The organism is Pontibacter beigongshangensis (assembly GCF_014332515.1).
Lineage (GTDB): Bacteria > Bacteroidota > Bacteroidia > Cytophagales > Hymenobacteraceae > Pontibacter > Pontibacter beigongshangensis.
This window is the reverse complement of the sequence record NZ_VFSD01000033.1, coordinates 1-40,517: the sequence shown is the minus strand read 5'-3', so window position 1 is coordinate 40,517 and position 40,517 is coordinate 1. Positions and strand designations below refer to the sequence as shown.

At 51.3% G+C, this 40,517-nt stretch carries 30 protein-coding genes; 15 read left to right on the top strand and 15 right to left on the bottom strand.

The features are described from left to right. The first annotated feature begins 163 nt into the window (after positions 1 to 163). The 3 genes from FJM74_RS20965 (at position 164) to FJM74_RS20955 (ending at position 2,606) form a co-directional block, all read left to right on the top strand. Complete coding sequence (locus FJM74_RS20965) at positions 164 to 1,024, top strand: universal stress protein (protein WP_187264606.1); 861 nt, start codon at positions 164 to 166, stop codon at positions 1,022 to 1,024. 341 nt (positions 1,025 to 1,365) lie between these two features. Further along, positions 1,366 to 2,262: a diacylglycerol/lipid kinase family protein gene (locus FJM74_RS20960; RefSeq protein WP_187264605.1), complete on the top strand. Its 897-nt coding sequence runs from the start codon at positions 1,366 to 1,368 to the stop codon at positions 2,260 to 2,262. After that, positions 2,259 to 2,606, top strand: a complete 348-nt coding sequence (locus FJM74_RS20955) for a translation initiation factor (protein ID WP_187264604.1) — start codon at positions 2,259 to 2,261, stop codon at positions 2,604 to 2,606. Before FJM74_RS20960 ends, FJM74_RS20955 begins: the two co-directional genes overlap by 4 nt. A 413-nt stretch (positions 2,607 to 3,019) precedes the next feature. Here the strand turns inward: FJM74_RS20955 and FJM74_RS20950 are convergent, their stop codons facing one another. Together FJM74_RS20950 and kdsB are read right to left on the bottom strand one after the other, a co-directional pair. After that, on the bottom strand, positions 3,020 to 3,439 hold the full coding sequence (locus FJM74_RS20950) for a hypothetical protein (protein ID WP_187264603.1): 420 nt from the start codon (positions 3,437 to 3,439) through the stop codon (positions 3,020 to 3,022). Positions 3,440 to 3,453: 14 nt separating this feature from the next. Next, entirely contained in the window at positions 3,454 to 4,197 is a 744-nt protein-coding gene (gene kdsB / locus FJM74_RS20945; RefSeq protein WP_187264602.1) for a 3-deoxy-manno-octulosonate cytidylyltransferase, read from the bottom strand. Positions 4,198 to 4,688: 491 nt separating this feature from the next. Here kdsB and FJM74_RS20940 point away from each other — a divergent pair, with 491 nt between their 5' ends. Both FJM74_RS20940 and FJM74_RS20935 read left to right on the top strand, forming a co-directional pair. After that, a complete protein-coding gene (locus tag FJM74_RS20940) occupies positions 4,689 to 6,995 on the top strand; it encodes a pectate lyase family protein (RefSeq protein WP_187264601.1) in 2,307 nt (768 codons plus the stop codon). Positions 6,996 to 7,499: 504 nt separating this feature from the next. Next, positions 7,500 to 7,985, top strand: a complete 486-nt coding sequence (locus FJM74_RS20935) for a hypothetical protein (protein ID WP_187264600.1) — start codon at positions 7,500 to 7,502, stop codon at positions 7,983 to 7,985. Positions 7,986 to 8,231: 246 nt separating this feature from the next. Here the strand turns inward: FJM74_RS20935 and FJM74_RS20930 are convergent, their stop codons facing one another. From FJM74_RS20930 to FJM74_RS20920, 3 genes are all read right to left on the bottom strand, one after another. Beyond that, the gene (locus FJM74_RS20930; protein ID WP_187264599.1) at positions 8,232 to 8,603 is read right to left on the bottom strand and encodes a hypothetical protein; all 372 of its coding nucleotides are present in this window, start codon (positions 8,601 to 8,603) and stop codon (positions 8,232 to 8,234) included. A 30-nt stretch (positions 8,604 to 8,633) separates the two neighbouring features. Further along, positions 8,634 to 9,488: an alpha/beta fold hydrolase gene (locus FJM74_RS20925; protein ID WP_187264598.1), complete on the bottom strand. Its 855-nt coding sequence runs from the start codon at positions 9,486 to 9,488 to the stop codon at positions 8,634 to 8,636. Positions 9,489 to 9,797: 309 nt separating this feature from the next. Continuing rightward, the gene (locus FJM74_RS20920) at positions 9,798 to 10,451 is read right to left on the bottom strand and encodes a hypothetical protein (RefSeq protein ID WP_187264597.1); all 654 of its coding nucleotides are present in this window, start codon (positions 10,449 to 10,451) and stop codon (positions 9,798 to 9,800) included. A 432-nt stretch (positions 10,452 to 10,883) separates the two neighbouring features. Between FJM74_RS20920 and FJM74_RS20915 the strand changes: the two genes are divergently transcribed. Both FJM74_RS20915 and FJM74_RS20910 read left to right on the top strand, forming a co-directional pair. Next, positions 10,884 to 11,306, top strand: coding sequence for a DoxX family protein (locus tag FJM74_RS20915; RefSeq protein WP_187264596.1), 423 nt, complete (start codon positions 10,884 to 10,886; stop codon positions 11,304 to 11,306). Between the two features lie 17 nt (positions 11,307 to 11,323). Beyond that, positions 11,324 to 12,592, top strand: coding sequence for an APC family permease (locus tag FJM74_RS20910; protein ID WP_187264595.1), 1,269 nt, complete (start codon positions 11,324 to 11,326; stop codon positions 12,590 to 12,592). A gap of 71 nt (positions 12,593 to 12,663) precedes the next feature. On the opposite strand, the gene FJM74_RS20905 is transcribed toward FJM74_RS20910, so the two are convergent. Next, positions 12,664 to 16,593 carry a chemotaxis protein CheB gene (locus tag FJM74_RS20905; protein WP_187264594.1) on the bottom strand — a complete coding sequence of 1,310 codons (3,930 nt, stop codon included), beginning with the start codon at positions 16,591 to 16,593 and terminating at the stop codon, positions 12,664 to 12,666. Between the two features lie 258 nt (positions 16,594 to 16,851). On the opposite strand from FJM74_RS20905, the gene FJM74_RS20900 reads away from it, so the two are divergent. Then, the gene (locus FJM74_RS20900) at positions 16,852 to 17,775 is read left to right on the top strand and encodes a chemotaxis protein CheB (RefSeq protein ID WP_187264593.1); all 924 of its coding nucleotides are present in this window, start codon (positions 16,852 to 16,854) and stop codon (positions 17,773 to 17,775) included. 541 nt (positions 17,776 to 18,316) lie between these two features. Here FJM74_RS20900 and FJM74_RS20895 read toward each other — a convergent pair. The 6 genes from FJM74_RS20895 to FJM74_RS20870 all read right to left on the bottom strand — a co-directional run bounded on the left by FJM74_RS20895 (position 18,317) and on the right by FJM74_RS20870 (position 24,815). Continuing rightward, entirely contained in the window at positions 18,317 to 19,648 is a 1,332-nt protein-coding gene (locus tag FJM74_RS20895; protein WP_187264592.1) for a DUF58 domain-containing protein, read from the bottom strand. A 448-nt stretch (positions 19,649 to 20,096) separates the two neighbouring features. Then, positions 20,097 to 21,089 carry an AAA family ATPase gene (locus FJM74_RS20890; RefSeq protein WP_187264591.1) on the bottom strand — a complete coding sequence of 331 codons (993 nt, stop codon included), beginning with the start codon at positions 21,087 to 21,089 and terminating at the stop codon, positions 20,097 to 20,099. After that, complete coding sequence (locus tag FJM74_RS20885) at positions 21,071 to 22,279, bottom strand: DUF4350 domain-containing protein (protein ID WP_187264590.1); 1,209 nt, start codon at positions 22,277 to 22,279, stop codon at positions 21,071 to 21,073. Before FJM74_RS20885 ends, FJM74_RS20890 begins: the two co-directional genes overlap by 19 nt. Next, entirely contained in the window at positions 22,276 to 23,004 is a 729-nt protein-coding gene (locus FJM74_RS20880) for a DUF4129 domain-containing protein (protein ID WP_187264589.1), read from the bottom strand. Before FJM74_RS20880 ends, FJM74_RS20885 begins: the two co-directional genes overlap by 4 nt. Then, on the bottom strand, positions 22,988 to 23,878 hold the full coding sequence (locus tag FJM74_RS20875) for a hypothetical protein (RefSeq protein WP_187264588.1): 891 nt from the start codon (positions 23,876 to 23,878) through the stop codon (positions 22,988 to 22,990). Before FJM74_RS20875 ends, FJM74_RS20880 begins: the two co-directional genes overlap by 17 nt. Further along, positions 23,853 to 24,815 carry a stage II sporulation protein M gene (locus FJM74_RS20870; RefSeq protein WP_187264587.1) on the bottom strand — a complete coding sequence of 321 codons (963 nt, stop codon included), beginning with the start codon at positions 24,813 to 24,815 and terminating at the stop codon, positions 23,853 to 23,855. The genes FJM74_RS20875 and FJM74_RS20870 overlap by 26 nt, the downstream gene beginning before the upstream one ends. A gap of 68 nt (positions 24,816 to 24,883) precedes the next feature. On the opposite strand from FJM74_RS20870, the gene FJM74_RS20865 reads away from it, so the two are divergent. Next, positions 24,884 to 25,603 (top strand): RDD family protein, encoded by a 720-nt coding sequence (locus tag FJM74_RS20865; protein ID WP_187264586.1) that lies wholly within the window; start codon positions 24,884 to 24,886, stop codon positions 25,601 to 25,603. A 218-nt stretch (positions 25,604 to 25,821) separates the two neighbouring features. Here FJM74_RS20865 and FJM74_RS20860 read toward each other — a convergent pair whose 3' ends face one another. Then, positions 25,822 to 26,148, bottom strand: coding sequence for a hypothetical protein (locus FJM74_RS20860; protein WP_187264585.1), 327 nt, complete (start codon positions 26,146 to 26,148; stop codon positions 25,822 to 25,824). 559 nt (positions 26,149 to 26,707) lie between these two features. On the opposite strand from FJM74_RS20860, the gene FJM74_RS20855 reads away from it, so the two are divergent. From FJM74_RS20855 to FJM74_RS20830, 6 genes are all read left to right on the top strand, one after another. After that, complete coding sequence (locus FJM74_RS20855; protein WP_187264584.1) at positions 26,708 to 28,123, top strand: alginate export family protein; 1,416 nt, start codon at positions 26,708 to 26,710, stop codon at positions 28,121 to 28,123. A gap of 408 nt (positions 28,124 to 28,531) precedes the next feature. Beyond that, the gene (locus tag FJM74_RS20850; RefSeq protein ID WP_187264583.1) at positions 28,532 to 30,811 is read left to right on the top strand and encodes a molybdopterin oxidoreductase family protein; all 2,280 of its coding nucleotides are present in this window, start codon (positions 28,532 to 28,534) and stop codon (positions 30,809 to 30,811) included. 25 nt (positions 30,812 to 30,836) lie between these two features. After that, the gene (locus FJM74_RS20845) at positions 30,837 to 31,634 is read left to right on the top strand and encodes a NapC/NirT family cytochrome c (RefSeq protein WP_187264582.1); all 798 of its coding nucleotides are present in this window, start codon (positions 30,837 to 30,839) and stop codon (positions 31,632 to 31,634) included. A 27-nt stretch (positions 31,635 to 31,661) separates the two neighbouring features. Then, a complete protein-coding gene (locus tag FJM74_RS20840) occupies positions 31,662 to 31,880 on the top strand; it encodes a hypothetical protein (protein WP_187264581.1) in 219 nt (72 codons plus the stop codon). Positions 31,881 to 32,315: 435 nt separating this feature from the next. Continuing rightward, positions 32,316 to 37,010 carry a kelch repeat-containing protein gene (locus tag FJM74_RS20835; protein ID WP_187264580.1) on the top strand — a complete coding sequence of 1,565 codons (4,695 nt, stop codon included), beginning with the start codon at positions 32,316 to 32,318 and terminating at the stop codon, positions 37,008 to 37,010. Positions 37,011 to 37,466: 456 nt separating this feature from the next. Beyond that, a complete protein-coding gene (locus FJM74_RS20830; protein WP_187264579.1) occupies positions 37,467 to 38,015 on the top strand; it encodes a serine acetyltransferase in 549 nt (182 codons plus the stop codon). A 286-nt stretch (positions 38,016 to 38,301) separates the two neighbouring features. Here FJM74_RS20830 and FJM74_RS20825 read toward each other — a convergent pair whose 3' ends face one another. Further along, positions 38,302 to 39,105 carry a YsnF/AvaK domain-containing protein gene (locus FJM74_RS20825; protein ID WP_187264578.1) on the bottom strand — a complete coding sequence of 268 codons (804 nt, stop codon included), beginning with the start codon at positions 39,103 to 39,105 and terminating at the stop codon, positions 38,302 to 38,304. Positions 39,106 to 39,630: 525 nt separating this feature from the next. Next, positions 39,631 to 40,356, bottom strand: coding sequence for a protein-L-isoaspartate(D-aspartate) O-methyltransferase (locus FJM74_RS20820; protein ID WP_206684077.1), 726 nt, complete (start codon positions 40,354 to 40,356; stop codon positions 39,631 to 39,633). Positions 40,357 to 40,517 lie beyond the last annotated feature (161 nt).

The following is a 40,517-nucleotide window of genomic DNA, read 5'->3' as shown; positions in this document are numbered from 1 at the left end:
CTGCCATTTTATACGTATAGCCTTAAAGCTCACCGAAAGGTGGGCTTTAATACTTTACAGGCTGTCAAAGCTCGAAAGGCAGCTTTAAGCCATATATTGAGCCATTTCTGAAGCCTGTGCGGGCTTCTGCTTTTTGCCACTATTACTAAACCAACTAATTAACATGAGAAGGATTCTTGTACCCACTGATTTTTCTGCTCAGGCGCAAAATGCCTTTGAGGTAGCCATCTCCATTGCCCAGCAAACAGGTGCCGCCATCAAACTATTACATGTGCTTGAGATGCCATACGGCACGTCATCGTTCAGTGCCACCGGCGACACCATGAGCACCAGAAATGATATGGACTACATATTTACCCTGAAGTTGCTGGAAAGAACCAAAGCGCAGATGCGTGCCCTGGTTCAGTCGGTGCAGGGCAGTGGCGTAGAGATAGTGGAAGAAGTAGATACAGACCATGTGATCAACAGGATTAAACGGGTGATCCTGAAAGACAAAATAGACCTGGTGGTAATGGGCTCTAAAGGAGCGAGCGGCATGAGCGAGTTTCTGGTTGGCTCCAATACCGAGAAGGTAGTGCGCGCAGCCTCATGCCCTGTTCTGACGGTAAAGCGGCAGCATGAAAAATTTGAAGTAAGGGACGTGGTGCTGGCTTCTGACTTTAAAAGAGAAATCGGTATGGCCATAGAGCGGTTTAAGGAGTTTCAGAGGATCTTCCGCGCCAAACTGCACCTGGTCTACATCAACACCCCCGGCAATTTTGAGTCGAATGAGAACCTGAAGACGCAGATGCAATCAGTGGCTGACCGCTTCGGCCTGCAGAATTATACCCTCAGCGTTTTTAACGACTCCAACGAAGAAGACGGCATCCTGCGTTTTGCCAATGAGATAAACGCCGACCTGATCATGATGGCTACCCATGGCAGAACTGGCTTTGCGCACCTGCTGCGTGGTAGCATAGCCGAAGATCTCGTGAACCATACCAGCCTGCCTGTGCTAACTTTCCAGCTGGAAAACAAGAAATAAGCTTCGCTTCTATAAAAGTCGGGATGTGGTTGCTTTTGAACTGATTCCTGAACTCTGTTCTTCTGCTTAAGAAAGAAACGTATAAGAAGTCCGGTTTGTGCAAACAGGCCGGGCTTTTTTGATATGCCCCGGAAACACTTATTTTTGTGCCTGTAAAGCAGCAGGTAAAGAAGGTTTTCAATACCTGAAATAGAATGAAAGCTTCCTTAGAGATACTTGAACAGGATTGGCTTCTGGCAACGTGCTGCTTTCAGGTTGTTGAAATAAAAGAAGCCTGAAGTCTTGTAGCCGGGTATTTGCCTTGTAAAATGCCTGTGTCGTCCAAATAAAGTAACACCAGTATGCCCCAGAAACAGCCTCATATCCGGTTTATTGTTAATCCTACCTCGGGGCCGCGCAGCAACGAGAATGTAGTGAACCGGATACAGGAGTTCCTGAACCACGAAAAGTACAGCCACGACATTGTGTTTACGGAGTATGCCGGACATGCCCCTGACCTGGCGCGGCAGGCGGTGCAGGAGGGCTGTGCCATCGTGGTGGCAGTAGGGGGCGATGGCACCATGAATGAGGTGGCCCAGGGACTGCTATACTCCAATACTGCCCTTGCCCTGCTTCCGAAGGGCTCCGGTAATGGCCTGGCCCGGCACCTGCTGGTGCCCATGGGGCTGAAAGGGGCGCTGGAGGTGATTAACGGAGGCCACATAACCAGCATCGACAGCGGCAGTATTAACGGGCACCCGTTTTTTACGGTTGGCGGCATCGGCTTCGACGCATACATCAGCTCCGTATTTGCCGGCAACAAGAAGCGCGGCCTCCAAACATATGTGGAGCTGGTGCTGAAAGAAGTGTTGCACTACAACCATCTGCCGGTGAGCATCTGTATAAACGGAAAAAACATCGACACCGACTGCTACGTGCTGGCTATCGCCAATGCGGCTCAGTACGGCAACAATGCTTATATTGCCCCCTTTGCCGATATCCAAGACGGGTTGTTTGATGTGTGCCTGGTGCGGAGGCTGGACGTAATTAAGGCCTTGAACCTGAGCTATAGCATGCTCACTAAACAGAAGGCGAGCCCCGACACGGCCGAGTATTTTAAAACCGACAGGCTGGAGGTAAGCACAGCGCACAAAATCATGTTCCATGCCGACGGGGAATATTTGGGAGAAGCATCGGACTTTACTATTGAAATGCTTCCGCAATCGTTAAAAGTAGTAACACCAGCAAAAACATCATGAGCGATAAGAACAAAAAAGGAAGACAAGGCGTGGTTTACTCCACCAGTTCCGACTTCAACTACGAGTATGAGCAGGAGCACGTGGGCGAGACCCTGCCTCCGCAACAACAGAACCTGAAAGTGCAGCTCGACAAAAAATCCAGAGGCGGCAAACAGGTAACCCTGGTAACCGGTTTTGTGGGCAAAGACGAAGACCTGAAAGAGCTGGGGAAACTGCTTAAAAACAAATGCGGTGTAGGAGGGAGCGCCAAGGAAGGCGAGATCCTGATCCAGGGCGATTTCCGGGACAAGGTCCTGCAGGTGCTGCAGGCGGCCGGCTATAAAGTTAAAAGAGTGGGCGGCTGAGCCAGGGAGCAGCCTGTTTAAGGCGGAGGGACTGCAAGTGAAACCTTTTCAAGGGGCAATTATTCTAATGGAAAAAGCCCTCCAGACCTTTTTTTGCTGCTTGCTAACATATCTGTCTCTGATCGTAATACTCTGGTCAAGCTTATTAAGCGTCTTTACAGCCCCGGTTCTGTCCGCTGAAAGAACCATCGCTTCAGATAAGAAGCCATTCCTGTTTTAACAGTGCACGGTGATGTAGGACGACATAACGCAAAGGCTTTCTCAGATATCTCTATCCGAAAGTTTGCTGGTGGTGATCTCCAGTCTCCCTTGAGCCAACAGCAATGATTTACAACTAGTTACTGGTACCAGCAGGAATAACAGCTGCAGTACACGAAAATAGCATAACATTTCTGATTGCGGGATCGCTTGTGCTACAGCTTCTTCAGCAGCCGGGCCGGGCCTTCTACTATATAAAAGCTGGGCGACTTGCTCACGAACAGCTTGCCGGCCATGGCGGCTGCCTTGGGTGGGGTGGGTTTGTAGACTTCTATTGTCGATTTTTTGGGCTGGCTTACTTTTTCGTAGCCTATGGCAGCCAGGCGTTTCTGGAGCTCGGCATAAGATGTTTTGGTGGTGGCCAGCATCAGTCTGGTTCTCCTGTACCAGCCGAGCATCAGCAGCGTGAAGAGCAGGCTAAAGATGGCGGCGTTAAATAGTATCTCCTTCACGGCAGTTGCCGCATCTGTTTCAAACCGGTTGGTAACCGCGTACCACAGCCCCGTTAGCAGGCTGTAGATGCTGAAAAAGTAGAGGTTTAGCTTCACGAACCGAAGAAGAGAGTAGTTTTTCATGCGTATGGTGGCTGCTAGTCTTCGGCGAGTGCGGCCTGCACTTTCAGCAGATCCTCCGGCGTGTCTATCCCGAAGGTTTCCAGGGTGGTAACGGCCGTTGTAATCCGGAAGCCGTGCTCCAGCCACCGCAGCTGCTCCAGCGACTCGGCCAGTTCGAGGGCAGATGGCGGCAGCTGTGTTATCTGCTCCAGTATGTCGGTGCGGTAGCCGTAGATGCCGATATGCTTGTAGTAAGTGTGCTGCTCGTGCCAGTCCTCGATAGGCACATTGCGGCAATACGGAATGGGCTGTCGGCTAAAGTAAAGGGCTTCTTTAGAGGTGTTTACCACCACCTTCGGCGAGTTTACATTGAACAGCTCCTCATGGCTCTTGATTTCCTTGATCAGGGTGGCCAGTTGCGTGGCGGGCTTGCGGAAACAGGCGGCCACCAGGTCTATCTGCTCTGGTTTAATAAACGGCTCGTCGCCCTGTATGTTGATCACGTAGCTAAAGGGGGTGTCCTGCAGCTGGTAAGCCTCGAAGCAGCGGTCGGTGCCGCTCTGGTGGTGCGCGCCCGTCATCACGGCATTTCCGCCAAAAGCCAGCACATGCTCCAGAATACGGGTATCGTCTGTGGCCACCAGCACCCTGGCCAGGCTCGACTTGCTGGCCTGCTCATAGACCCGCTGGATCATGGATTTGCCTTTGATCTCGGTAAGAGGTTTGCCCGGGAAGCGGGTGGAGGCAAAGCGTGCCGGAATAATGCCAAGTATGTCCATTGGTACAGTTTTATGTTCTGGGCCGGGTGAGTCGCGGTCCGGGGTAAAAATACACAAGCCGATGGAGTATTTCAGCTGATCTGCTGATTTTTTAACAACAAGACGGTGCGGTTGAACATCATAAGCCTTAAGTTCTCAAACATAAGAGGGTTGAAGCATGAATTATTCTAATCAAAATGCCCCTCCAGAGGCTTTATTGCTGTTGCTGCAAGTATGGGAGGTTATACTGCCTGAGCCCTGGCGCTGAACCGGCCCTCACCCGATGCTGATTTCTGACAACGCTTCCTCACCCCAAAAAGCCGCTCTAAACCTGCTGACTGGCTGTTTTTGATCTGCAGATCTTCTCAGACCTAAGTTTTTACAAAAAATGACAAAAATCATTAACTAACAAACAATTGTTTTCCTATATTTACGAGCGCAATCGATTGCACACCTCCTTTCAAGGGGAAGCTGAGTCAATTATTTTCTTACATATTAATCCCCTTTTACACATGAAGCATTTTTTTACTCTTTTCCTGTTGCTGTCTCCTTTATTTGTATGGGCACAGTCTGTTACCATTACTGAGACAGCTGGCTGGCTGGAATCGGCGTATGTAAAGTGGCAACCCGCCGGGAATGCAGACAAGTACAACGTCTACTACAGTGGCGAAGGCGTTACCGACCGGAAAATAGACGACCAGCTGATCAGAAGTTACGGCTCTTATTTCCGTGCCGACGTGTTAGGCCTGAAGGCCGGAACGTATACCCTCAAAATTGTGCCTGTGATAGCAGGTACAGAAGCGGCCGCCACCCAGACAGCGCCCATTTCGGTGCAGGCCCATGACCGTACCGGCTTTGCTTTCAGCAATAACCGCGTTCCGGGTGCCTATAAAGCCGATGGTACTGTAAAAGCCGACGCCGTTATTCTCTACATCACCGAAAACACCAAAAACACTGTTACGCTTGATGTGGCCGGAGCCAATGCAAACCCTTGCGTGGGCCTGCAAACTATTCTGGATGGTTTTAAGAAAGGAAAAGATGCCCGTCCGCTGATCATCCGTTTAGTGGGGCAAATCACCGACCTGGAGTATATGGACAAAGGCGACATTGTGATCGAGAATAAAAATAATGCCGCGAGCTATATTACCCTGGAAGGCGTGGGCGACGATGCCGTGGCAGATGGCTGGGGTATCCGGATAAAAAATGCTTCTAATGTGGAGGTCCGTAACATAGGCACGATGAACTGCAACAGCAACGAAGGCGACAACATTGGCCTGCAGCAGGACAACGACTACATCTGGGTGCACCATGTCGATTTCTTTTATGGCGATGCCGGAAGTGATGCCGACCAGGCCAAAGGCGACGGGGCCCTGGATGCCAAGCGCTCCACGTACGTGACCTTCTCCTACAACCACTTCTGGGATGCCGGCAAGTCGAACCTGGTGGGCCTGAGCGAAGGCACCACCGAAGGGCTGTTTATTACCTACCATCATAACTGGTACGACCATTCCGACTCCCGCCATCCGCGTGTCCGGTTTTACTCGGCGCACGTGTACAACAACTACTATGATGGCATAGCGAAGTATGGCGTAGGCTCCACGCTGGGCTCTTCGGTGTTTGTGGAAGGCAACTATTTCCGCAACTGCAAATACCCGATGCTGACCTCCATGCAGGGGTCCGATGTGTTTAATGAGGCCAAACAGGCAAACGATTATTCTAATTCGCCCACCTTCTCTAAAGAAGACGGCGGCACTATTAAAGCCTTCAACAACCACATGACAGGGCAACGCCGCTTTGTGCCCTACGCCGCGGCAGGGTTCCCCAACTCCACCCGCGATTTTGATGCGTACGTGGCCACCGACCGGAACGAGACCATTCCCAGCACCATTGTGTCGGCCTATGGCTCCAACACCTACAACAACTTCGACACAAACGCCTCCGTTATGTATGCCTACAACCCCGATAGCCCGGAAGAAGCCAGGAATAAGGTAATGCAGTTTGCAGGTCGTGTAAAGGGCGGCGATTTTAAATGGACATTTAACAACGAGGTTGATGATACATCTTACGACGTAAACGCGGCCTTAAAAGCGGCCTTGATGAACTACAAAACCAAGCTGGTGGCTGTTCAGGGCGACGGAGAAGCGGCTTCTGGTGGTGGAGACGGCGATGGAGACGGAGACGGCAACGGAGATGGAGATGGTGATGGTGATGGTGCCGGAGTCTCTGAGGCTATGGTGCACAATTTCACCTTGTCAGGCAAAAGCAGCTCGTTCTACAACATTGCCGGCAACCTGTCAGATTCTAAAGGAACCGTAACTTTTAATGGCCTGACCTTAACGCAGTGTCTGAAAGTAGAGTCATCGACGAATATCTCCTTCACTACTACCGGCGAGGCTACGTTAACCCTGGTGTTTAACAACGATTTTAACGGTACCATCAAAATAAACGGCACCGACCATGCCGCCACGGCAGGAAAACTAATCCTGACGATTCCGGCCGGTTCTTACCAGATCACCAAAGGAGCCACGTCGAACCTCTTTTTTATGAGCACTTCCTATACCGAGCAGGGGGAACCCTTGAGCCTGTCAGAGCCTGAAAAACTGGTTATCATGGCTTATCCAAACCCTGCCGGCAATCAGGTGGTGGTGACCTGGAAGAACGAGACAGCCTTCTTGCTTTACAGCGCCACCGGAAGGCTACTTAAAACCGGCATCACCAACCAGATGTTCGATCTGACAGATATTAGTTCAGGCTTATACTTTATCGTGATTCAGGGAGAAGAAGGTAAAAGATGGACAAGCCGCTTGATTAAAAAATAACACAGGCAAGTAACTTATACCAAAGGCGCGAATATTGCATTCGCGCCTTTTCTTTTTCCGGCGGTCTGCTCCATGATCCGGGGCTATAAACCTGCCTGCCATATCCTCTGCGGGTTAGGGCTCCGGGCTGATGCCAGGTAAAATCTAGCAGGGTTATCCGCTTGCGCTGGCAGTGGTGTTTTGCAGCTGCCGGCCTTGGTAATTGATAACTTGATGGCGTGTTGGTTTTCACCACGAAATCAAATTATTCTAATCAAATCAGCCCTCCCGCCACCTTTTCTGCTCCTGGTGCTCCTGATGTGTGCTGCGGCACAACAACATTTAGCACAGGCAATTAAGGAGGAAACTATTGGGTAATGGCTCTATTCTAAATAAAACCGGCTGTCGGCCAAACATTTGGAATGAACTGCGGTATAACAAGGTGTAAAATATGTAACTTAGTAGAATAGTGCCATCTATTTATGTTGCCTCATGGAATATAGCAGGGTTTACCACTGGCAATACATGCCAGGACTAGAGGAAGAGGAAGTTCTGGAGGCTGCCTTGTCATTGTCTCAGCAACCAAGACATAATGCGCTGTTAAATGAAATTGCGTCTTTCCTATACCTCCATACCGGCGCCAAATATGTCGTGATCGGGCGGCTGTCAGACTCTAAGACACATATGCATACGCTGGTCTTCATGATGGATGGCCAGTTGCTGGAGAATATGACCTACCCACTAAGCGGCACACCTTGCCAGGAAGCAGTTACCCAAAAATTCTGCTATTATCCTTTCGATGTCGCAAAACGTTTTCCGGAAGACCAGGAGTTACAAATCCTGGGCATCGAGAGTTACCTGGGCACCATACTCTTGTCAGAAGAACAGGAACAGATCGGCGTAACCGCATTGATGCACGAAAAGCAGATCAAGAACCCAGCGTTCGCCGAGCACCTGATCATGGTGCTGAGCACGGCCATTGAAGAGGAGATTGTTACGCTTAGGCTTTAGTCCGATCTAATCCTGCCATTGCTGATCAGAAACGATCCTGCCGTGCTATCCAATGGATGTTATGCAGCAGCAGCAGGGGGAAATGCCTCCGGAGGGCCTTTTTTATTGAAATAATCTGTTCCGGCAAAACTGGTTGGCGGTGCGGGTGTTTCTGCCTGAGGGAGCTGCAACTGGTGCCGGCATGGTAGATGGGAGGGAAGCGAATGTGCCTAATACCAGTGTCTGTATTGCCGCAACCATGGGGGCTTATTCCTCAAACCCCTCCCGCAAACCTTTTATATGGGCATAGCAAACCGGGCTGCTGTTTTCTTTCCTGGCTGCTTTTTCTTTAACCAGTTCTTCATAATTATCAGGCGTGCCGATAAGCCTGCACTTGGGGTAAAGTACTACGCCACGCCTGATGATCTTGCTGCTAGCTTCTATCTCGTGGGCCTGTACGCCTTCAGCCGCATATACATGAATGGTGAAGAAATGATAATTCGTTTTCTTGGCGTAGCCTTCTGCCGTAATCCTGCCGGTTATGGTTCTTTCTCCAATAAAGTCAGACACCTCACCCTCCTTGTAAGGGGTATACACCGACTCCGTCCAGACTACTTTACAGCCTACAGTTAAATTCATGCTTTTGATACTTAAAACGTGTGGCCCGGGTTAGGATGCCAGAAATGTACGAATTTTTTCATTTACCACCTCCGGCTGCTCATGCTGCAGCCAGTGGGTGGCTTCTTCCAGAAACACCAATTGCCCGGCAGTACACCTGGCAATGCTCGGTTCTGCCATTTCAGCGCCTAGCGCAAAATCTTTTTTCCCCCAGATCAGCAGGGTGGGCACCTCCACGGTCTTCCGCAGGTCTAATTGTGTGTGTTTAAAGGCTCTGTACCACTTGAACATGCTGCTCAGGGCACCAGGTTGCTGCCAGGCTTCTTTGTAGGCTGCTCTATCTGCCTCAGAAAAAGTGCCGGGCTTGGCGGATCCTATCATAGATCGGACCAGCAGGGAATAATCCAGGGCGCTGGCTGCTAATTCGGGTAGCACCGGCACCTGAAAGGCGGCAGTATACCAGCTCCGGAGCATCTGCCGTGGGTTCCGAGAGAGGTTTTTAAGCAAAACAGCCGGGTGCGGCATGTTCAGGATTACCAGTTTGCGCAGCAGGTGCGGAAATTGCATGGCCACCGTCCAGGCCACCACACCGCCCCAGTCGTGCCCCACCAGCACCACCTTATCCGATCCCAGCTTCCTGATGAGCTCCACCATGTCGCCGGCGAGTTTTTCAAGGGTATAATCTTTTATTGCCTCCGGTTTGCTGCTGCGGTTGTAGCCGCGCTGGTCGGGCGCCATGGCGTGATACCCCCGGGCAGCAAAGTAGTGGAGCTGTTTGTGCCAGCCGTACCAATACTCGGGGAAGCCATACAGAAACAAGATGGTTTCTCCGGCCTTGTCTCCTGAGCTTGCCACGTGTAAAGTAACATCAGACAAACGGTAACTGGTAAATTGTGGCGTGCTCATGGGCTATCGGTGCTGGCTATGGGACTCATTGCTTCCTGTATTTTTATCCTTGATGTATGCCTAAATAATGAATGCCTTGCCGGCTTTACATTTTGCCGTTGCCGTGTGCTTTCACCGGCAAATCTAGCTGCTTTGAAGCCAAAACCGAGATGGTAACTGTTATAGAGCACATATGCCTTGGTGGCACAGCCCTTTGCAGGAGCAAGCGCATTAAGCGGCTGCTGTAAAAAGCGAAGAATCATAAACCCAGACAGCCGCTGGCATAATGCAGCGGCTGTCTGGGTTTGTCTGCAAGCTTCCGGAAGGCAACTAGTAATCCCTTCCGCGTCTTTCTGCATCGAGCCAGCTGTCGTCGTGGCGGTTGCTACGGCCACTGCCGTATCGGTTGCCTTCGTTTGTTCCGTAGCGGCCCGAGTAGCTGGTGCCTCCATCGTAGGTTTCGTCGTTGTAGCGGGAGTGCCGGTCACTATCTCTCGTATAAAAGTCCTGCCTGCCCCCATCTCCACGGCTTTGGTTTCTGTTTGATGCATCGTAGCGGTCTCCGCTGGCATACCTGCGTGGTGTGCTGCCATAGTCACGGCTTCTGTCACGGTCTTGGCGGTACCAGTCGGTTTCCCTGTTTAACCGGCCCTGCTCTGGGTACCTGTCTCGGCCATGGTTACCGGAGTAGTTCCTGCTTCTGTCCGGGTCTGTATGGCTGCCGCCGTATTGGCCCTGGTAGCCACGGTTTTCTCTCTTGTAGTCCCCATAATCATTGTCCATGCTGCCTTCGTGGTAGGAGCGGTTCCTGTGCAGGCGGTTATCGTCGGTATAGCCTCTTTCACGCTGATAATCCCGCTCAAATGTGTCGGTCAGGTTTCGTGCGCTGTGATAATGGTCGTCAGTCCTGTCATAGCCTTCGTACCGATCATAATCAGGTCCGTAGTCGTGGCGGTCGTAGTGTTCTCTGTCTCGTCTGTCCATCGTTTATCAGGTTATGGTTTCAAATTCATTTCCTTTATAAACGATTGTTAGATGTCTCGGTTTAAGTAATTGCCACCAGGCGTAGCCGGCAGCCAACAAAGGATTGCGAACTGTGTTGTTCTGAACCAATGAAAGCCTGCATTTGCACTAGAAAAAGGAGGGCCTGACAATGGCAGCACATGGCAAAATTTACCCATCCCTTCTGTTCTGAAATCTTTTGCTAAGCCCCTGCCAAGGGTTATTTCCGGAGCAGTAAGCCAGGTAAAGTGTCTGCGGCCGGAGGGATTACCGGCAGAAAGCACGCCTCTGAATCTAAGTTGAATAATCCTGTAATTGTATTGCGACTTACCTATTCTTCTATACTTTTACAGCCAGGTGGCGACTACTTTAGCCTAAGACCTCCCAAAAGATCATCACTTATAAGACCAGCCGATGCTCCTGAAAACACTACGAACCGATAATGCCAGCACTACCATCCTGATCCGGCTCATGGTTGGGGCGGTTTTCTTGTCGGAAGGAATTCAGAAATTTCTTTTTCCTGCTGCCAGGGGGGCTGGGCGTTTTGAGGAAATAGGGCTTCCAAACCCCGATTTTCTGGGAAGCTTTGTAGGCAGCTTCGAAATTGCCTGCGGCACCCTGATCCTGCTGGGGCTGCTGACCAGGCTGGCAAGTGTGCCCCTGATAATAATTATGCTGGTGGCAGTGGCCACAACCAAAACAGAAGTGCTCCAGCACGATGGTTTCTGGGCCATGCTGCACGGCACCAGAACGGATTGGTCTATGCTGCTGGGCAGCATTTTTCTGCTAATAAAAGGCGGCGGCAGGTGGTCGGCCGACAGGATTTTAGCTAGCTGAAGGCTTAAGCTGTTTGTATGAAAAAACAAGAAGAAAAGGAACCTGCGCTGTTGCGCGCGCTTACCCTGAAAGACGCAGTAGGCGTGGGGCTGGGTGCCATTATTGGCGCAGGTATTTTTGTAGTGACAGGCGTGGCGGCAGGCGTGGCCGGCCCTGCCTTTATCATTGGGCTGCTGGTGGCCGGCTGCATTGCGGCGTTTAACGGACTTTGTTCTGCCCAGTTGGCTGCCGTGTATCCGCAATCCGGGGGAACTTATGAGTACGGGTACCGTCTGCTAAACCCGGCCCTTGGTTTTTCGGCCGGATGGATGTTCCTGATCAGCAAACTCTCTGCCGCAGGGGTAGTGGCGATGGGCTTCGGGAATTACTTTTATCAGGTAGTGCCGGTGGGGTCTCCGGGCCTTCTTTCAGTAAGTGCAGTTATGCTGTTAACTGCTGCCAATTACGTTGGCATCAAAAAAGCAGGCATGCTGAACCTGGCCATTGTGTTTTTTACCCTGGTCTCGCTGCTGTACCTGATCGTTAGCGGCCTGCCTGCCATAGACGCCGCTAATTTTAAGCCTTTCGCTCCGTTTGGAGTTGCCGGCATAGCGGAGTCTGCCGCACTGCTTTTTTTCGCTTTCACGGGGTATGCCCGCATCGCCACGTTGGCCGAAGAAGTGAAGGAACCTGCAAAAACGATTCCGAGAGCTGTGGTCATTACCATTGCCACGGCCATCCTGCTCTACACGGCGGTGGCTGTGGTGGCGGTAGGAGTGGTGGGCGCAGACCGGATGGCTGCCAGCAATTCGCCTTTGCAGGAGGTGGCGGAGGCGCTGGTTTCGCCTGCTCTCGGTACTGTTGTTACGCATGGCGCTTCCGCCGCCATGCTGGGTGTGTTGCTGAGCCAGATACTGGGTATTAGCAGAATGCTGCTGGCCATGGGGCGAAGGCATGACCTGCCGCCGGTTTTTCAGAAAATCCACAAGAACCACAGAGTTCCGCATGTCGGTATTTTGCTCACGGGCCTCATCATTTTGGCGCTGACGGTGCTAGGCTCTCTGGAGTTTATTTTGCGGGCGGCCACTTTTACGATTCTGCTTTACTACAGCATCACGAATATAGCTGCTCTAAAACAACCGGCAAGCGAGCAGATTTATAGCCGGCTTATTCCGGTGCTGGGTCTGGCTGGTTGTATGGCCATGGCGCTCGCCCTGCCTGCCGCTACCATTTTTGGCGGCCTGGTGCTGCTTGCTGCAGGCTTCCTGGCCAGGTTTGCTGTGCGCGCCGTCTATGGTAGTAAGTGAGCTGGTTCTATGCCTTGAGCAGCAGCCCAAAATGCCCCTCCAGAGTTATTTTGCTCTGCTGTTGCTGGTTTCTACATGTAGCAGGTAATCCTAAAGACTGCGCCTTTTCCCACTTCAGCATCAATTTCGAGTTCCCCGCCCAGTAGCTCAAGGCGGTGCTGTATGCTCCGCAGGCCTATGCCTTTCATGCTTTTCAGCTCTTCTTTGTTGAGACCAATGCCGTTGTCCTGCACGGTAAGCTTAATCTGTTTATGCTTGCGGATCAGTTCTACAGAAGCTTTGGTGGCCTGAGAGTGTTTTATGATGTTATTCAGCAACTCCTGGGTTATTCTGTACAGCGAGAGCTCAATAAAGCTGTCTATCCCGCGGTCTAAACCCTGTACTTTTAGACTGATTTTAAGTTTGGGGCTGTTGAGGCGGGAAATAATCTCCTTCAGGGCCGCCTGCAGACCGAAATCTTTCAGCACCGATGGGTTCAGCCCAAAGGAAATGTTGCGTGTTACCTGAATAGATTCTTTCAGCAGGCTGTCTATTTTGCCAACAATCTGCTGCTCCTGCCTGCTCTGTGGCTTCAGCTGGTCCAGGTTCAGCTTGGTGGCATACAGCGTCTGGCCAAGGCCGTTGTGCAGGGCCTCCGAAATGTTTTTGCGCTCCGCTTCCTGCGCCTGCAGCACGGCCTTCAGTATTTCGCGGTGCTGCGACAGGCGGAGTTGTATGTTGGCCTCTTCTGCGTCTTTGTAATCCTGAATGTCGGTGGCGGTGCCGATCCATAAAGCTATATGGCCATCTTCATCAATAGGTACATTCTTGATCAGGTGGCAGCGGAATAGCCCGTCGGCCTTGCACAGGATGCGGGCCTGCACATTGAGCACCTGGCCGGTGCGAAGAGCTTCCTTATACTTTGTCAGGAAGTATTGCAGATCATCGGGGTGCAGGCACCTGGTCCAGCCCCAGCCTTCGGAGTCTTCCCGGCTCAGGCCCGTGAAATTGTGCCAGGCTTCATTAAACGAAACATTTTTGCCGTCGGGCAGGTTGGTCCAGGTAATATGCGGTACGGCTTCGAGCAAGGTACGGAAGCGTTCTGCATGACTGCGGATCTCTTCCTGCTGCCTTTTCAGTTCCTGCTCATACAGCTTGCGCTCTGTTAAGTTGTGCAGCGTGAGCACCAGCCCGTCGTCCAATTTTACGGCGACGATATGCAGCCAGTGCTCGTCCTGGTTGTGGAGTTGCATTTGCTCCACTTCCAGCGGTGTTCCGGTTTCTACTACCTCTGCAAACTTCTCAAACATGCCCTGCTCCAGAATATACGGCCACACCTTACGCAGCGAACAGTGCAATAACGTGTTTTCTGACTGCCCCAGCATCTCCTGCGCCCTCTTGTTAACTACCGACAACCTGAAATCGATGATGGCGTGCGTGCGGTTCCGGACAGATTTTAAGGCTACAATGGCATTAGGGGAGCTATCCAGGATACCTGCCTGCATCAGGTGCAGGGTTTTGATCTCGTTTATCTGGATAAAGATAATAATGGCGCCATCTATTTTATGGTCTTGGGTAATGTAAGGCAAAATGCGCATCTGGTGCCACATGCCGTGTTTGTCCTGCACCTCTTTTTCTACGGTACTGTTGTTGCTGATCACGAGCCGGAGATCTTCTATCAGGTCTTCGTACAGCAGGTTATTGGAAATCTGGAAAATAGACCGGCCAATATCGCTTTCGATCAGGTTTATAAGGCGGGCAGCGGCGGGTGTGTATTTCCGGATGATCAGTTTCCGGTCCACAAAGATCTGGCCGATGTCGGTGCTCCTGAAGTAGTTGTTCAGGTCATCGTCGAGCTCCATGAGCGCCTTTATCTTGTACTGGTGCTCGGTAGTGATGGTGTGCAGCTCCTCATTGAGCGACTGCAGTTCCTCGTTGGTGCTCTGCAACTCCTCGTAAGAGGTTTCCAGTTCCTCCACTACCGCCTGCAGGTCGTCTTTGGTGTGCTGCAGCTCCGTTTCGAGCTCCTGTACCCGGTTTTCGTCGTGGTTGTCGGCAGCGATGGCCTCGTGGCTTATCATTAACTCTATGGGAGCCTTGGCTTCGGTTAAGAGAACCAGCAGCGCCTTCTGGTGCAGTTTGTTGTCGCTGGTATACGGCTTCACCACCACATTAAGGTAGCGCATGGAGTTGCCATTGCGCACCTGAATCCCGTTTGCCTCCACCATCTGGTTTTCGCGGGCCGCCTTGCGAAGCATAGACCCCAGGCTGGAGGCTAGACTGGGGGGCACAAGTTTTAGCAGGTTAAGCGTAAAGTTCTGCTCTGGCAAGTACAGGTAACTTTTAAACCTGCCCACCCCATGCAGTATTTCGTATTGCTCATCTACATAAAGCGCGGCGGCCCCATAGGCTTCCAGCATGGTTTGGTTCAGCAACTCATTGAAATTCTGTTGCATGAGTTGTTTGCTCGACAGGTCGCGCGTAAAGCCCGGAATGCTTCCGGGCTGGGTTCGTTTGCTCAGGTTGTTGCTGGCAAAGGCTTCCATGCCAAGTGAGCGGGCAGGCTCATCGTTCCTGAATATTTTCCATTTTTTATTTATATCACGAAAGCTCGTCAGCTCTCCCAAACTTTCGCTGGACCCCAGAAACAGGTAGCCACCTACGCGCAGGGCATAATGGAACTTGTCGATCACTTTTTTCTGGAGCAGCGGGTTGAGGTAAATGAGCATGTTGCGGCAACTCACCAGGTCTATTTTTCTGAAGGGCGGATCGTTGGCCACGTTGTGCGGGGCAAAAATAACCATGCGCCTGACCCGCTGGCACACCCAAAACCGGCCTTCCTCCTTCACAAAGTGCTCGCTCAGGCGCTCCTCCGATACCTCGCTCACACTCCGCTGCGGGTACAGGCCTTTGCCGGCAAACTCCAGGGCCTCACGGTCTATATCAGAGGCAAAAATCTTTACTTCCAGCTCTTTTTTAGCCTTGTCCAGGTACTCCCGTATCAGGATGGCCAGGGAATAGGCTTCTTCGCCGGTAGAGCAGCCTGCCACCCATACGCGCAGTTGCTCCGATCTGCTTTTTCCATCAATCAGCGCAGGAATAACCTGCTGTTCTATTATTTTATAGGCTTCCTCATCTCTGAAAAACCTGGTCACGCCAATCAGGAACTCTTTGCTCAGGACCTCAATTTCTTCGGGGTGCAGGTTCAGGTAGTCGAGGTAGTCTACCAGGGTGTTTACATTGCAGGTGGCCATGCGCCTGCTGATCCTCAAGATAATGGTTGGCCGTTTGTAGTTGCTGAAGTCGATGCCGGTGCGGTCGTGGATCATGTCCATGATCAGGAAGAAGGAGGAATCGTTGTCGGTGTTGACCAGTTCGGTTAGCTGGCTGGCAATGGGCGTTACCTTTACATAGTTAAAAATCTCGTGCGGCATTAACGCCGGCTCCAGCACAAAATCAACGTGTCCGGTATTGATAGCGTTGCGTGGCATGCCATCAAACTTGGCGGTTTCGGGGTCCTGCACAATCACCATGCCGCCCGCCTTTTTTATGGCCACCACACCCTCGGTGCCATCGGTGCCAGTGCCGGAGAGAATGATGCCTACGGCTCTTTGCTCTTTATCAGCGGCCAATGATTTAAAGAACACGTCAATCGTTTTGGAGCGGTCCTGAAACGACTTTTCTGCCAGGTGCAGCTGGTTGTTTTTGATGGTAAGCTCTTTGTTGTTGGGAATAACATAGACCTTGTTTGGCTCAACGAGCATATTTGGCTGAGCCTCCAGTATCTCCAGCTTTGAATGTGGCTTTAGAAGTTCCTTTAAAAAGCTGCGGTGCTCCGAGGAGAGGTGTTGCACAATAACGTACGCCACGCTATCGTGCGGCACATGGTTGAATAAGGAGCCAAGCGCCTGCAAACCACCCGCCGAAGCCCCGATTCCTATTATATAAAACTCACTGGAGGCCTTCTTGGCTGTGGTGAATGCCTGCTTCTGCTCAATATCTTTCTTTGCTGCTTTTGTCATGCCCGGAATATTTTTCAGATGGCCCTGATTCGAGTGGTTTCTGATTGTTCGCCAATTTACCAATTTATATCCGGTTGAAATAAATCGACAAGAAGTATCAGCATAGGTACCTGCATATACGTGGGAAGCTCCTGCAAAGGACGTATAAGTACGTATGTACTTTAACTTGTTTCGGGGTGGCAGTCTGGTTAACATTAACCATTGGCCGAAGGGGGGCTTAAGTAAAAGGATTAAGGTGATTTTAGAAAGGCTGTGGATATGCGCGAAAATAAACGGATTATAGTCATCGGGACATCAGCTGGCGGCATGCAGGCCTTGTGCCAGCTGGTAGAGAAATTGCCGGCCGATTTCCCAGCCTCCATATTTGTGGTGCAGCACCTGAGTGCAGACTCTTCTACCCAGTTCCTGGTAAACCGCCTGAGTCAGCATACCGCACTAACCTGTAAAATAGCCGAAGATCTGGACCCGATCCTGCCGGCCACCATTTACATGGCCCCGGCCGACAGGCACCTGCTCCTCAACGAAGAGCAGGTGCTGATAGTGCGTGGGCCACGCGAAAACCAGTTCAGGCCCTCTATAGATCCGCTCTTTCGGTCGGCAGCAGGCTATCATAGCGCCGGTGTGATAGGGGTTATCTTAACGGGCTTTATGAGTGATGGGGTAGATGGCATGGAGTCGATTGCCCGGAGCGGTGGGCAGACGGTGGTGCAGGACCCGGCAGATGCCGAGTACCCGCAGCTTCCCCTGGATGTGGTACGGCAGGTACGCACCGACCATGTAGTGCCGCTGCATGAGATGGCGGATATACTTTTCCGGCTTGTGCAGAAGCCAGTACCTGCTGGTGTGGCAGTGCCAACAGACATATGGCAGGAAGTGCAGATTGTGGAACGTATCATGAGAAACAGTACTATGACGAGTATTGAAGACTTAGAGAATTTGGGGGAGCGGTCGCCGTACAGTTGCCCGGACTGCGGAGGCGGCTTATGGGAAGTATCCAAGGCCGGGAACGTGTCCCGGTTCAGATGCCACTCCGGCCACGCCTATACCCAGGATATGCTCCTGCTGGGCATGTCGAACAGCCTGGAAGAAACGCTTTGGGTAGCCATGCGCACCCTGGAAGAGCGACGCAACATCCTGCTGAACATATCGAAGGCGGAAGGCAATCAGAACAACAAGCGATGAATCTCACTACAGTAAGAACGGGCCGAAGAAATGAAAGTACATATTGAGCGGCTCCGGGAGCTCCTCACCAGGTCTACCCTCTCTGACGAGGAGCACCTGGGGGAAGCTATGTGACAGCCTTCGTGCCTGGTGGCATGCCGGTGTTAAGCCCGAATCACCAAAAACTCCTAATAACGGAGTTCTCCCTTTTCTGTTATCCTGAAAAGATCTGACAGAATGGAGGCCAGCATTATTTGAGAGGTTAGCTTTTAGGAGAGAGATATGCCCTCTAAGAAAAAAATCAGTCTTTTGCTGCCGTGAGCTTTCAGCTCGTGGTTTTAAATGGCGCGAGTTGAAAACTCGCGGCGGGGGCACTTCTCATGAAAATTCCTGTTGCCCATCAAGCCATAAAACCAACAATCAGCAGATAAAACTCAGTAATTATTTGAATGAAAATGCCCCTCCTGAGGCTCTGCTGCTACGTACCTTTGATCATCACCTTAATTTCTTTCTTTCTTTCTTTCTTTCTTTCTTTCTTTCTGCGGAGAAGCTACATTCGCTGTCAGATCATGCCGCGTGCCTTTAGGTCGAGGTACTTGTTAATGGTGTTGATGGTGAGGTGTTCCGGTGGCGTGAGAATGCTCAGAATGCCGTGTTGCTGCAGTTCCTTCACGATCTGGCGCTTCTCATAATCAAATTTCTGGGCGATGGCTTTGGTATAAACCCCCTGCGTATTGGTGGCCTGCTTGTGCAGCAGGGCCTGCAGCTCTGTGTTCTCAAAAAAGACGACTACCAGCAGGTGGTGGCGTGCCAGGGCGCGCAGGTAAGGCAGCTGGCGTTTGCAGCCGTTCAGCGTCTCGAAGTTGGTGAACAGCAGCAACAGGCTGCGCTGCGTCAGCTTCTGGCGAATTGTAATGTAGAGTCGCTCATAGTCCGTTTCCTGGTACCTTGTTTTCTGGTTGTAGAGCAACTCCATAATGCGCCGTATCTGGTCGGGTTTGCGCTGGGCCGGCAGCACATGGCTGATGGTGTTGGAGAAGGTGATAATGCCCGCCTTGTCCTGCTTTTTGAGGGCAATATTAGCAATGACCAGCGAGGCATTGATGGCATAATCCAGCAGGCTCAGGCCGGCAAAAGGCATTTGCATCACGCGGCCTTTGTCGATCAGGCAGTATACCTGCTGCGACTTTTCGTCCTGGTAGCTGTTTACCATCAGCTCCGGCCGGCGTGCCGATGCTTTCCAGTTGATCGTGCGCTGGTCGTCACCGGCTACGTAGGGGCGGATCTGCTCAAACTCTGAACTGTGCCCGATGCGCCTTACCCGTTTCACACCTACTTCGTGCAGCCTGTTAGAAACTGCCAGCAGCTCATACTGCCTCATCTGGATAAAAGAAGGGTACACCGGCACCTCCTGGTCCTGTGCAAAGCGGTAGCGACGTTTTAGGAGCTGCAGCAGCCCCATGGCGTACACATTAATGGCACCAAAGTTATAACTGCCCCGCCTGGTTGGCCTGACGGTGTACTGGATTATATGCGTGCGCCCCTTCGGGATGTGAGCCCGGAACAGGTTGTTGCGGTGCTGGAACTGGAAGGGGAGCTCATCGATCACCTCGGCCTTTAAGGCAAAGTGGTACTTGTTCTCCAGGTACAGGTAAATGTCGTTGTCGCTGCCGTTCGATAATTTTTCCTGCATACTGCGGCTGGCAAACACTCCTTCCCTGGTCCGGTAAAGCAGGAGCAGGTCGAGCATAATTAATCCCAGCAGCACCCAAAAGGCCATTTTAGCCAGCACCAGCAGCAGCGGCAGAAAAAAGGAAAGCACAAACAGGCACACTGTCGCGGCCAGGCTCCAATACAGACGGTTGGTAAAGTAAAGGCTTCGGATAAACTGCATGGAGGACGGTACGGCGGTGCCGAATTAAAAATTAAAAATTAGAAATTAGAAATTAAACATTACCCATGGCGCGAGAGTTCTCGCTCGTGACTCCTATTCCGCGGCCTCTGGCCGCTTTGAACCTCCCAGGGAGGCACAATAATTTTCGAAGTAAGTAGGAGAACAAAACTAAATTCTGTCGCATGCAAAACGGACCAGCAGCATCAGCAGAAGAAGATAGCCCGGAAGGGCCTTTTTAATTAGAATAATTTAATTGCGGGTTGCTTCTTTTTGCTTGTTAAATAATTAAATGACTTAGGTGTTAATTGGTTGGTTTGGAGATTGGAAACATATTGTGCTCCTCCGCTTCTATTATTGGACATACCTCATTTGATTTGGCTTAGGAATAGCAGCGTACACTGCCATTTCTAATTTTAAATTTCTAATTTTTAATTTGAAGGGCGCCGCCTTACCGCGGCACTTCTATTTTCTGAACGATCTGTTTTACGACATCATCTGGCGTAATGCCTTCCATTTCGCGTTCCGGGGTCAGCAGGATGCGGTGGCGCAGTACGGTTGGCGCCAGCTCCTGAATATCTTCCGGGGTTACAAAGCCACGTCCGCGCAGGGCAGCCAGGGCCTTGGAGCTGTTCATCAGGGCAATGGAGGCACGCGGGGAGGCCCCCAGGTACAACGATTTGCTAACCCTTGTCTCCCCAACCAGCTGGGCAATGTATTCGATCAGTTTCCGGTCGAGGTGCACGGCCTGCACCGCCTGCCGCAGTTCCAGCAGCTGCTCAGAAGATAGCACAGGCTGCACACGTTCCAGGTCCTGCTTCAGGTCAGCGCCCCGGTGCTGCATTTCCAGTATGTTAATTTCTTCTGCCAGGCTGGGGTAATCTACGAGTACCTTAAACATAAACCGGTCGAGCTGCGCTTCGGGCAGTCGGTAGGTGCCTTCCTGCTCCACCGGGTTTTGCGTGGCCAGCACTACAAAGGGCGCTGCCAAAGTGTAAAGCGTTCCGTCGTGGGTAATATGCTGCTCTTCCATTACCTCAAACAGGGAAGCCTGGGTTTTTGCCGGAGCCCGGTTAATCTCGTCTATCAGCACAATGTTGGCGAAGATCGGCCCTTTCTTAAAATCGAAAGTGGCGGTGCCGGGGTGGAAAACAGAGGTTCCCAGCACATCAGAGGGCATCAGGTCGGGCGTAAACTGAATCCGGCTGAAGTCTGCCTGCACCGTGCGGGCCAGTAGTTTGGCGGTAAGGGTTTTGGCTACGCCGGGCACTCCCTCTATCAGCACGTGCCCATCGGCAAGCATAGCCACAAGCAGCAGCTCAATCAATTGGTCTTGCCCCACAATAATCTGGTGCAGCTCCTGTTTAATGGCGCGTATGGCCTGGTGCAGGGAACTGTAATCTGTTTTGTTTTCCTGTACGGATGTTAATACTTCTTCTTCCATGCGTTCGAGTCGGCTGTGGGCCTTGCTATTGTCTGTCTGTAAAAATCTTCGAGGTAATTATTGAGCTGCATCAGGGTCTGCTCGCATATGCAGTTGCTGCTCCGGATGCTCTCTATTTGCTTATACAGGTGGCTGACCAGTTCTGTGTCCGCTCCTGTTTTAACTATTATCCGCTCGCGCAGCTCCTCGTTCCAGTCGTTGGTGGCCAGGTGGTAGTGCGTGCGCAGATACTCCATAAAGTAGGCGATCTTTTTCAGCGCGATGTTTTTATGGTTGCCGTTGTTGAAATAAAGGCTGCCTACCACTTTTACAAAATCGAGGGTGGTGTTGCGTAGCGGCTCTATAACAGGTATGATGCGTTGCGTGCGCTTGCTCTTGAAAAGCACGAACAGCACCAAAGAAAAAAGCGCCAGGTAATAGGCCCATTTCAAGGGCTCATGGTGTAGCAGCACACTAAACACAGAGCGGTTTGCCTGCTGCCCTTGTTTCTGGTATTCATCCCAGAAAACAGGCTGCACCGGCAGGTAGGAAAGGGCCGTGGCAGCATAGGCAGGTTCAGCCAGGGTTAGCAGCTCATAATTTGTAAAAGCCAGTGGCACAGAACTGATAAAGAAGGAGCCTGCACCAAACGGCACCCGCATAAAATTGAGCTTCCCGGCTTTGTTCCGCCCAAGCACCTCATGGGGGATGCTGTCTGCTACCTGTAGGTAATAAGCATAATTGTTGGCCGGGTAAACAAAGCTTTTAGCTGTTGCCGTGCCCGTAAACCGCATGGCGGTGGTGTCGGGGCGCATGCTGGAGTGGCTGTCGGTGGTAAAATGCAGCGTGTCCTCGAGCTGGCCTGCAAACCACTCGGCTGCAATAAATACCTGGTTGCCTCTGTTCGCAAAATCCAGCAGCAGGTTTACATCCAGGCTATCGGCCATAAACTCTTCGTTTATGAAGATATAGTTGCCGGCCAGCGTACTGTCCTGCAACTGGTTGTAAATGGGCTGCCGGACCTGCTCCACTGGCTGCCCCTTAAACATGTCGGGCAGCAAGGTGAACAGGGCATAGGTGCCAAACGGTATTTTTTCCTTGCTGGAGTAGCTATGGGTCCAGTCCACAGGTTTCGGACGGAAATAGTCGAGCAGGAGCAGCGTTGCAAAGAGCAGCACAATGAGGGCGATATAGCGGCGATACCCTTTCATGCGTGTTGCTTTATCAGGTTGTCGAACTGCATAAACTCATTTCGGGCTGTGTCGAACAGCTCGGTTCCAAGGCCTGCGCCGCCATACCACACGTACTCAAACATGCTGGTAAGCTGCTCAAACTCCCGCCGGAGGGCAGGGTGCTGAATTTCGGCAATATAGCTCCGGTTTGTCTTGCCCGGCAGCCAGTGTATCAGGTGGGCGTCTGTGAGCTTTTTCAGGCTTTGCAGGTAGTGCAGGCGAATAGCTTTCCGGAGTTCCTGCTTTCTGATGGCTTCCTCTATCAGCACATCCAGGGCCAGTTCATGAATGTTTTCCTCTACCACGTGGTAAGGCAGCGGGGCCGGAGCAGCTTTGCGGCTGATAAGCTCAGACAGGCCTACCTTTTGCATCTTTACAAAAACGAACACCACAATTACGGTGAGAAGCACGTAAATCAGGAATTCCCAGAAGCCGCTTGCCCTGCCTTTGTAAAATGTTTCTTCCAGCCACCGCCCGATTTTGTGCCGCAGCTGTTTCCAGAAGGAGTCATCCTGCTGCACTACCTCGTGGTACAGGAAATCCTTGTCGGCACGCATCGCCTCCAGCTTGTCGGGGTCGGGGAGGCGCACCACCAGCGGCACCTGCCCTGCGGCCAGGCTATCCTGGGCATAGAGGCTGGTGCCGGTGCTGCAGAGCAGGCAAAAGGCAATCCCTGCAAGCAGTTGGCTAATAATGGCCTTCATTGGCAGAGCTGGTTATTTGCAGGCGGCCAATCCGGTCGGCCTGCTCCATATACCCGATGCCATCCTTTTTCTCTACCAGGTTATAATACTGGAAACCAATGGCAACCGCAGAAACAGCATACACAAAAACAGTAAGCACGCTGGCAAAGGCATTCAGGAATACCAGCAGCACATCGCTGTCTGCGCCCGGCACCTCGAACATGCGCAGGGTGGGTATCAGCATGGCCGGCAAGGCAGGCAACCACCCGATCACGCTCTGAATCAACCCTGCCATGAGCAGGAACCCGAAGGTTGCCCACCAGTTTCCTTTCATCAGGTAAAAGCAACGCTCCACGGTTGGTATAAAATCCAGCTCCTCGCGCACCATTATAATTACAAAAAGCGAAAACACGATGCTCAGGTAAATGCCAAAGCCCAGCAGGACCAGCCCCAGGAGAGTCAGGAAGGCAAGAGCCACGCCACTATAGATCACTTTTACCAGATTAACCTTAATGTGTTGCCACACAGCGGCTGGTTCCACCCGGCCCTCTTCATCCTGGTATACTACCATATAACTGTGCACGGTAAGCATGAGCATGAGCACACTCACCAGCGTAAAGAACAGGTAGGCGTAATAGTTAAGGGAGTTTACCTGCTCAAAAAAACTCAGTTCGGCATAAGACTCCTGCCCGTAGCCGCCGCCAATCTTCTTCAGCAGCCGGGCCTGGTACAGCCCCGACAGGATGCCCGACACCAGTGCAACAGGTGTTACGTAGAGCAGCACTGTCCGGAACAGTGCTTTGAAATTGGACCTGATGAAATGGAAAGTGGCATTCAGCTTTTGGCCGAAATCCCGCTCCTCCCTGAAATTAATCTTCTGACTTGTTGGTAACATGCCGGTTGTGCAGTGAACGTGGGTAAATTATGAAATAGTAGAGTATAAAAGCGGCAGAGGATAGAATGATAAGCAGGCTCAAGGCCAGGGGCATATCGGTGTACCGTGTTACAAAGCCCTCCAGGAAACCGGCTGTGATGAAAACAGGCACCAGGCCGATCACGATTTTAATGCCGCGCCGTGCCCCCTGCTTAAAGGAATGCGGGCGGGAATAGGTCCTGGGGAAGAGCAGGCTGTTGCCCAGGACAAAGCCGGCGCAGCCCGCCACCAAAATGGCGGCAATCTCCAGGGTGCCGTGTATCCAGATGGTGAGGACAGAGGTGAGCAGCAGGCCCTGCTTGTAAAAAAAGTACTGGAAGGCTCCCAGCATGATGCCGTTCTGGAAAAGGATCCAGAAAGTGCCCACCGAGAAAAACACGCCCATGACAAAGGCCAGGAAAGAAACCCGGATGTTGTTAAACGTGATGTACAGGAACATATCGGCCTCGTTCTGCCCTTTGTAAACAGCCATAGGGTCGCCTTTGCGGATGTTCTCGAGGGTCATGTTCACATAGGAGTCGCCCAGGATCAGGCGCACAAAGGAGTCGTCGAGGGCGGCGGAGAGGGCTCCGATGCCGACAGCCACCATAAAAATGACAAAAGCATAAAACAACTGCCGCTGGTGTTGCCGGAGCAGCAACGGCAATTCGTATTTCCAGAAGGTGACAAGCCGGTTTTGCTTTACTTTCTTGTTTTTGTAGATGGTTTGGTGAAACTGCCCCGCCAGCGTATTCAGGTAGGCGGTGTTGTCAGACTCCGGGTAAAAGGTGCGGGCATAAGCCAGGTCATCGGTCAGTTCTATAAACCTGTCTGCCAGTTCATCCGGGCCGGCAGCTTTCTGAGTTTCGAAAGACTTCCACTTGGGTTTGTTCCTCTTTATAAAAGCAGCTTCGCGCAAAACAATATGATTTTAATCTAAATCAAATATATGTATATTGTCATGCAAATAAAAGTAAAATCTTTAGTATGAATACGATTAAAATCAGAACCGCTCAGAATGTGGAGGTTGAATACGCCATGGCCAGCGTGGGCGACAGGGTAGTGGCGCACCTGATAGACATGGTGGTTTATTTTGTGTGGGCCATGTTTATGTTTATGATGGCAGTAGCGGCTGACGTAAACGAAAGATATCTGACAGCCATTGTTATAGGCGGGCCTTTTGTGTTTTATCACCTGCTGTGCGAAATCTTTTTTAACGGGCAGAGTGTCGGCAAAAAAGCCAGGGATTTAAAAGTGATCAAACTCTCGGGCGAGGCGCCGGGCATAGGCGATTACCTGCTTCGCTGGATGTTCCGGCTGATAGACACGATGGGCTCGAACGGCCTGGTGGCGCTGGTTGCCGTAGCCGCCAGCAGCAAGGGCCAGCGCCTGGGCGACATGGCGGCTGGCACCTGCGTGATTAAAACACAGGCTGTACGCCCTCAGAAGCTTTTCGACGTGACCATAGAAGGGAACTACCAGATCCGTTTCCCGGAAGTAAGCGCGCTGACCGACCAGGACATGACGCTTGTAAAAAAGCTGCTGGCCAAAGCGCAGGAGCATAAGAATTACAGCCTGCTGGAAACGATAGCTATCCGCGTAAAAGAAACTACCGGCTCGCAAACCGAACTTTCGGACTGGGAGTTTCTGACGACAGTTATAAAGGATTACCACCACTATACCCATGCCGAGGTGGCGGTATCGTAATTTTTGAGTGAGAGGGTGCAGGCGCGGCGATGAGGGAATGCTGCTGACGGGAGGCATATGCCACAGGAAAAGGCCAGATGTAGAGGCATGCCTGTGCAGCAATTATTCTAATTAAAAAGCCCTCCCGATGCTTTCTGGTGTTCTGCTGCTGCAGACCGGCGGCTCAGAAATATATTAAGCCTGGGTGGGAGAGGGCGAGGGGCTGCTGGCTGCAGGAGCTACAATTTTGGGGCATTAGGGTCTTGTAGCGGAGTGGCGGGCGAATCGCCATGGTGAAGCATTCTGTCCAGGATTGTTTTGGCGTTCAGAAAGCTTTTGAGGCTGCTATAGTCTGACGAATCGTTTCTGATACAATTTATATCCTGAAAGTAGGACCTTAACGAGGCAGTGATTTCGCTTTCAAGAAACACGCTCTCCTCTACTTTCTCATTTTCAGAAAGCACAAGCAGGCCGTAGTCCCGGAAAGAAATACTGAATCCGGCTATCTCGCCCGCTCTGACCAAAGTGTCGAATTTGCTGAAAATAAGTTGTGCTTTATCTGGCATAGAGGTTAGTATAAAGAACAGGTAATTGCATCTTATAAAGTAACTTCATTATGTTAAGATTTATTCCATAGTTAATACTTGTTTTAATTAAGTATTTATACTCGTTTGGTGGCTGATGATGAATTATGATAATAATAATTCGATAATATTGGATATTGCTTGGCAACGACATCATATTGTTACAGGTAATGGTTGGGCTAAGAATAGGAAAAAGGTTGTTTTCCTGCCACTCCGATTTCGCTTTAACACCTAGAAGACTGGAAGTGTGCCAGTACATAATCAAATTATGCCAATGAAAAGTGCCCTCCAGAGGCGAATCGTTGTGCCGCTGCAACGGCCGATACCAAAGAAGACTGGCCTCTAAGTCCGTTTCTCCAATCAACTGTAATCAATCAAATCTATGTGAAATATTGATCTGACAAGGGCAGAAGAAGCAAAAGCTTATGAAAAAAAGCGTACTTTCATTAAGTTTAGAAGCTGGCAAAGCCCGGAACAATTTTTATGGTACAGCCGGAATTCTGACTGGTGCAATCCTTCACTTCTCTCTTCAACACCCTATATGATAAAAGTTTTACGCAATACCCTTTTAGCCGCCACCGCCTGGTTTCTTCTGATGCAGCAGACGGCAACTGCCCAGCTCTCCCTTAGCGGCCAGATCAGGACACGGTCTGAGTTGCGCCACGGACAAGGCTCACTGCCTGTTCCGGAGGCGAAAGCCAGTTTCTTCACAAACCAGCGCACCCGTTTTAATGTAGGGTACCACGCAAGCAGGTACCGCTTTTTTGTTTCGGCACAGGAAGTGCGGGTGTGGGGTTCCGATCAGTCAACGGTCAGCAACCTGGAGGGCAGCAAGCTGTTTCTGCACCAGGCCTGGGGCGAAATAATCCTCAGCGACTCTGCCAACATCAAGGTAGACAATCTCTCTATAAAAACCGGGCGGCAGGAGATCGTGTACGACGATGCCCGCCTCCTGGGCAACCTGGACTGGCTGCAGCAGGGCAGGCGGCACGATGCCATTGTGGTGAAGTTCAGCCATAAAGGCTGGCTGGCAGATGCTGGTTTTGCCTTTAACCAGAACCATGGCAAAGATACGCCCGGCCGCTCGGGCAACGTGTACAATGGCATTCCGGCCGCTCCTGTAGTGCCTGGCACCAATGCCATCGGGATGATGTACAAGTCGATGCAGTACGGGTATTTTGCCAGAACCGGCACTTTTGGCAAGCTGGCCGCACTTGTGTTTAAAGACGACTTTCAGAAAATGCAGTTGATAGACGGTGTTAACACCGCGGTACCGGGCGTTAACAGCCGGATTACGGTGGGAGGTGCCCTGTTCTCCAGGCTCACCGACAGAATTCAGCTGAATGCCGCCGCCTATTACCAGGGCAACAACGATCGGTTCGGCAACACGCTGGATGCCCATAACTTTACAGCAGACGTCGCTTACACGGCCGGAAAGTTCACTACTAACCCAGGTTTCGATTACCTGTCTGGCAACAACACCAGGGAGCAGAGCCGGGTGAACCGGCGCTTCGATCCGCTTTACGGAACGCCGCATAAGTTCTGGGGTTTTATGGATTACTTTTACGTAGCCGATCAGTTTGGCGCAGATGGCCTGCAGAGCCGTTCGCCCGGGCTCCTGAATTTCTTTGTCCGGAACAGGTACAGGGTCAGCAATAAGCTGATGCTCACGCTGGATCTGCACGAGTTCTATGCCGGTAATGAGATTGCCGACAGAACCGTAGATCCGCTTGGAGGGGCACCATCCAGCAGGCGACTCGGCACAGAGATCGATTTTGTGGTGAACTACACGCTTATGAAGGAGCTGAACATAGAAGCCGGGTACGCCACTATTTTTGCAACCCCCGGCATGGACCTGCTCAAAGCGCCTGCCACCTATAAGCAGGACCGCGGCCAGTGGGCCTACCTCATGTTGAACTTCACGCCGGATTTTCTTGCCAAGTCTGCAAAGAACTGATTGATAAGCGAAGCCAGAAAGCTGAGTCGAAAAATAGGTGAGTGCCAGAAACTGAGAATACCTTTTGTTGATGAGGTTAGGCAGTAGCGGCAGAAAATCCTCCTGAGGCCATTTTTCATTCAAATAATTTAAAATCTCTTCAACTTCCGCTGGCTTTCGCTGCTTACGGAAGAAGTGTTTAGTATTCGCATCTTTTGTGCCTGATCTACAGACATGTACAAGGTAAGTGGCGCTGCTACGCTTAAGCTAAGGCGCAAAATACAAAGTATACAAATTTCCATAATCTTACTTCTGTTCGTGAGGCAGCAAAGGCGGTTTTGTATCTTTCCTTAGTTCATCTCGTAGCTTCTGTAGTTATCTTGCTTTATTTAGGGAGCGGCCATTTGTAATCTCAGCATCATGTAACTTATGGAGAAAGAGAAGAACAATACTACCCTGGGCTTAGACCGGAGAGAATTTATGCGCCTGGCCTCACTGGGCTCTGGTATGCTCTTCCTGGGCGGGTGCGGAAACCTTTCGGAACTTTGGCAACGGCAGCCAGTTATAAAAGTGGATGCCTGGCACAAAGGTGTCTGCCGTTTTTGCGGTACCGGCTGCGGCATGCAGATCGGCCTCCACGAAGGCAAGGTAGTAGATGTGAAAGGCGATAAGTATGCGCACAACAGGGGCAGGCTCTGTATAAAAGGCATCATGAACCGCGACATCCTTTACGCCCCAGACCGGGCGCTGTACCCCATGATCCGCAGCAACGGCAAACTGGTGCGCGCCTCCTGGGAGGATGCCATGAGCTTGGTGGCCCAGAAGTTTAAGGAAGCCATCGATAACCACGGTGCCGATAGTGTCGGTTTTTTCGGTAGCGGGCAGCTGTTTACTGAGGAGAGTTATACGGCCAGCAAACTATTTAAAGCAGGCATCAGAACAAATAATGTAGACGGCAACCCCCGCCTCTGCATGGCTTCTCCTGCCTTTGGGTACACCGGCATGTTTGGGATAGATGAACCCATGGGCTGCTATGAAGACATGGACCACGCCAACTGCTTCCTGATAACCGGCTCCAATGCAGCCGAATGCCACCCCATTCTCTGGGAAAGAATGCTGGACAGGAAAAGAAGCAAACCCGACACCTTCCTGATTGTGGTAGACCCGCGCCGGACCCGTACCGCCCGTGAGGCAGACCTGCACCTGCAGATTTTACCGAGTACCGATGTGACGTTGTACAACGCCATGATGCACGAAGTAATCAGGAGAGGATACGCCGATGAGGAAATGCTGCGCAACTACCTTAGTTTTAAGCAAGGCGATGAAACCCGCAGCTTTGAGGCATTTAAGCAACACCTTGCGGCCTATACACCTGAAAAGGCAGCTGCCGTGTGCGGTGTATCGGCAGAGGCCATTAAAGAAGCGGCCTATCGTTTTATGGCATCCGGGGCCAGCATGTCGGTCTGGACCATGGGGCTGAACCAGCAGGTGCAGGGCACGGCCTCTAACCAGCTGGTCATAGCGCTGCACCTGCTCACCGGGCAGATAGGCCGGCCAGGCGCCACGCCGTTTTCTTTTACAGGCCAGCCCAACGCCGGCGGCGGCGTGCGCGATACCGGGGCGCTGGCGCACTCTCTGCCTAATAGCCGTAAAATAGCCGTGGAAGCACACCGCCGCGAGATGGAAAAGCTCTGGAACGTGCCGGAAGGCACCATAAAGCCTACCCCCGGCCTCGACGCGGTGGCCATGTTCCGAGCGATGGAGTCCGGTGACATGAAGTGTGCGCTGATCATGGCGACCAATCCTGCCCAGTCTATGCCCAATACCATGCGTTACCGGCAGGCGATGGAGAAAACGTTCCTGGTCGTGGCCGACGCCTTTCATCCTACCGAAACTACACAGTTTGCCGATGTTGTGCTGCCTGCTGCCATGTGGGCCGAAAAAGGCGGGGTGTGCAGTAACTCCGAAAGGCGCTACCACTATGTTCCTAAACTTGTAGAGGCACCGGGCGAGGCAAAAAGCGACCTGGCAATACTCATTGACCTGGCAGACCGGCTCAACCTGGGGCACATTGTGCCTGCCCGCACCCCAGAGGGAGTGTGGGAGGAGTGGCGGAACATTTCGGAACACTCTCCCTATAACTTCAAGGGCATTACCTACGAGCGGCTGAAAGAGGAGCGGGGAATACTCTGGCCCTGCCCTACAGAAGAGCATCCGGGCACCTGCCGCCGCTACGTACCCGGAGAAGACCCCATGGCAAAAGCTGTCGGCAGGCTGGACTTTTATGGCAGGCCCGACGGCAAAGCCATTATTTACCTGTACGACCAGGAAGCGCCTCCGGAACAACTCTCCGAAGAATTTCCGTTTATCCTGACTACCGGACGGGTGCTGGAGCACTGGCATACGGGCACTATTACAGGCCGGCTGGAGGAACTGCAGAAAGTGCCGGTCGATTTTGTGGAAGTGCACCCGGCCGACGCCGAACGGCTAAACCTGAAGAACGGCATGAAAGTGCAGATCAGCAGCAAAAGGGGAGGAGCCGATTTTACGGTCCGGGTAACGGACATTGTTCGGGAGGGACTGGTGTTCACCACCTTCCATTCGTCCAAGCACCTGATTAACCATGCCACTACCGATGCCCACGACCCGCAATCGAAGCAGCCCGCCTTTAAACATTGCGCGGTTGCCCTACAGCCAGTTCTCGCCTGAAACCAGTAACCTGATGAAGACAAACATGAAAACAACGTTCAGGAAGGCAGCAGCTGCCCTGGTGGTGCTCTTCCCGGCAGGTATCTTGCCCGCCTTCTGTTATCCTGAAGAAGAAAAAGGTCTCTCGGCCGCCGCGCTGCTGCAGCAGATCGGTATTGTGGCCACTATTATGGCACTGGTAGGGCTCATCCTGGTGGAGTTTTTCCTGAAGAAAAGAATTTCCAGGGGGTCTTACAAGTGGGCTTTGTTTGTAGGGTTGTTTATGCTTCCGGTTATCTCTATCCTGAGCAGCACCACCACCCTGATGCACGAAACCACGACGGTGGCCTCCTGTAATTCCTGCCACATCATGGAGCCTTTTGTAAACGACATGCAGAATGAGCAAAGCCCCACACTCGCAGCCCGGCATTTTAAAAACAAGTGGATCACCACAGACCAGTGCTACCATTGCCACACGTCCTATGGTATACATGGCACAGCAGAATCGAAGCGGGATGGCTTCAGGCACTGGCTCATGTACGTGACCGATACCTGGCCGGAGCCTATTACGTTTAAGGGTAGTTACCCAAACTCCAATTGCCTCACGTGCCACGGCGAAACCAAAAACTTTCGGGAAGTAAACAGCCACGTAGCCCTGCGCGATAAACTGAGCCAGAACGAGGTGAGCTGTTCGAGCTGCCACGGCCCGGTGCACCCGACTCCGCTGGAGCGGGAAACGCCTGCCAGAAGTGCCCAGGTGTGGCTGGAAACCGGGGAGAAGGAACAGGTGGAGGCGCTGTCGGTTTATATGAAGCAACTTGCTGCTTCCGGGGCAAGCCATTAATTTTTTCTTTATTAAAGCTGGTAGATCATGAAAAGAAGAAAGAGTGTCAACAGGCTCATCCGGACCTCGGTTATTGTGGGCTGCATCGGGCTGTTCTGCATCCTGTTGTTTCTGCTGGCAGGCTTCCAGGCCTGGAGTGTGGGGGTAGGCGTGTTCCTGGGTTTCCCGGTGCTGCTGGCGGCCCTGGTCATGTATATTGTGGCGGTGGCCCGCGACCTGAAAAAGCATGATGTGATTCATGATTGAGGCGTCAGCACCTCTGGAGGGGCAAATTCATTGGAATAATTCGAGTGCATCACATAGTAAACGGTATTGCTATAGCCTTTCCTAGTCATACTGCGTTATATCCTATCGGAAATCGACCTGAAAAACAACCACCCTTAACCCCTCCTTGATTAAGGCGGGGAATTTTTTTCTCACATTTCCCTGTTGCCCATCAAGCCCTTCGCCTAACCAAATAGCAGTAAACAACAGTCAGTAATTATTCCAATGAATTTGCCCCTCCAGAGGCGCTGACGCTGCCTGAAAGCAGTTATTTCCGGAAAACTCCAATATTGTATAGTTAAAAGAATTTATATCTTTGCGGGCCCTTATTGCTAAAAATCAGGATTTATCTGCAATTTCAGAAATGGCCTATCACCTCAGCAATCAGTAAGGCAGCTATTCGTCTAAACTCTTTGTATGGGTAAAAGTCTACACCTGCTCGTCTTCCTTTTTATCTCCTTTTTCTCCTTCTCACAATCTACTTCGCCCATAGGCCCGCTGCAAGTGGCGCGGGTAACGCATGAGACGCAGTTGCTCCCCAATGGGCAGGTGTTGGTGTTTGGAGGGAATAACCACCGGTTTTTGGACATGAAAAGGTTCGCTTCTGCTGAGCTGTATAACCCCAACACCAAATCCTGGTCCTTTACCGGCAGCATGCACCAGGAACGGGATTATTTTGCCTCTGTCCTGCTCCACGATGGAAATGTGCTGGCAATAGGTGGGCAAGATCAGAGTCAGACTAGTCTGGCTGCCTGCGAGCGCTACGATGCTGCCTCTGGCAAATGGCAGCAGGTAAGCCCTATGGCTACCCCGCGTATGCAACACGCAGCCGCAACACTTCATGACGGTACGGTGCTGGTGGCAGGTGGGGTAAGAGGTAAAAAATCGGAGCTGTACGACCCGTACGACGATGTCTGGATTCCAACCGGTGACATGCAACTGGAGCATGGGGCTGGCATGGCGATGCTGCTCCTTAACAACGGAACGGTACTGGCCATGGGCGGAGAACTGGCTCCGATGCAAGCCGAGATATTTAACCCGCAGACCCTGCGATGGACACAACTCTATGCCTTTAGCGCCAGAAAGCATTTTTTCCACTCCATGATTCAGCTCAAATCCGGAAAGATCCTGATAGTAGGAACGCAATCATTGAATTACAGCGATCAGGTTACCGCGGAATTGTACGATCCTTTTTGGCAGTCATTCTCCAGAACAGGAAACACGGTTACCAATGTGGGCGTGGTAAGGATGGTGATGCTGGAGGACGGGAAAGTACTGCTTTACAGTTTAGGCGACCTCTTTGCACCTACCGACACGAAGACCATACAAATCTATGATCCTGAAAAAGGAACATGGTCGGCCGATAAGCTTAACTATATAGGCGCGCACAATGCTACCGTGCAAATGCTGCACGACGGAAGCATCCTTATAGCCGGAGGAGCCTGGACGACCGGCAATGGCGCTTCAAATGCCGGGTTTCTATACCATCAGGATAATGTTGCTGCCTGTTCGCCGCCTGCTTTTACTATAAGGGTGGATGGCAGCAGTGTTTGTAACGGCCAGGATGCCACGGTTATGCTCCCGGCTACGGAGAGCGATGTGCTGTATGAAGCTTATATCGGCAATAAACCACTGGGCAGTGCTATGGCCGGAGGAGGGGCGATAACATTGGCCATACCCAAAGACAGGCTTTCACCCGGAAACAACATCGTTAAGATCAGAGCCAGTAAACAGGGTTGCGTGAGTCGTTTCCTGACCAACACGGCCATCGTAGGAGTCGGTTTGCCTACCGGTTCAAAACCCGAACTATCCGTGAACGGCATGGTTTACCTTTGCCATGGCGAAAGCGTTGAGGTGGCAGGTCCGGCCGGTATGGCCGGGTATGAATGGAGCACAGGCGAGACGACCCAGAAAATTACGGTTTCGGGCTTCGGGCGCTACCGGTTAAGGGTAAAAGATGCACAGGGTTGCTTATCCAGGTATTCCGATGCCTTTGAAATTACGACTCTTTCCGGAACAAGCACTTTTGCAGGATACAGTGAAACCGTATGTTCTGGCACGCCTGCTTTTGCCTTAACCAACTTTTCGCCTTTGGGCGGAACCTGGTCCGGGACAGGCGTAAGTCCGGCAGGAAATTTTGATCCCGCTATGGCAGGGCCAGGCGAGCATGTACTGACCTATACCGTTTGTGAAGGCTCCCGTACCAAAAAAGTTACGGTCAGGCCTGTTCCCAAGGTGAATGATTTTTACCTGGAGGCAGATCAGGAAACGATTTGCTACGGAGGGTACACCAAAGTAAGAGTGATGAATGCTGAACCCGGCGTGAGCTATCAGTTCTGGATGGGTGGCAAACTGGTCACGACAGCAACCCGCGCCTCCAGCTTTGTATCGACGGGCCAGGTCACGGTGAGAGACGACACCCGGTTGATCGTTAAAGGAATTTACTTGTCGGAGTGCGGTTCCGATACGCTCACTAAGGTTTTCAACTTTAAATTGTCTGTAGATCCGGCACAGCCTGTAGGTACCAGAACTCCTTTTGTCTGTAGGAAGAACCCTGCCCAGATTTACGTCCTGAATTCTGATCCGGCGGTGCTCTATCAGTTAAAAAAAGGAAACCAGCCTATCGGCGGCCCGCAGTTGGGTAACAGCGATACCCTGTTTTTGCCAACAGGAGTGCTCCTCGAAACATCCACTTTTTCTGTGGTCGGAAACCATAACTCCTGTACGGTTCCGCTCAGGCAAGCCGTGACGATCGACGTATCCGGGCCACTGGCACACTTTGCCGTCACAAATCTTAATCCTGAAGTGGGAGAGGCTATAGAATTCATTAATACATCTGAGCATGCCGGGGGAGGCTACAGATGGTCTTTCGGGCCTGCGGCTTCTGTTGCAGGTTCCGCTGAAAAAGACCCGCCACCAGTTACGTTCAGCAAAACCGGCACCTATGACATTAATTTGGTCGCTACAGGAGTGGAGGGGTGCCGGGATTCGCTCGTAGTAAAAGTGAATGTGATTGCCCCTGTGGCAGAAACAGCCGTCAATTATACGGTTTACTCCAGCTACTATCGGATTGCCGAGGTGCTGGGTGTCGTGCACGATGCCCATGACAACCGCTATGTGCTGTATCAGGAAGAAAATATTTCTTATCTTCCGGATGATCACCAGGCTGGTGCTTACAGCAATCGCGGCGATAGCATAGATCTGTCGTTAAGGAATGAGCCCGGCTATAACAACCGGCACATGTTAGTTAAGTATAATGCCAAAGGCACGCTGCAGTGGTCTACTCAACTCCGGCACCAGTCCGGCATGGCAAAAGGTGGCGATCTGGTAATTGATTCAGAGGGCAATATTTATTTTACTTATTTCCACAACGAGTACATCGATGACATTCGCGCTTACTCCACCGATGGCAAATATATAACCTTCGATCCTCCACATACATCCTATAACTCTTATTCCGTAGTGGTTATGAAGTATAATAAAAATGGACTCCTGGAATGGCACCATTCCTACCTGGCGCAGTATACCAACCAGAAGGTGAACATTACGGTAGACAAAAATTTTAATGTGTACGCCAGCAGCGACAGGAATCTCTACAAGCTCACTGCGGATGGAGCTTTAGAATGGGAGAAGAACGTTGGCTATGCCGATATAGAAATAGATTCAGAAGGTAATATCTGGGGCGTCCGGCATGAGAACCTTGTGGTGGACAAGTATAGTGCAGCGGGTGACATACTGCTTAGTTCCAAGGAGCTAATACAGCAGGGAGTAAGACAACTGCAGACGTTCCCAACGTTTATGAAACTTGATGAGAACGACAATCTGTACATTATGGGTGGGTTCTCCGGTGACTTTACTTTTAACCAGGACAAGCTGATATCAGTAAGTTACAGAGATTTTTTCATCTGCAAAATTAGCAGCCAGGGCGGGCATCGTTGGATCAGGCAAATAGCTCCTGTTAACTCCGTTGTGCTGACGGGAATGGATCTGAAGAAAGATAAGATTGTTTTTCTTGGCGGAACCTACCAGCCAGCTACCCTCAGATACAACCGCCTGGCAGGTAACGTATTCGGAAACCAGCTGAGAGTTGAGCAGGAGAATTTTATCGGAGTTACTGATACCCTAATGGGAGCAAGCATACGGATAGAGACCATTCCCAACTCCTATCCGCCTGCTTCTATTATTGCCTATCCATTAATTGCCTTTCAGAACAATACCGATCATGTGGCGGTAGCTACCCGGCACAATAGCGGGAAATTAGTGGGGCAGGAATTAGAGATAAAGTCCATTTCTGATTATCAGTCAGACCTGTTTATAGTGCAGGCACCTCTTGAGGCTTTTTTCACACCAATGGTGCCTGTCCCGGTATTCTCAACAGCAGGCGTTCTATGTGCAGGACAGACCATTCGGTTCCTTGACTCATCCGTTGGTGATCCTGTTTCCTGGGAATGGAGCTTTCCGGGAGCCTCTCCCGCAGCCTCTACCGAAAGAACCCCGGAGGTGACTTTTGCTACCCCGGGCACCTACCAGATCTCCTTAACTGCTTCAAATGCCATCGGAGTCGGCAATACATATACCCAAAGCGTGGTGATAGGAGCAATCCCAACCGTAAGCCTCACGCCTTTTAACACGTTATGCAAAGGGCAGGCCCGCATTAAACTTACAGGTGGGATGCCCAGGGGAGGAACCTTCAGTGGCCCCGGTGTTACAAACGGCTTTTTCTACCCGGATTCAACAGGTTCAGGCTCCTTTACCATTACCTACAGTTACAGCGACAGCAAGGGCTGTGGTTCCACAGCTCAAAGCGACATAGTAGTATCCACGTGCACGAGTCTGGCTGATAATGTGGCGGCAGCACCAGCGCTACTGCTTTACCCGAACCCCAGCACCGGGAAATTTACACTTGAGGCAGCTAGCCTTTCCCGGCAATCGCTCTACTTCGTAGTATACAGTGTAGACGGCCGGGTGGTAAAGCAGGGAACTGCCCTTATAAATCCATCCGGAAAAACAGAAATGGATTTAAGCGGTTTCTCAACAGGTATTTACCATGTGCAGGTCTCAGGCAAAGACGGGCAGGTATGGAGAAAAAACATCGCTATTGAAGGAAGGTGACCTTTCGAGGAAACAAGTCTTAGTATAAAATATCGCCGGCAAAAGGTTTTTCCCAGCTTTTGAAATTGTACCAGCCTCTGGTTTGGTCACGCCGGTTGAGGACCTGTTATGTGTATACAGATGGAAGGAACTGCGCTAACCAGCCTTTTATAGGAAAGAGACAGCCTGTAAGGAACATTCTGTAATTGCTGATGTTGAGCAGCAGCAGCAGCGCCTCGGGAGGCATGTTTTGATTCAAATAATTGGCGTGTAGAACATAGCAGGGGTATCTATATAATGATATTCCAGTTAAGGAGGTTCTTGCTGCCTTAGCTGCTGCTGCTCAGCGTAGAGGGGCAGTAGAGAAGAAGTGCTGGGCAGTGACAAATTCTGCAAATAGCGGGAGCGAGGTGTACTTTGCGTAACGCCAGTTCCGGATTGCCCGTAAGCCTCAACAAATTACTTAACCCGTATATTATGTCATATCTGTTCCAGGACTGGGATGCAAACAAAGGCAATCTGAAAGGAAGAATAGTGATGGTACTGTTCCGGCTGGCGCATCCGGCCTCTAAAAATAATTTTCTGCGGATGCTCTGGCTTCCGTACCTCGCCTTTTACAAAGTATTGGTGGAGTGGTTTCTGTGCATCGAGCTTCCGCACTGGACAACCGTAGGCAAGGGGCTAGGCTTGTTTCATGCGCAGGCGCTGGTGGTAAACGGCTGCACCGTTATTGGCGACAACTGCTACCTCCGGCAATCCACCACCATCGGTAACATAATCCGCGAGGATGGCTCCTTCTCCGGCTCCCCTGTTATCGGGAACAATGTGGAGATTGGCTCGAATGTGTGTATTATCGGAGATATCCGTATCGGGAACAATGTTCGCATTGGTGCCGGGTCTGTTGTGGTGAAAGATATTCCTGACAATGCCATAGCAGTAGGCAACCCGGCACGGGTCATCAGGATTATGGAGCCGGTAAGGCAGCAGCTACCGGCTGAGCCGGAAATGCTCAAGGGCCACGGCTAGCCTCTTGTAGCACTATCTATTGGTTTCTACGCTTTAAGTTTCCGCGCGCTCTCAGCGGAAAGTGCACTTCGGGTGAGTCGGCTATTGATCTGGTTTCTGTTAGGAAGGATCTGGCGGGGGGACAGACGCCGGGATAAAAGCCAACAAATGAAGCAATAGTAGTAATATTCAAATGGAATGCCTCTTCACAAAAAAAGAACCATTGCAACGCTAAAACGCTGCCATGGTTCTTTTTTGCTTTAACTGTTACAGAGCTGCCTTAGCTTTCTAACTGTTTGCTAATCTGCTAAACATGGCGGCTGGGGTCATTGTTCAGGCGGTTGCGTCTCAGATCTTCTTCACTTAGTTTGTCAACTTCCACATCTGTTTTACGCACGGTGCCGTGAATTTGCTCCTCGTGTTCTTCTACCTCTTTGCCGATGCGTATTTCTTCTACCACACGGGCCTCTTTGTCCACGACCGGTACCTCGGCATGTTCGGTCATCTTAATTTCCCCTTCCTTAAAGGTATTCAGGTCCTTGTCTGTGGCCGGGCGATTCACGGGGTTGCGCTCAATGTGGACGTGCTCTTCGCGGAGGCGTAGATGTTCTTCTACAGGCCGTTCCAGAATACGGCTGCGCACCCGCACGCCGCCTGTTTCTACGGTTCGTTTGCCAACATGCATGTCTTCTTCAATTACCGGTATAGTAGTGCCGGTAGTGGTGGAATCCGTTCTGGTTGAGTCAGGAGTGGTTGTACCGGTGGCTGCTGCGCCAGCGGCATAGCCGGAAGTACGCTCATCCAGGTTCACGGCGCCGTTATCGTCCATAATGTCGGCAGCCCGCTCGGCTTCTTCTGCTGATCGGGCATGAACCGTCACAATAGCGCCATTGCGAGCATAGCTGGAATACCGGTCGGTGCGGTCGTCGCTGCCGAAGAGGTTCCGGAAAAAACTGCCTATACTGTCGTTATCTTTATCCTTATCCAGGTCGCTTCCCATTTGTGGGGCAATGTCGATAAAGTCTCTGGAAATGCCACTGCCAACTAATTGCTGCAAGGCGGTTTGGGCCTCGTTAGAGGTATCGAAAACTCCTACTACGGTATGTGCCATGTTTTTAATTCTGTTAAGTTTGTTTTTCTTTCTTGATTTCTGTGTCTTGCCGTCGGGCAATTAAAAAAATCATATTTGTTTGAGTTGTTTACGTGAGGGTCCAGCTATAGTTTTTATAATTTATAACTACCTTTTAAACAGAATATAGCGATATTTATGGTAAAATTTTCGTCTGTAATTTACCTTTTGCAATTTGTGTGGTGTGTGGCTGGCGGTTATTACTTCTTCAGCTGGAATTGCTGCAGGGAGTGGTGTATTGATAAAATTATATAATAGTTCCTTTTGCAGATTCACTCGCTTCCGTGCAATTATTCTAATGGAATTGCCCCTCCTGAGCCAATATTGCTCTTTGAAAACGCCATAAGACACAAGGCTTTTTAAGAGTTAAGAGTTATGGGTGTTTGGTGCCTGCGCTGGTCATTCATCCCCCAATTTTTAAAGCTTCAGATTCCCATCACAACCAGGCAGACTTTTCAAAGCTTAGCTGGTTCATAACTGGCATACGGATCCATCAGCATTTCAATATTATGGTTTGGAGCTTCTGGTAAAAGGCACAAATATGACCGGAATCAGGTCTTTATAAACTGCTTTCCCTTTCTTTTTCTCTATCAGCATCAGCGATTGGGTCATAGACCGGGGCCCTACGGGAATAACCATGCGGCCGCCTTCTTTCAATTGCTCCAGCAGGGGAGGAGGAACAGCCTCGGCACCAGCGGTCACCATAATGGCATCGTAAGGAGCATGTTCTTCCCAGCCCAGGTAGCCGTCTGCCACCTTCACCTGCACGTTGTCGTAACCCATTTCTTTTAAGCGCCCGGCAGCCGCTTCTCCGTGTTCCGGCACAATTTCGACGGTGTACACCTTGTTTACTACCTCAGCGAGTACTGCTGCCTGGTAGCCGGAGCCAGTACCTATTTCCAGCACCTTCATGGTAGCGTTTGGCCTGATTACCTCCGTCATGTAAGCGACAATGTAAGGCTGCGAGATGGTTTGGCCATGGCCGATCGGCAAGGGGTGGTCGGCGTAGGCCAGGGGAGCCTGCTCGGGCGGCACGAACTTATGCCTCTCCACAGTGCGCATCGCCTGCAGGACAGCCTCATCTTTAATGCCTCTGTCTTTCAGGTGGCGCTGCACCATCGCGTCCCTCCGTTGCTGGTACACATTCTCCTGAACGGTGGGGCGTGTTTTCTCCTGTACACCAACAGAAATAAGCAGGAACATCAGCAGGAGGGGAGTCGGTAGTAAGATCATGCCTGTATTTTCTCAGGAGTCAGCACATTCAGTTACAAGTCAGTAGCGAGTCGCCTGCAGGGCAACGGGTTTCCTTCTTTTATACTGGGAAGGCTGTCATAAGTTCTCCGTAAGCAAGTGGCAAAAATAGGTGTTGTTGACAGGGACAAAACTTATCGAAT

Bases quoted from the DNA above. Each gene is read 5' to 3' on its own strand.
- FJM74_RS20860 (WP_187264585.1), bottom strand. From the start codon at position 26,148: ATGCCAGATAAAGCACAACTTATTTTCAGCAAATTCGACACTTTGGTC.
- FJM74_RS20845 (WP_187264582.1), top strand. From the start codon at position 30,837: ATGAAAACAACGTTCAGGAAGGCAGCAGCTGCCCTGGTGGTGCTCTTC.
- FJM74_RS20820 (WP_206684077.1), bottom strand. From the start codon at position 40,356: ATGATCTTACTACCGACTCCCCTCCTGCTGATGTTCCTGCTTATTTCT.
- FJM74_RS20840 (WP_187264581.1), top strand. From the start codon at position 31,662: ATGAAAAGAAGAAAGAGTGTCAACAGGCTCATCCGGACCTCGGTTATT.
- FJM74_RS20835 (WP_187264580.1), top strand. From the start codon at position 32,316: ATGGGTAAAAGTCTACACCTGCTCGTCTTCCTTTTTATCTCCTTTTTC.
- FJM74_RS20915 (WP_187264596.1), top strand. From the start codon at position 10,884: ATGCTCCTGAAAACACTACGAACCGATAATGCCAGCACTACCATCCTG.
- FJM74_RS20935 (WP_187264600.1), top strand. From the start codon at position 7,500: ATGCCAGGACTAGAGGAAGAGGAAGTTCTGGAGGCTGCCTTGTCATTG.
- FJM74_RS20955 (WP_187264604.1), top strand. From the start codon at position 2,259: ATGAGCGATAAGAACAAAAAAGGAAGACAAGGCGTGGTTTACTCCACC.
- FJM74_RS20950 (WP_187264603.1), bottom strand. From the start codon at position 3,439: ATGAAAAACTACTCTCTTCTTCGGTTCGTGAAGCTAAACCTCTACTTT.
- FJM74_RS20910 (WP_187264595.1), top strand. From the start codon at position 11,324: ATGAAAAAACAAGAAGAAAAGGAACCTGCGCTGTTGCGCGCGCTTACC.
- FJM74_RS20880 (WP_187264589.1), bottom strand. From the start codon at position 23,004: ATGAAGGCCATTATTAGCCAACTGCTTGCAGGGATTGCCTTTTGCCTG.
- FJM74_RS20890 (WP_187264591.1), bottom strand. From the start codon at position 21,089: ATGGAAGAAGAAGTATTAACATCCGTACAGGAAAACAAAACAGATTAC.
- FJM74_RS20830 (WP_187264579.1), top strand. From the start codon at position 37,467: ATGTCATATCTGTTCCAGGACTGGGATGCAAACAAAGGCAATCTGAAA.
- FJM74_RS20855 (WP_187264584.1), top strand. From the start codon at position 26,708: ATGATAAAAGTTTTACGCAATACCCTTTTAGCCGCCACCGCCTGGTTT.
- FJM74_RS20940 (WP_187264601.1), top strand. From the start codon at position 4,689: ATGAAGCATTTTTTTACTCTTTTCCTGTTGCTGTCTCCTTTATTTGTA.
- FJM74_RS20850 (WP_187264583.1), top strand. From the start codon at position 28,532: ATGGAGAAAGAGAAGAACAATACTACCCTGGGCTTAGACCGGAGAGAA.
- FJM74_RS20960 (WP_187264605.1), top strand. From the start codon at position 1,366: ATGCCCCAGAAACAGCCTCATATCCGGTTTATTGTTAATCCTACCTCG.
- FJM74_RS20885 (WP_187264590.1), bottom strand. From the start codon at position 22,279: ATGAAAGGGTATCGCCGCTATATCGCCCTCATTGTGCTGCTCTTTGCA.
- FJM74_RS20965 (WP_187264606.1), top strand. From the start codon at position 164: ATGAGAAGGATTCTTGTACCCACTGATTTTTCTGCTCAGGCGCAAAAT.
- FJM74_RS20865 (WP_187264586.1), top strand. From the start codon at position 24,884: ATGAATACGATTAAAATCAGAACCGCTCAGAATGTGGAGGTTGAATAC.
- FJM74_RS20905 (WP_187264594.1), bottom strand. From the start codon at position 16,593: ATGACAAAAGCAGCAAAGAAAGATATTGAGCAGAAGCAGGCATTCACC.
- FJM74_RS20930 (WP_187264599.1), bottom strand. From the start codon at position 8,603: ATGAATTTAACTGTAGGCTGTAAAGTAGTCTGGACGGAGTCGGTGTAT.
- kdsB (WP_187264602.1), bottom strand. From the start codon at position 4,197: ATGGACATACTTGGCATTATTCCGGCACGCTTTGCCTCCACCCGCTTC.
- FJM74_RS20825 (WP_187264578.1), bottom strand. From the start codon at position 39,105: ATGGCACATACCGTAGTAGGAGTTTTCGATACCTCTAACGAGGCCCAA.
- FJM74_RS20875 (WP_187264588.1), bottom strand. From the start codon at position 23,878: ATGTTACCAACAAGTCAGAAGATTAATTTCAGGGAGGAGCGGGATTTC.
- FJM74_RS20925 (WP_187264598.1), bottom strand. From the start codon at position 9,488: ATGAGCACGCCACAATTTACCAGTTACCGTTTGTCTGATGTTACTTTA.
- FJM74_RS20920 (WP_187264597.1), bottom strand. From the start codon at position 10,451: ATGGACAGACGAGACAGAGAACACTACGACCGCCACGACTACGGACCT.
- FJM74_RS20895 (WP_187264592.1), bottom strand. From the start codon at position 19,648: ATGCAGTTTATCCGAAGCCTTTACTTTACCAACCGTCTGTATTGGAGC.
- FJM74_RS20900 (WP_187264593.1), top strand. From the start codon at position 16,852: ATGCGCGAAAATAAACGGATTATAGTCATCGGGACATCAGCTGGCGGC.